The following is a 57,671-nucleotide window of genomic DNA, read 5'->3' on the forward strand; positions in this document are numbered from 1 at the left end:
ACATCTTCACTATTATTTATTGCGTGTATTTGGGTTTATTTTCATAATAAGAACGAAGAGGTATCAGAGAAACGACATTTGGAAGTTAGTTAACTAAGTGAATGAAAAAGAAAAAGGATGAAGCAGCATGTGCTTCATCCTTTTCTTTAAAATCGAAGACAAAGATAACTTAATGTACCAAGCTCGTAACTACGGTGAATGACTTCACCGCTATTTTCACCACTTCCCATAGCGATAAATAAAGGAACAAAATGTTCTGCTCTTGGTACTGCTAATTGTGCATGAGGAGCATTTTTCTCCCAATTAAACAATGCATCTTTATCGTTATTCTGCATATGTTTAATAATCCAATCATCAAATTCAATTGCCCATTTTTCAGGTGTAGTTTGATTCCATTTCAGTGCTCGTAAATTATGAACGGTAACGCCACTCCCGATTACTAAAATATCTTCTTGTCCGAGTCCTTTAAGTGCTTCTCCAATTTCAAATTGTTCTTTTGCAGAAAGGAATGGATTGACTGATATTTGCACGACAGGAATATTTGCTTCTGGATACATGCGGTGCAGGAGTGTCCATGAACCATGATCTAAACCTCTCGTCATATTATGATGGACTGAAATACCTTTGTTCTTAAATTTTGTTTCTAAAATAGATGCAATATGAGAAGAGCCTTTCGCACGATATTTGATTTCGTATAACTCAGGGGGAAAACCTCCAAAATCATAAATTGTTTCATACTCGTTATCTGATGAGGAAATCGTTAATACTTCACTTTCCCAATGAGCAGTGAAAATAACAATTGCTTTCGGTTTATATGTTTCTCCAAGTGTTTTTAAAAATCGTGTATAGTCTGTATCTTGAATAGCGAGCATAGGCGAACCATGTGCTAAAAATAATGATGGCATCATAATAGTAGGAACCTCCTAAAAATTATATAGTTACTTTATGTAAGTAACTATATAATTTTATTTTGAATTCGTCAAGAAATTAGTTTAAAAGCAAGTCTGAAAAATACATCATTTGTCATAATGAAAGCAATTACATATAATATAAAATAAGAAAAGTGAATGGATATTCATTTTCTTAAAGCTATACATAATAGAGTTGGGGGCTGACGAAATGAATGTACAGGAAAGTTTCGTTACGGCATTGGATGGATCGGAAATTTATTTGCGTAAGTGGTTACCAGAAGGAGATCCGAGAGGAATTATTCAAATTGCACATGGCATGACAGAGCATGCAGGGGTGTATACAGAATTTGTAGATGCTTTATTGGAAGCAGGGTATGGTGTTTATGCGCATGATCATAAAGGACATGGGAAAACAGTAAAAAAAGAAGAAGATTATGGTCATTTTGAACCAAATATAGGGTGGAATCAAGTTGTATCGGATGTTATCTTTGTTTCAGAAAAGATAAAAGAAGAGCAGTCAAGTCCTTTGTTTTTACTTGGACATAGTATGGGTTCTTTTTTATCAAGACGTGCTGTACAACTTAGAGGCGAATTATATGATGGATTTCTGATTTCAGGAACAGGTGGAAATCCAGGGCTTTTAGGAGCTATTGGTCATAAAGTAGCAACAATCGAAATGAAATTGCGTGGGGCAAAAACGAAAAGTCCAATGTTAAACTTTTTATCTTTCGGAAACTTCAATTCGAACTTTAAGCCAAATCGTACAAAATTTGATTGGTTATCTTCAGATAATAATCAAGTTGATAAATATATTGCGGATCCGTTATGTGGTTTCATTTGTACGACGAGTTTTTACCGAGAATTATTTTCTGGTGTATTAGAAGTAAATAAACTAGAAGAATACAAGAAGACGCCAAAGAATCTTCCAATACATATATTCTCTGGTGATCGTGATCCTGTTGGCGATATGGGGAAAGGTGTAAAAGAAGTATATGAAAACTATAAAAAATGTGGTGTGAAAGACGTGACACTACGTTTATATGAAAATGGTAGACATGAAATGTTTCATGAAGTAAATAAGGATGAAGTATTTAAAGATTTAATTTCGTGGTTAGATGCGCATAATAAATGAGAAAGATAATCCCAAACTGTTTGTAGTTTGGGATTATTTATTATACAGAAATAGGGGCAATAAATTCTTAAATTCACTTTACTTAATAAAAAATAAAAAAATATTGTATGAAAGGAAACCTCACTTTTCTGAAGTGAGGTTTTTTGTAGTAACGAAGTAATAGTGAATAAAACTAATTTTAAAAGTAATTTAAAATTAAACTTTTTATAAAGCAACAGATGCTCGTTCATAATAGTAGTATAATAGTGAATGAGGTGTTAATAGAATGGAAGATAGAACGTTAGGTTTATTACTAGATGTTGTTGGGGAACTATTTTCAGATGAAATTTCAATTGCTGTTTCGAATACGAAAGAATATATTTACTATCGGCCAAGTAAACGAATTGATTTAAAGATTAGTGTCGGGGATCCTATAAAGGAAGGAACGATTGCTCATAAAGCGATGGTGATGAATCAAAAAACCTCTGAGTTTATTAATCGGGATGTTTTTGGTATTCCTTATCATGGAATGGCTGTACCATTTTCAAACAATGGAAAGCTTGAAGGGTGCGTGACGGCAATTTATCCAGCTTTAACGGATGGAAAGTCAGTTGTTACTTTAAAAACAACAGACGGCTGGATTCCGGTTCCTTTTTCAAAGGTTATGTATTTAGAGGCTAAAGATAAAAAGACGTATGTGAATTCAGAAGAGTTATCAGGAACACATAAATACTCTCTGCAAGAATTCGAATACTTGCTTCCGAAAGATTCATTTATTAGATGTCACCGTTCGTTTATTGTAAATGTTAATCATATTAAAGCGATTTATCCTGATACCCATTCTACTTTTGTACTTTCGATGGATAATGGTGAGAGAGTACCAGTTAGTCAATCATACGCTAGTTATTTCCGTAAACTTCTAGGATTCTAAATTTTTCTGCTTTAGAACCTAGATTTGCTGTTCTGTCTGAATTTTCGGCATTGTATACTAAAATCCCTATTTTGATAGTGTTAATGTGTAAAATAATTATGAATATTCAATGAGAGAGGGATTACATATGGAGAACAATTTAGATAGAATCAGAGATCAACGTCTAAAAGATCGGGTAGTTACACCTGAAGAAGCAGCTTCCTGGATTCAAAGTGGAATGACTTTAGGCTTAAGTGGGTTTACACGTGCAGGTGATGTAAAAGCAGTCCCATTTGCGCTTGTAAACCGAGTTAAGAATGATGAATCTTTTAAAGTAAATGTTTATACTGGGGCTTCTTTAGGATCGGATGTAGACAAATTATTTGCTGAGGCAGGAATTTTAGGGAAAAGATTACCTTTCCAAGCTGACGCTACTATGCGAAAAGGAATTAATAACGGAGACTTTTTATTTGTGGATCAACACTTGTCTCATACAGCAGAGTTACTCCGTGCTGACGTTCTGGATATAGATTTCGCTATTTTGGAAGCGGTTGCGATTACAGAGGACGGAATGATTATTCCAACCACTTCAATTGGAAATTCCTTAGCGTTTTCCTTAAATGCTAAGTCTATTATTATTGAAATGAATATGGCTCAATCCGCGCAATTAGAGGGGCTACATGATCTATATGAACCAGGTAAACAAGGGGAGAGGCTTCCAATTCCGCTTGTGAAAACAGATGACCGAATTGGAACAATCGGTATTCCAATTGATCCTGAAAAAGTAAAGGGAATTGTGTTTACGAATCAATTGGATTCGCCATCGACAATTGTTCCTCCGGATGAAGAAACTGTTATTATGGCACAGCATTTAATAGAATTCCTTCGAGAAGAAGTCAAAGTAGGCCGATTAACAAATCGTTTAGCGCCGTTACAATCAGGAATTGGTTCAGTGGCTAACGCCGTATTGCATGGAATGTTAGATTCAGAATTTGAAGATTTAGAAGTATATTCCGAGGTTTTACAAGATGCAGTTTTTGATCTTATGGATGCTGGAAAAGTCAATTTTGCTTCTTGTTGTTCTATCACGCTTTCTGAAGAGAAAATGCAACAAGTATTTTCTAACTTTGAAAAATATCGTGACAAATTAATGATGCGTCCACAAGAGATTTCCAATCATCCTGAAATTATTCGTCGCCTTGGATTAATCTCAATTAATACTGCATTAGAATTAGATATATACGGAAATGTTAACTCTACTCACGTTTTAGGTACAAAAATGATGAATGGTATTGGTGGGTCTGGCGATTTTGCAAGAAATGCTCGCCTAGCTATCTTTGTTACTAAATCGATTGCGAAAGGTGGTAACATTTCAAGTATCGTTCCTTTCGTTTCTCATGTAGACCATACTGAACATGATGTAGATGTTATCGTCACTGAACAGGGATATGCCGACTTAAGGGGACTTGCGCCAAGAGAAAGAGTGGAACTTATTATTGAGAATTGCGCACATCCAATGTATCGTGAACAGCTACGAGCTTATTACGAAGAAGCAAAAATAAGAGGTGGACAAACTCCTCATATTTTAGAAAAAGCTTTTTCTTGGCATACGAACTATGCTAAAAATGGAACAATGCTTGAAGCGGTAGTAGAAACTGTATAGGTTTGTATCGTACGAAATAGTAAAACGAATGAGTGAGCTTGAAGATTAAATTTTAGAAAAAGAGAACGCCAACTTTTAGGGATGGCGTTCTTTTTCTTTAAAAAAATTGTTGAAAATCGTACTGATTATAATAAAGATTTATAAAATCAATTTCTATTTTATGGAAATTAAAGGTTTTTTTGAAGTGCTTTCCGAATCAATTTAGTAGTGTACATATTGAAAGTGAGGAAAAAGAATCATGAAGATAAGAGAAGCATTATTAAGTGAAGCAAATGAATTAAGTGAACTCGCACTACATTCAAAAGCAACGTGGAATTATAGTGAAGAATTCATACTTGCTTGTAAGGAAGATTTAACAATTACGGAAGAGTACATAAAAAATAATTTTGTATATGTTTTAGTAAACGATAATGCGAAGATTGGTTTTTTCTCATTTTTACGTAATGATAAAGCTCTCGATTTCTTGTACATTCATCCTCATTACAAAGGAAAAGGTTACGGGAAAATACTTTGGGAGTATGTAATAGAAAAAGCCAATGAACTAGGATTAAAAAGTTTTACAATTGATAGTGATCCGAATGCAAAAGGATATTACTTGAAAATGGGAGCACAGTTAATAGGAGAGACACCATCAACTATCTTTAAGGGGCGTGTACTGCCTCTTTTGAAATATGATGTGTAAAACTATTAATAGTAGGGGAAGATTAGAATGGATGATGTAAAGGAAAAAAGAATATATGAAGCACTAATAACATCGTGGTCGATTGAAACGAGTTCAAAGTGGACAATTGAAAACCCAGCAAAGGGACAATGTGGTGTTACAGCTCTTGTCGTTCAAGACATATACGGAGGAGAAATTAAAAAGACAAAAGTAAGAGAGGTATGGCACTTTTATAACTTTATAGATGGGCAGAGATTTGATTTTACAGAGACTCAATTCAATGGGAAATTGAATTATATGGATGAAAAGTCAAATCGGGAAGAAGCATTTGCAGATACAAATGAAAAGCAATATAACATTTTGAAGGGAAAAATAACGAAAGAATTAAAATTATCTTTTGACTCTTAATCTTTAATAAGTTACTATAATGGTGGTAACTTATTAAAGGGAACTTCATAGAGTTGAAAGGGGAAATACTTTTGAAAACAACTTATGTAAACGCTACAATTGTAACGATGAATGAACAAAACGAAGTGATAGAAAATGGATATATCATTGTAGAAAATGATCAAATTATAGATGTAAAGAGCGGAGAATTCGCTAATGAATTTGAAGTAGATGAAGTAATTGACATGAAAGGAAAGTGGGTTTTACCAGGGCTTGTAAATACACATACACACGTTGTAATGAGTCTCCTAAGAGGTATTGGAGATGATATGTTATTACAGCCATGGCTTGAGACGAGAATTTGGCCACTGGAAAGTCAATTTACTCCCCAAATTGCGGTCGCTAGTACGGAATTAGGATTACTTGAGATGGTGAAAAGTGGTACAACATCATTCTCTGACATGTTTAATCCAATTGGAGTAGATCAAGACGCAATTATGGAAACGGTATCAAGGAGCGGGATGCGAGCTGCTGTTTCAAGGACTTTATTTAGCTTCGGAACGAAAGACGATGAAAAGAAAGCGATTGAAGAAGCTGAGAAATATGTGAAGCGTTATTATAAAGAAAGTGGCATGTTAACTACGATGGTTGCACCACATAGTCCATATACATGTAGTACAGAATTGTTAGAAGAGTGTGCTCGTATTGCAGTAGAGAATCAAACAATGGTTCATATCCACCTTTCTGAAACAGAGCGTGAAGTACGTGATATTGAAGCACAGTACGGAAAACGTCCAGTAGAATATGCAGCGAGCTGCGGATTGTTTAAACGCCCAACAGTTATTGCACACGGTGTAGTATTAAATGATGATGAGCGTGCATTTTTAGCAGAACATGATGTTCGAGTAGCACATAACCCAAATAGTAATTTAAAACTAGGTTCTGGTATAGCGAATGTAAAAGCGATGCTAGAAGCAGGAATAAAAGTAGGAATTGCAACAGATAGTGTTGCATCTAACAATAATTTAGACATGTTTGAAGAAATGCGCATAGCGACTTTATTACAAAAAGGTATTCACCAAGATGCAACAGCATTACCAGTTGAAACAGCTCTTTCTCTTGCGACAAAAGGAGCTGCGGAAGTAATCGGGATGAAACAAACAGGGTCACTAGAAGCTGGTAAGTGTGCTGATTTTATTACGATTGACCCGTCTAATAAGCCGCATTTACAACCAGCGGATGAAGTGTTATCACATCTTGTATATGCTGCTAGTGGAAAAGATATAAGCGATGTAATTATTAACGGAAAACATGTCGTTTGGAATGGCGAATGTAAAACGTTAGATGAAGAGCGTATTATATTTGAAGCAAGTCGTTATAAACGAGGTCTGCAAAGATAGATAATTATGTGGCAGTTGAAAAAGCTATCCTTTTAAAAGGATAGCTTTTTTCTTGAACGAATAAATATTCAAAAGAATGTCGCATCTTTCTGTTAGTATTTCTGCTATAATATATTACGCTTTATAATATTTTATATTTAAGGAGAACAACTCATGAAGCGAAAAAAGAGCCATTTAATGGTAATGGCACTTGTTACATCTTTATTATTAACAGCTTGTAATAATAAAGCGAATAAAAGTGATACAGAGGTTAAAAAACAAGTGTTAAATGTAACAGTATCAGAAGAAATTCCTTCTCTGGACACTGCGAAAACAATGGATGGTACATCAGCCCACGTTATGCAGAATATATTTGAGGGGTTATATGTATTAAATGATCAAGATCAGCCTATTCCAGCAGTAGCAAGATCGTTTAAAAGAAGTGAAGATGGTAAGAAATATACATTTGATTTGCGTAAAGATGCAAAATGGTCAAATGGAGACAGTGTGACAGCAAATGATTTTATATTTGCATGGAAACGTGCAATTAATCCTGAAACGGCATCTCAATATGCATACATGCTCTTTTATGTGAAAAATGCGAAAGAGATTAATAAGGGAACAATGCCTCTTGATGCACTTGGGGTTAAAGCAATAAATAATTATACGTTAGAAGTTGAACTCGAACAGCCAGTTCCGTATTTTTTACAGTTGTTAGCACTACCTATATACTTACCACAGCATGAATCATTTTTGAACGAACAAGGAAACAATTATGCATTGGAACCTAGTAATCTCATATATAACGGTCCATTTGTATTAGAAAAATGGCAGCATGAACAAGAGTTTCAATTAAAGAAGAATGCTACATATTGGGATCGAAAGAAAGTGAAATTAGACGAAATAAACTTTCATATCGTAAAGGATACAATGACAGCTGTAAATTTATATGAAGCTGGAGATTTAGATCGAGTACCTATTAATTCGCAAGTTGTAGACAAGTATAAAGGGAATAAGGAATTACATATGTCGAGTGATCCTGGAATTGCTATGCTTCGTTTTAATGAAAAAAATACCGCGTTAGCAAATAAAAAGGTGCGTCAATCTATTTCATTAGCGTTAAATAAAGATGATTTCGTTGCTCACTTTATTAATAACGGAGCAAAACCTGCAAGTGGACTTGTACCAGTTGGTCATGTAAATGAAGTGACTGGTAAAGATTTTAGAAAAGAAAATGGAGATATTTCCTCATATGATTTGCAAAATGCAAAAAAACTTTGGGAAGAAGCGAAAAAAGAGCTTGGGGTAGAACAAGTAAACCTAGAGTTCTTAACGTTCGAACAAGATAATGCAATACGTATGGCAGAATATATAAAAGGTGATTTAGAGAAGAATTTGCAAGGGTTAACGATACAAATTAAACAACAGCCATTTAAGCAAAAATTACAGTTAGAACAAATAGGTGATTACGATATAACTATGGCAAATTGGGGACCTGACTATAAAGACCCAATTAGTTATTTAGAGTTATTTACGACAGGGAATCCGAATAATAAAATGAATTATTCTAATGTTCGTTACGATGAATTAATAAAGAAAGCGAAAACGGATTTTGTACTAGATACGGAAAATCGATGGAAAGCGTTGCGAGAAGCCGAGCAGGTATTATTAGAAGATGCTGCGGTGGCGCCGCTTTATCATATTGGCTCAGCATATGTACAAAAGGATTATGTAAAAGGAATTGAAAAGCATCAATTTGGTGGTATTTATACTTATAAGAATGCTTATATTGCTAATGAATAAATACAAAAAACCTTACTTTTTAAAAGTAAGGTTTTTTACACATGAATTCTATTAAACCGATTTTAATAAAGCGTAAAAATTCGTATCATATGGGATATCATCTTGATACATATAATTTTTTAGAACTCCTTCTTTTTCAAAACCTAGTTTTAATAGCACTTTATTGGAAGCTTCATTTTCAAGAAATACAATTGCCCCAATCCGCTTTAAATGAATCGTATGGAAACCGTATGATATAACCTCAGAAACAGCTTCAGTCGCATATCCTTTTCCCCAGTGTTCAGGCAAAAAGGCATAACTTATATTGGCTCGTTTATGCTCAGAAGACCAATCGTGAAAACCAATGGTACCGATGAGTTCTTTCTTGTCTTTTAATTCGATTCCCCATTTTATACCGTTTCTTGCATTGTAACTCAACTTAAAGTTATGAATGATTTGTTTCACTTGATCAACATCTTGTAACGGTTTTTGGCCATAATAGCGCAGTACATTAGTATTAGAAAAGCATTGTAGTATACGCGGTGCATCTTCTTCGGTAAGTTCTCTTAAAATAAGTCTTTCAGTTTTTAATAAAGGAAACATATTTTCGCTCCTTTTCACATGAAAATAGAATGTATTTGTTATTATATAATTTAATCTGAAAATAAAGATTATTCAAGGTGTAAGGGTAGATTTGATTTATGATAAACTTAGATGTGGAATATATTTCAAAAAAGAGGTTTGGAAATGGAAAAAAATTCAATATTAATTGTAGATGACGATAAAGATATTATTCAATTTATTAATGTGAATTTAAAACAAGAAGGTTTTAAAGTTTTTAGTGCTCATAACGGAGAAGAGGCTTTAGAAATAATAAATAATAACAGTATTCAACTTGCTATTTTGGATATTATGATGCCTCAAATGGATGGTATAGAACTTTGTAGAAGGATTAGAGAGAAACATAGTTTACCAATTATGTTTTTAAGCGCGAAATCATCGGATGTAGATAAGGTAATTGGATTTAGTACTGGGGCAGATGATTATATTGTGAAGCCGTTCAGTACAATTGAATTTATCGCAAGAGTGAAAGCTCAATTAAGAAGGTATACATATTTCAATCAAAATGCTCCCCAAGTAATGGAAAAGAAAATAAATATTAGAGGTTTAGAAATAGATGAAGTGTCGAGAACAGTAATGTTATATGGAGAAAGAATCAATCTTACGAAAACTGAATATGATATTTTACACTTAATGGCAGCTGCAAGGAATCGTGTGTTCACAATTGAAGAAATATATGAGAGCGTTTGGAACGAAAGAGCCTATGAAAGTAATAATACAGTAATGGTTCATATTGCAAGATTGAGAAATAAAATTGAAGAGAATCCAAAAGAACCGAAGTTTATTCAAAATGTTTGGGGAGTCGGATATAAAATTGAAGATTAAATCATTACAAGGCATTAGAGCTAAGTTTTTTATCGCATTCATATGTAGCATCTTGTTAGCGACTGTAAGTATAATAGTGTTTCAAATTTTAGTTGGAAATATATATAGTCAGGTTAATGTTTTAGAGGAAAAATATTCATTTTTATATTTTATAGTTTTTTTGATTTTTACTACAACATACTTTGCATGTATGACAAAAACACTGATGAAAAGGTTGTCTCAAATTAACAAGAACGTGAAGGAAATAAGTGACGGTAATTTTGAAATACATATACCTATTTTGAAAAATGACGAGATTGGTGAACTAGCGGCAAATGTTAATAGAATGGCGAAAAGCTTAAAAGAGTCTATCGAGAATGAAAAAAAATCACAGGAAATGAAAAATGAAATGATTAGTAATATTTCTCATGATTTACGAACGCCAGTAACATCTTTAATCGGTTATGCGGACCTGTTAGGAAATAAACTTCATTCGAATGGAGAGGAATGTGAACAGAATGTAAGTATATTAAAGCGAAAAAGTTATGAATTAAAACATCAAATAGATGATTTATTAGAATATTGTCAAATAAATTATAGAGAGATTGAATTACATAAAGATGAAGTAGATATGAAAGCATTAATTGAACAAATCATGATTGACTTTGTACCACAATTAGATGATGCTAATATGAGCTTTTATATTAAAAGTGATGAAGTGCTGCATGTAGAAGTTGATGTAGCACTTATAGTGAGACTATTTGAAAATGTAATAGGTAATAGTATTATGTATGGAAAAGATGGAAAGGAAATTGCAATTGAAATTTCCAATAAAACAATGAATGTTGAAGTAGAAATTAAAAATTTTGGACAATGCATTCCGAAAGAGGACCTTCCTTACGTTTTTGAGAAATTTTATCGTAGTGAAAAATCACGTAGTTCTCATACGGGCGGGAAAGGAATAGGACTTGCAATTTCAAAAAGTATAGCCGATCTCCATCAAGGGGATATCACTGTACGTAGTAACGATAAAGAAACAGTTTTTACTGTGAAATTACCGCAGTATAAAAAAGTAAGAAAGTCGTAAGTATTTCTTTTATATGTCGTAATTTTTACTTTGTATCATTGAGAAAAAGGATATGAGAGTAGGGACGCGACATGTGGAAGGCATTTTTATTAGTAATTATAGTTTCTTTTTTAATTATAAGTTGGATCTTAGTTTATGTAGCTAATGGTGTTACATCAGTTTTTGTTTGGTGGAGTATACAGGCTTTTAGTTTTATTTCAGTTTTCCTCTTGGTAGGATCAGTAATAATATTTTTTTGGAAAGGCATTTTTAGAAAGCGGATAGATAGAACGCTATTTTTAATCATTCTGTTTTCTATCATTGGAGCTTGGCCTGTCGGTTGGTTTGCTAATATAGGTAGAATTGCTTATCCAGCAGATATACAATCTATGAGTCCTAAAGCAGTAGTTCGTTTTCCTTTGAATGAGCGAGCATTAATAGGTTGGGGTGGTGATCGGTTAGAAATGAACTATCACGTTATAAAACCAAATGAAAGGTGGGCATATGATATTCTCATTCCACCTGCTGAAGTGAAAAGTAGTAAGTTAGAGGATTACGGAATATATGGAGCGAAAGTAATGGCACCAGCTTCTGGGACGGTTGTATCAATTAATAATAATGAACAAGATTTAGTTCCGGGATCGGATAATTTTCAGTCAATGGCTGGGAATCATATTTATTTACGACTAGATGAAACGGGCACATTTTTAATTCTTGCCCATTTAAAGAAAGGATCAATTAATGTGAGAGAAGGACAACATGTAAATGAAGGAGAATTTCTTGCTCAAGTCGGTAACTCAGGAAGTTCAAGTGAGCCGCATTTACATATTCATCATCAAAGGCAAGATCCGTCCAAGGTAAGTATGTTTTTTGCGGAAGGATTGCCACTTTACTTTCGAACTGAAAATGGTGTCATGATGCCGGAAAGAGGGACATACACAAGTGGTAACTAGAAGAAAATCATTTCATCCAAAAAGGGTACTCCAAATTAAAATTGGAATACCCTTTTTTCATTACCCTACAAATGTTTGATACAGTAAGAAGATATTTAAAACGATAACGAGTGCTGCAATTATCCAAGCGATAAATGTTGTTATACGGTGGTTAACGAGTGCACCCATAATCTTTTTGTTACTTGTAAACATAATAAGTGGCACTAGTGCAAATGCAATACCGAATGATAAGACGACTTGGCTCATGACTAGAGCGTAAGTTGGATTTACACCTAAAGCGATAATAACTAATGGTGGAATCATTGTAATAAATCGGCGTAAGTATAACGGAATATGCATGCGAATGAAACCTTGCATAATAATATCACCCGACATTGTACCGACAGAAGAGCTAGATAGTCCTGCTGATAAGAGCCCAATTCCAAACAAAGCAGCTGATACAGGACCTACTAAGTTGGTAAATTGAGTGTAAGCAACATCTAAATCTTCAACGTGCAAGCCGTTTTTAAAGAATAGTGCAGCAGCAACAATTAACATACTTGCATTAATTGCTCCAGCAATAACCATTGCAATAATAATATCGATAAATTCGAAACGAAAAATCTTTTTCTTTTGTTCGTCAGTTGTTCCGACCACACGGCGTTGTGTTAATGCAGAATGCAAGTATATTGCATGCGGCATAACTGTCGCACCTAAAATCCCTGCTGCAAGTAATATACTGTCTACACCTTGGAATTTTGGAATAAATAGTCCTGAAAGAAGGGGACTTAATTCTGGTTTTGCATAAAAAACTTGAATCCCAAAAGCAATTACTACAATGAAAATCATTCCTGTAATAATAGCTTCTAGTGGACGAAATCCTCTACGTTGAAATTCAAGGATAATAAATGATCCGGCTGCTGTAATTAAAGCGGCAGGTAGCATCGGGATTCCAAATAGTAAGTAAAGCCCCAATGCAGCTCCAATAAATTCCGCTAAATCTGTAGCCATAATAACTAGTTCACCTTGTATCCATAAACCGATAGACACAGGCTTTGGAAAGTTTTCACGAGCTATTTCGGGTAAATTGTTTCCTGTAGCAATTCCTAATTTAGCTGATAAAGTTTGGATTAATACAGCCATTAAGTTAGAGGCGAGTATAACCCATAATAGTAAATATCCATATTGTGAACCAGCTGCGATATTTGTAGCAAAGTTGCCAGGATCAATATAAGCAACGGACGCTATAAAAGCGGGTCCTAAAAATGGTAACAGTCTTTTCCAGCCTTTTGTTTCTCCACTTAAAGCTAAGTGAGCTGATTGTACGGTTGTACTTTCAGAAGGGAGATGTTCATCTTTTGTTATATCTTTATTCATAGTAGTTTTCCCCTTTAAAATGTTAACTTGATGAAATTATTGTATTTATTCTTACTCATTATTTCAATACATTTAGATATGTTATATGATAATTTCATTTGAACACGAAAGTTTCCTTAATGCAAATTATATGCCTTTATGCAATGGATGGTGTGATAACGTAAAATAAATTGGGAGTTTATGGTGTGATGACGTGGGGAAACATAATAAATTAAAGGGTCAATTTTGAAATTTATGTGAACATAAAGCCGATAATCCAGCATATTAATTGATGGAATTGCATTTGTATGATATATAATATATTGGGATTACAACATAACCATAGTGTTTTGATGTGTAATCTTGTTTTTTATTTTTGTTAACTGATAGAAAATAGTATAAAGAAAAGAAAATGGGATTCATTTTCTTATTATATATGTTTTGATATGAACGTTAACTTATACATGATTTTAAAAATTAGATAGGTGGTAGAAATACATTGGCAACTACAAAACCATACAGAGTATTACTATATTACATGTACACAACAATTGAAAACCCAGAAGAATTCGCGGCAGAGCATTTAGAATTTTGTAATTCACTTGAATTAAAAGGAAGAATTCTTGTAGCGAAAGAAGGTATTAACGGAACTTGTTCTGGAACTGTAGAACAAACAGAGAAATACATGGAAGCAATGAACAATGATCCACGTTTTGACGGTATCGTATTTAAAATAGATGAAGCTGATGGTCATGCATTCAAGAAAATGCACGTGCGTCCTCGTCCAGAGTTAGTTACACTTCGTCTAGAAGATGACATTAACCCACACGAAATAACTGGGAAGTATTTAGAGCCAAAAGATTTTTATGAAGCAATGAAACAAGAAGATACAGTTATCATTGATGCACGAAATGATTATGAGTTTGATTTAGGTCACTTCAAAGGTGCGATTAAACCTGATATCGAATCATTCCGTGAATTACCAGATTGGATTCGTGAAAATAAAGAAGTACTTGAAGGTAAAAAGATTTTAACTTATTGTACAGGCGGAATTCGTTGTGAGAAGTTTTCTGGTTGGTTAGTTCGTGAAGGCTATGAAGATGTAAGTCAGCTTCACGGCGGAATTGTAACGTACGGAAAAGACCCAGAGGTACAAGGTGAGCTTTGGGATGGACAATGTTACGTGTTCGATGAGCGTATTGCTGTACCAGTAAACCAAAAAGAACATGTTATCGTTGGTAAAGACCACTTTACAGGTGAACCTTGTGAGCGCTATGTAAACTGTTCAAATCCAGAATGTAATAAGAAAATTTTATGTTCTGAAGAAAACGAAGCGAAATATTTACGTGCATGTTCTCATGAATGTCGTGTAAGTCCACGTAACCGCTACGTAATACAACATGAATTAACGGAAGAGCAAGTAGCTGCTGCATTAGAGCAAATCGAAGCAGGGAAGTAAACTGAATTCGTATAATAAAAGGGGTACTCCAAGTTTTATTTTGGAGCACCCTTTTTTTATTATCCGGTCCTGTCATTTGTCGGTAAGTCGATATATTAAAAAAATCGCTGATATATTTCGAGTTGCGCCGATATAATCGGAAAATCGCTCATAAAAATTTCACTTAATGCAGCGCGCCAAGAATTTGAAAATAACCTTTTTTAATTTTTATCTTCTTTCTCTTTAACGGCAGAAAGTACAGTTTGTTTTACCCAAGCTTTTCTTCGTTTATGCTGTAGACCCCATTGGTATAAACTTTGGGCTCCTAAAATAAGTGAAATGACAATGCCGCTAATCGCAATTAATAGAGCGAAAAATTCAAGAGGTGACGATATTTTGTTTGAATCGGTGTTTCTTAAAAGGTCAATCATAGTAAACCCTAACATTTGGCCCACTACAGAGTAGAGCGTTAAAATTAATAATAAGAGGCTATCTTTTTTAGAGGCGACATTTTCTTGATATTTAAACAAACTATCAAGATTTTGTTTCGCGTTCGAGTATAGAACCTCAATATTAAAAAGTTTTCTTAAACGAAAGAAAATATCTTCACTTTGTGATTGGGATACTAATTCTAAAGAAAAATAATTAGCAGTGAACGAATTGATCGAATAAATTAATTTCTCTATTTCATTAGTATCTTGTTCAATGTTTAGCTCAGCATAGGCGTTAGCCATTTTTAATAAAACAATTTTATGGAATAGGTTTAATAATAAAGCGTAATAAAATTCTCCGTACATTTGACTAGCAAGTTTAGCGATTTTACGTTCTCCTTCATTTGTTACACATGTAAAAATATGTTCTTCCATTATGAAATAACGATTTGGAGCCCATCTCTGGTAAGCGTGTTTTTTTAAATAGTCATGAATGTAAGGAAGGTTATTTGCGCTCACATATGGCTTACCATCACTTGTTAATCCGGAAAGACTAGAAGTACGATAAACATCCACTTCATTAAGCTCCATACCTTCTTTTAGTGACAATAAAGTTTGGACGTACATTCTTTGGTCTTCGAAGAAAGGGAAGGTTTGAAAGTATGAACTTCTTAATCTCTTCTTTTCAAAGAAATCAGTTACACCATGAAATAAATAACCAAAAATGAATTTTTCAACTTGGGAATACTTTTTTCCGTTACATTCAATACAAATAGTCTCATTTGTATCATTTTTAGTTTCAAGTACACGGAAGCGAGCAGCGAATTCGATTGCTTCAGATAAAGTCATGTTTGGAGCAGTGTTTACTTCTGTTCGAATTGTTAAGAAGCCAAGTTCATAAGGACAAAGTGTGACATCAATAGAGTGTATCTTGAATGGAATTGAAATAAGGTTTGTTGTTAAATGTCCAGTTAAGTTAAGGTCCTTTGAATAACGTTGCAAGCCCTTTTGATGCTCTGAGTGAGGAAAGAGAATTTTATTTGTAAATGAAAGATAGTATGCTTCCATATTTTGATGTGAAACTTTAAACTCCCCATAATATGTATTTTCATCATCGAGATGATCGAGCCGAAAAGGACGAAAATCGTTTTTTTGTAAGAAAGGGAACATCTCTTGTTCATATCCAGCTTTAAACGAAAACGGGAATATAAATTGAAATATAGCTGTTGCTACACCTTTTTCCTCAATTGATTGTATTGCCTCCATCTACATTGTGTCCTTTCCATATATGCTATAGAAACAACATGCCCAAATTTATTTGAAAATAACCACTCTTTTATACTCAATTGAGAGTGAAAATTCAGCTTATTTAGCAGGGAACATGTATAATGTTATGTATACTAAAAGTTATAAAATTGTATTTTGAAAAGGGGGATGCTGTATGCGGATTTTAGTATTAGGCGCTGGTGGAGTCGGAGGATTTTTTGGTGGCAGATTAGTCGAGAAGGGAGAAGATGTCACGTTTCTTGTTCGTAGTAAACGGAAAAAACAATTAGAGGAAAGAGGACTTGTAATCCGAAGTGTTAACGGGGATTTTTCCTTCCGACCGAAATTAATAACGAAAGAAGAGCGAACTTCTCCATTTGATGTTATTTTATTTTCAACAAAAGCGTATCACTTAAACGAGGCAATTCAAGATTTGAAGCCGTTTGTTGGCGAAAATACTGTAATCATTCCATTGTTAAATGGTATCGCTCATTTATCGCTATTACAAAAAGAATTCGGCGAAGAAAAAGTAATTGGCGGTTTATGCTTTATCGAGACGACGTTAAACGATCAAGGAGAAATTGTACAAACCAGCGCTGCCAACAGACTTGTGTTTGGAGAAATTAAGTCTCAAAATTCAGAGAGAGTAAAGCATATTTCTAAAGCATTTTCAGGTACGAAATCTAGTTTTGTTTTAAGTGAAAATATTACGCAAGATATGTGGCATAAATATTTATTTATTACTGTAATGTCAGGTGTGACAACGTTAATGCGTGCACCAATTGGACCAATCCGTGAAAGTGAAGGCGGCCGTGATTTTATCCGTAATGTGTTTGAGGAATCTGTACAAATCATGAGAGTATTAGGAGCTCCAGTAAAGGCTAATATTGCCCAGGAACATATGAAAACGATTGATAAAATTTCGTATGATATGAAGTCATCAATGCAACGTGATATGGAAAAGGGTTCGTTTATTGAAGGGAAGCACTTGCAAGGATATTTACTGGATGTAGCAGAGAAATTTTCTATAGCGGCACCATTATTAGAATCTATATATCAAAATTTAAAGGTGTATGAAGAGATGACCTTTAACAAATCTGTAATAGAATTAGATGTATGAAAAAATAAAAAAGATAGCAATATATAAGTGTATTGCTATCTTTTTTATTTTTTTGTATGACAAATTATTTATTTCTTTTCGTTCTATCTGTCAAATTTATTTCCTGTTCACGTTTACCATATAACTGATTAATTTCATTTGCTACTGCATCTAAATATGAATCGGAAAAAATAGGCTTCTTTTCTTTAGACATATGGGTCTCCTTTGCGGATTTTTAATATTCATTATGTATATTTCTCAGCGGATTATGCGCAATCATTTTAATTTTTTTCTTATTAAAAATTTTTGTTTACTTTTTGAAAATAAAGGAGTATTATAATCCACAGTTTCAATTTTCTAAATCGCTGAAACCGCATGGTACGGGGGACCCGTTTTTACGGATTAGTACATAATCCGATGGGGTGAATCCTTGAAAAAGGTAGGGCTACTCATAGGCCCGAATCCGACAGCTAACCTCGTAAGCGTTATATTGAGAAGGAAGGTGGAGCTTGTGCGACAAAAAAAATAATGTCTACAAGTCTATTTCGCTATGGCTTGTAGACATTTTTTGTTTTCTGAAGAAATCGTTTACTGGCTGTAACAAGCAGAAAAGTTCGTACAAAATTATTGGAGAGTGGACAGCATTGGTTTCATCTATTAAAAGATTTTTAATTGGAAGACCGTTAAAATCAACAGAGCTTGGAGAACAAAAGCTTAATAAAACGAAAGCTTTAGCTATTTTATCTTCTGACGCATTGTCATCAGTTGCTTACGGTCCAGAACAAATTTTAATTGCTTTAGCAGGTGTGGGAGCGATCGCTTATTGGTATTCCATTCCGATCGCTGTTGGGGTATTAGTATTATTGACAGCCCTTATTTTATCTTATCGTCAAATTATTTTTGCTTATCCGCATGGCGGGGGAGCGTATGTTGTATCAAAAGAAAATTTAGGGATGAATCCAGGCTTAATTGCTGGAGGATCTTTATTAGTCGACTATATTTTAACTGTTGCGGTAAGTGTATCTGCAGGTACAGATGCGCTAACATCTGCTTTTCCTAGTTTACATGCACATAATGTAATCATTGCGATTATATTTGTTATATTTATTACGATCTTAAATTTAAGAGGAGTAACGGAATCAGCTTCTGTTTTAGCATATCCTGTTTATTTATTTGTTTTAGCCCTATTTATATTAATTGGTGTAGGCATATATAATATTTTGACTGGTCACGTTTCACCAACTTTACACACGCCGATCGGAACGCCGGTTGCGGGTATTAGTTTGTTTTTACTGTTAAGAGCATTTGCATCAGGTAGTTCTGCTTTAACAGGTGTTGAAGCAATTTCAAACGCAATTCCGAACTTTAAAGATCCTGCGCCAAACAATGCTGCAAAAACATTGCTTGCAATGGGTGCATTACTTGCTGTGTTATTTTCAGGAATTGTATTTTTAGCTTATTATTACGGAGTGACGCCGAGTAAAGAAGTAACAGTTGTTTCTCAAATTGCTGAACAAACATTTGGACGTAATTTCATGTACTATTTCATACAAGGTACAACAGCTTTAATATTAATTCTCGCAGCTAATACAGGCTATTCTGCATTTCCTTTATTAGCGGTTAACCTCGCAAAAGATAAATTCATACCGAGAATGTTTACGATTAGAGGAGACCGTCTAGGTTACTCAAACGGTATTATAATACTTGGAGTTGCTTCGATTATTTTAATTGTAGCTTTCCAAGGACAAACAGAACATTTAATTCCGTTATATGCAGTAGGGGTATTTATTCCATTTACACTTTCTCAAACAGGGATGGTATTAAAGTGGCTTCGCGAAAAACCTGAAGGATGGGTTTTAAAATTAACGGTTAATTTAATTGGTGCAGTTATTAGTTTTATCGTAATGAGCATGTTCTTTTTAACTAAATTTGCACAAGTTTGGTCGATTCTTATTTTCTTACCTGCTATTATCTTCTTGTTTCATCGAATTAAGAAGCATTATGATGCAGTGGGTGATCAATTAAGTTTAAAAACTTGTGAACCTCTTATTCCAATTGAGGGGAATGTAATTGTCGTTCCTGTAGCAGGTATGACGCATGTAGTAGAAAATTCATTGAACTATGCGAAATCTCTTTCTGCAGATCAAGTTATCGCTGTATATGTTGCTTTTGACAGAGAAGAGGAAAAGAAATTTGAAGAGAAATGGAAGGTGTGGCAACCTGAAGTAAGGCTTGTTACATTACATTCTCATTATAGAAGTATTATTCAGCCGTTAACGAAGTTCATTGATACAGTGCAATATAAGGCAAGTGAATCGAATTACCGCGTTACGGTCGTTATACCACAGTTCATTCCGAAAAAAGGTTGGCATAACATTCTTCATAATCAATCCAGTTTACTCATACGTGCGTATTTACTTTATAAAAGAAATGTTGTTATTACGACAGTTCCATATCATTTGAAAAAATAAGAAGATTTTTGAAGGATAGCTTCGTGAAAATGAAGCTATCCTTTTTGTGTATATGCTATGCATAATTGCATATGAGTTTAAAAATTATATCTATATAATTTTATCGGTTATTTGCAAGTAGTGTTTTCTGTTGTGATATGTAGATATTTCAATCAATAAAGTGAATCGGATTATATTTTGAAATAAGGACATGAAAGCTTGAAAATAAAGGGAATGAAAATACTTCTTTACGTTATATAAACAGCTGTGTTTAAATGACCTTACAGTACAAAACATATATGAAAACAAAACGAAATTTCATATTTACGTATGTTGTTTAGTTTAAAATGAATAATATTTTTATGTAATATATTCACTGTGTGAATGTGGGAATTTCGATGAAATAGAAAATTTATACAATATTATTCATACTAAACACATATGAAAAGTTTTATAACAATAAGTAAGTACTGTAGCAATAACAGTTGGGAGAGATGGTTCATACATAGATCACGGTGAGAACGTTCTCTATTTTAACCATCTCAAATTATGGGCAAGAAAATCGAATAATAAAATGCGATAGTAATAGTTGCTAATACATAGGAGGAGTTAAAGTGAAAAAGACTTTAATTACAGGGTTATTGGTTACAGCAGTATCTACGAGTTGCTTCATTCCTGTAAGCGCTTACGCTAAGGAGGGACAAACGGAAGTGAAAACAGTATATGCGCAAAATGTAATTGCTCCAAATACATTATCTAATTCAATTAGAATGTTAGGATCACAATCACCGCTTATTCAAGCATACGGATTAATTATTTTGCAACAGCCAGACATTAAGGTAAATGCGATGAGTAGCTTAACGAATCATCAAAAGTTTGCAAAGGCGAATGTACGAGAATGGATTGATGAATATAATCCGAAGCTAATTGACTTAAATCAAGAAATGATGAGATACAGCACTAGATTTAATAGCTATTATAGTAAGCTCTATGAACTAGCAGGAAACGTAAATGAAGATCAGCAAGCAAAAGCAGATTTTATGAGTGCATATGGAAAATTACAATTGCAAGTACAAAGCATCCAAGAGAGTATGGAGCAAGATTTATTAGAGTTAAATCGATTTAAAACAGTATTAGACAAAGATAGTAACAACTTATCAATTAAAGCCGATGAAGCAATAAAAACACTGCAAGGATCAAGTGGAGATATTGTGAAATTAAGAGAAGATATTAAAAGAATTCAAGGGGAAATTCAAGCTGAACTAACTACTATTTTGAATAGACCTCAAGAAATTATTAAAGGTTCTATTAATATCGGTAAACAAGTATTTACAATCACAAATCAAACTGCACAAACGAAAACAATCGATTTTGTTTCTATCGGTACTTTAAGTAATGAAATTGTAAATGCTGCAGATAGTCAAACGAGAGAAGCAGCTCTTCGCATTCAACAAAAGCAAAAAGAGTTATTACCACTTATTCAAAAGTTATCACAAACTGAAGCAGAGGCGACTCAAATTACATTCGTTGAAGATCAAGTAAATAGCTTTACAGAATTAATTGATCGTCAAATTACAACTTTAGAAACGTTATTAACGGATTGGAAAGTTTTAAATAATAATATGATTCAAATTCAAACAAATGTTGAAGAAGGTACGTATACAGACAGTAGTTTACTTCAAAAACATTTCAATCAAATTAAAAAAGTAAGTGATGAAATGAATAAGCAAACAAATCAATTTGAAGATTACGTTACAAACGTTGAAGTACATTAAACAGAAAAATAATTAGCGATATAGGGAGAGAAGAAAAATGACAAAAAAACCTTATAAAGTAATGGCTCTATCAGCACTGATGGCAGTATTTGCAGCAGGAAATATTATGCCGGCTCATACGTATGCAGCTGAAAGTACAGTGAAACAAGCTCCAGTTCATGCGGTAGCAAAAGCTTATAATGACTATGAAGAATACTCATTAGGACCAGAAGGCTTGAAAGATGCAATGGAAAGAACAGGTTCAAATGCTTTAGTAATGGATCTGTACGCTTTAACAATTATTAAACAAGGTAATGTTAACTTTGGAAATGTATCGTCTGTTGATGCGGCTTTAAAAGGGAAAGTAATTCAGCACCAAGATACAGCTAGAGGAAATGCGAAGCAATGGTTAGATGTATTAAAACCACAGCTTATTTCAACGAATCAAAATATCATTAACTACAATACGAAATTCCAAAACTATTATGATACTTTAGTTGCTGCAGTTGATGCAAAGGATAAAGCGACTCTTACGAAAGGCTTAACTAGATTATCAAGTAGTATTAATGAAAATAAAGCGCAAGTGGATCAGTTAGTAGAAGACTTGAAGAAATTCCGAAATAAAATGACTTCGGATACGCAAAACTTCAAGGGTGATGCAAATCAAATTACATCTATATTAGCTAGTCAAGATGCAGGAATTCCGCTTCTGCAAAATCAAATTACAACGTACAATGAAGCGATTAGTAAATATAATGCAATTATTATCGGTTCATCTGTTGCGACAGCTCTAGGACCAATTGCAATTATCGGTGGTGCAGTAGTTATTGCTACGGGCGCAGGAACACCGCTAGGAGTAGCATTAATTGCAGGTGGTGCAGCAGCTGTAGGCGGTGGTACAGCTGGAATCGTATTAGCGAAGAAAGAGCTTGATAATGCACAAGCAGAAATTCAAAAGATAACAGGACAAGTTACAACTGCGCAATTAGAAGTAGCAGGATTAACGAACATTAAAACACAAACAGAGTATTTAACAAATACAATTGATACTGCAATTACAGCGTTACAAAATATTTCAAACCAATGGTACACAATGGGATCAAAATACAATTCTTTACTTCAAAATGTAGATTCTATTAGTCCAAACGACCTAGTTTTCATTAAAGAAGATTTAAACATTGCGAAAGATAGCTGGAAAAACATTAAAGACTATGCAGAAAAGATTTATGCTGAAGATATTAAAGTAGTAGATACGAAAAAAGCATAATCGAATACGAATCGTTAGAGCGTTAAGTGTTGATGAATGATTTGAAGCTCCTGTTCAGTTGTGAGCAGGAGCTTTTGATATCCTTATAAAGAGAATAGGTGAAAAATATGCAGAAACGATTTTATAAAAAATGTCTTTTAGCGGTAATGATTGCTGGGGTGGCAACGAGTAACGTATTTCCTTTACATCCTTTTGCAGCAGAACAAAATGTAAAGGTGCTACAAGAAAATGTGAAAAACTATTCTCTTGGACCAGCTGGATTCCAAGAAGTAATGGCACAAACAACATCAAGTATATTTGCAATGGATTCATATGCAAAATTAATTCAAAATCAACAAGAGACGGATTTAAGTAAAATAAGTTCGATTAATAGTGAATTTAAAGGGAATATGATTCAGCATCAAAGAGATGCAAAAGTTAATGCAGCATATTGGTTAAATAATATGAAGCCTCAAATTATGAAAACAGATCAAAATATTATAAATTACAATAATACTTTTCAATCGTATTATAATGACATGTTAATAGCGATTGATCAAAAGGATAGCGGAAAATTAAAAGCGGATTTAGAAAAGTTGTATGCAGATATTGTAAAGAATCAAAATGAGGTAGATGGATTATTAGGAAATTTGAAAGCTTTTCGCAATAGAATGGCGAAAGATACAAATAGTTTCAAAGAAGATACAAATCAGTTAACAGCGATATTGGCAAGTACGAATGCTGGTATTCCAGCTCTAGAGCAACAAATAAATACATATAACGATTCGATTAAAAAGAGTAATGATATGGTCATTGCTGGTGGCGTACTTTGTGTAGCATTAATAACATGTCTTGCTGGCGGGCCAATGATCGCGGTTGCGAAAAAAGATATCGCAAATGCAGAAAGAGAAATCGCTAATTTAAAAGATAGAATTTCAGGAGCGCAAGCAGAAGTCTTAATTTTGACTGATGTAAAAAATAAAACAACAAACATGACAGAAACAATTGATGCAGCAATTACAGCACTACAAAACATATCAAATCAATGGTATACAGTAGGTGCAAAATATAATAATTTACTACAAAACGTAAAAGGAATTAGTCCGGAAGAGTTTACGTTTATAAAAGAAGATTTACATACAGCGAAAGATAGCTGGAAAGATGTAAAAGATTATACAGAAAAATTACATGAAGGCGTGGCGAAGTAAACAGTGGACTAGTTCTGCTGTTTATTTTTTTATCTTGTTTTTTTGTAAGGGTTGAACTTGCAATTATATATAAGTTTGTCATGTATTTTTATATTTTTTATAAATTCTAAAAGGACATTCCCTATTGTTGGTATGATAGACAGAAACTGTTTTTTTAGAACAGGAGACAATAAATAGGGAAAATAACATTAGGATTATTAGTTATATTTCTACTTATATTTATGTACATGTCTTTAGTAGGAGATGAGAATAAGGGTTCCTTAACTCCTAATCTGATTTCAAAGGAAAAATATTTAGAAATTGATTCTGTTGCTGGAGGTACATTTAGAGATTATGGTCAAGAAGCAGAAGCAGTGTTTGAAAAACTAAGTAGTCAGAAAAATGTTGAAACAAAAAAGATTTTTTGAGGAAGAAATTTTTGAAGAATCATTATAGACTTTTACTTTATTAGTATTAACTGAAACTTATTCACTTAATTTCCTATCAGAAATTATAAAGTGAAAACAGAACATGAAATACGCAAAAAATATCACAGGGCAGATCCTCAAAATATTTCAAAATCCACCCTGTGATCATATACTCATTTACAAGTGAAAATAATTAATACCCTAAAATATCTACTTCAGCTGCTGAAGCAAATCCATTCTGTCCTTTCGTTACTTCCACTTTTACATACTTTGCAGTAACTGGGGTAAATGTTGCCGTTTTCTTATCACTATTATTTTCCCATGTTCCTGATGATATTTTGTCATACGTAATGCCATCTACACTCGTATAAATATTGTAAGTTAAAATACGGCCATTTTCTGACCAATCTTGCCTTGGAAGATATGCCAATTGTGAAATGGTACGTGTATCACCAAGTTCTAGTGTCAAATTGTAAGGATATTGATTTGGTGTCCAAGTACTATGCCAAAATGTATCTGTTTTTCCATCTATCGCCTTACTAGCTGAGCCCGTTGATTCCTCACTATTTGCACTTGCCTTCATTATTTTTTTTGACAATACAGCAAGTGGTTTAACAGGTTTAGCATCCGTCGCTTCCCATATAGGTGCAATTAATGTTGGATTGTTTAAAGCTTCTACTTTTTGTCTCGTTTCTTGTGTTGCTTTCAATCCCCATTTATCAAAGAATGGCAGTACATTTTGTTTTGCTATTTTCGATGTATTGTAAATAAATGCCTGTATTTTATCCTCGTCTGTTTTGGGAAGTTGATCCTCTGGTATCTCACGATATAATTTGTGGAGATTTGGATAAAAATCATCCCCATATGCCAAATGAAGTTGCCAAAGCATAACAAGTTTTACAAACAGGTCGTCAATATTTTTATATTCCTTATTTGTTTGTTTTAAATACGCAAAAGCTCTATTATAATCTCCCTCTGTATCTAAACGTGTTGGTATATTTGGGTATATTTTCTTGAATGCAGCTAAAGAATATAGATTATTAGTTACTTCACCCATACCTCTTAAATCATTCCACGTCCATGGATATTGTTGTCGTGCATGTCCCGCTTCATGCATTTGTCCCCACCCAAACTCATTGACATTTAAAGTACTTTTGATAGCTTCACCAGCAGTCGTAAAGACGGCTCCATCCCAACTTGCATACATGCCCCAACTTTGTGCGTTAGGATTTTCTACAAAGGCCCAAATACGACGAGTTGAACGATGTAAAGGATTAGGATCTGTTTCAGATAGCCCTGCTAACTTGTCTTGCGCTCGAATCATTTCATCATATTTATTTAATAGGGGCACAGGATCTTGATTTACAATATATTTATTGGCACTATCACGAGTTACAGTTAGCACCGCTCGTTCTGATTTCAATTGTACTGCATGTGCATTTGGATAGTTGTTCATCATGGCAATCCAGTCTGCTTTTGTGTGTTTCCCTAATACAAAGAAAGGAATAGGGCTACCGCCTTGCGTTACTTGCACCTTAACTGTTCCTGTGCTTTGAAAATTATCTAACCCTAATACGCCGCCGTTTGGTGAAGAGATGGTATTAGAGCCAGGTGAAAGATCAATTTCTTTTCCCCATTCTTTATCATATTGATGTGTCCCAATAATGGCTCTAATCTTTTGCGTTCCTGATACTGTAATTGTAACCTGTTCATTAGGTTTCACATATATGCCTGTTGGCATATAATTTTTTTGCTCACTTCTTTTTTCTCTTTTTGCTTCATCCCAAAAACTTCCTGTACCTGGAAGGTCAAACTCTCTTTGTTCAAATTGAGTTGCAGTTTGTGCAGTTTCAGCATGTACATCTAAATTGTTTGACATAATAGGTGTAAATAACGTGGTTGCTAAAATAGCAGATGTTGCAAACACCTTTATAGTTTTTTGTAATCTACAATTCTTTCTTCTGTTCATATAGATCAGTCCCTTCGTTAAAATTCATTATTACTTACATACGAAATATCAGTTTTTTCACTAATGCCGAAAGTGGATTTTTTAAATTCACACTTATAAAAAAATGTTGATGATATTTTTAGATGAGTAAAAAAAAGCATAGTAACACTTCAAGTTCCCTTCCTGATTAATTTAGAAACACATTACCTTCATTGATTTCTTAAATCACTCCTCTAAGTAAACAATTAAGATAAATGTCCTATCTCAAAGCTCCTTTCCTAATTTTGGGATTACGAATTAAGTATAGTTCAAAAATAAAGTTATACAATTGAGAAAAATTAAAATGTTAAAAAATTACATTCTCGTAAATTTTTTAACATTTACTAAAAAATATTTGTTATAGAGAGGAGATTCACATACCCATCAAGCTAAACTTTTGAAATATCTCCAAAACGAAAATTCTATCTCTTCATAATTATTCATACAATCCGATTCAGTTTTCCTTTCTATGGGGGCAATTTAACTCTTAACTTGATGGGCATGTGGCGTTACCTCTAGGAGATAGCTTCATCTAGATAGGATAATGTAAACATGAAAAAATAGGTAAAGTGGAAACACGTTTGTTTATTTGCAAAATGAATAAAAAGAAAACCCCCTTGCAGATAAATGTAAGAGGGTATTTTTGAGCAGTAATTTCGTATCCATGTGTGCGTAAAAATTTTTCCGTTATCGCTCCCTTTGATAGAATCTATTTTTATATGGTTTTTTACCGAATTTTTTAAAAATTAAATTTTATGGCTTGATAATTCATTTAAAATGATTTAATCTTATGTCAAATGATATGTTTATCTATCAAAAATACTTTTGTAAAGATAAAGGAGTGATTGAGAATGTTAAACGCCCCATTGATGGTAAGTCTTTAGGTACAGCAGCATTGAAAAGATTGGGAAGAACTGAGTGAGCTTTCACAATAAAGAACTCTATAACTTTATGTAGTGTTTGATACCCTTCGATTAGATTTTTTGAAAAACAAATCAATATTAATTGAATCAAAGTTTAGAAATTAAATATATGAGTAGTAGAAAAAATCCATTAGTTGTTATCATGTCCTGATAAAAAAATGTAAAAAATAGAAAATGGAAATTCTGAGAAAACCTGTTCAGAAAGTATGGTATGAAAGTAAGTTAGTGAGGGGAATTCAAAACCAATTTAATAAAAGCGAGGTAAATAATATGACTTTTGAAGAAAAATTACAAGCATATGCAGAACTTACGGTGAAAATCGGTGTCAATATTCAACCAGGGCAATACTTATTAGTCAATACATCAGTGGATGCATTGGATTTCGCCCGTATAGTTGTGAAAGAGGCTTATAAGGCTGGGGCAGGGCGTGTTCATGTTAATTTTTCGGATGAAGAAATGGAACGTGCTTACTTTGATTATGCCTCAGATGAAGAATTTAATCGCTTCCCAGAGTGGATAGTCAAAATGAATGATGAGCTGATCGAACGTAAAGGAGCAATATTAATGATAGATGCTACAGATCCTGATAAATTTACAGGTATTTCATCTGATCGTCTAGCTACCTATCAAAAGGTAGCAGGAGCTGCTCTGAGAAACAATCGCAACGCCGTAATGAAGGATTCAATAGCTTGGTCGATGGTAGCAGTTCCTTCACCAAAGTGGGCATCGAAGGTGTTCCCAGGTTTAGCAACTGAGGATCAAGTACCAGCATTATGGGAGGCTATTTTTAAAGCTGTTCGTATTGGTGACGGCAGTGCTATTGAAAAATGGCGTGAACATGTAACAAATTTAGAATCTCGTGCGGTCCTACTGAACGATAAAAAATATATGAAGCTTCACTATACAGCGCCAGGTACTGATTTAACAATTGCATTAGCACCACAGCATAAATGGGTTACTGGAGGTGGTAAAACTCCTGATGATACTATCTTTATGGCTAATATGCCGACAGAAGAGGTTTATACGTTACCGATGAAACAAGGTGTAAATGGCTATGTAAGCAATACAAAACCATTAGTTTATCAAGGGAATATTATCGATGGCTTTAAACTGACATTTGAAGAAGGAAAAATTGTTAAAGCTGAAGCACAGGTAGGACATGATTTATTACAAGAGCTTATTAATGTGGATGAAGGCTCTTGCTATTTAGGTGAAGTAGCACTTGTACCACATGAATCACCAATTTCAGCATCGGGAATTTTATATTTTAATACATTGTTTGATGAAAATGCATCGAACCATTTAGCGATTGGTAAAGCTTATCCAACTTGCTTAGAGGGTGGAAGAGATTTAGAAAACGATCAGCTTGAAACGTTAGGGGCAAATATTTCAGTAACACATGAGGACTTTATGATTGGCAGCAGTGAGATGGACATTGACGGTATTCTACCAGATGGAACTGTAGAACCAATTTTTCGTAAAGGTAGCTGGGCATTTTAAGTTTTTAATTTGAATAAAGGAGTAGAGTGGATGAAACGGTTACTAAGCATAATTGGTGCAACTATATAGGTGTTTCATCTGCTTTTGCTTAGGCTGAAAACTACCTCTTTAATTAGAAGTAAAATGCATGCAAAGGAGATAGGCCAATGAATTTCTGGGAAGTTGTTTTGATAGTAGTGAATTTTAGTCTATTGAGTTGGATACTGTTAATAGGCAGAAAAACGAAAAAGTGGTCTAAATTAGCTACTTTGATTGCCGTTGTAATGGTTACAGTTCAGTTATTGGCAGAAGGTTTTAGGTGGCAGATGATTCCGGCATATGTATCCCCAGTTATCTTAATTTTATGCTATTTATTAGCTGGGCGGAAAAAGGGCTTTAGAAGTTCGGGTATATTCATAGTTAAGACTTCGTTACTATGTATCTATTTGTCTGTAGCAGTTGCGCTACCCTTACTTATGCCAGTATTTTCATTTGAAGAACCAACTGGTCCACATAGGGTCGGTACGAAGCTATATCATTGGGTTGATCATCAGAGAAATGAACCATATTCAAAAAATCCAAACGATCGGCGCGAACTGATGGTGCAAATTTGGTATCCTGCAGCTGAAAAAAGCAAGGGGGATCCAGAACCTTATATTCGTAACATAAATGAGCTCTCCAAGGGATTGGAAAAAACATTGTCTATTCCTGCATTTGCATTCAGCCACATGGAATTGGTAAAGTCTCATTCGTTTATGGATTTACAACTCTCAGACTCAGAGAATCACTATCCCATATTACTCTTCTCTCATGGTTTTAATGGTTTTCGTAATCAAAACACGTTTCAAGTTGAGGAGTTGGCTAGTCAAGGATATATTGTTCTAAGTATCGATCATACCTTTGATGCTGCAGCTACCGTCTTTCCAGGTGGTCGAACTGCTTACGTACAGCCCATCAATTTAACTGATGAAGGAGATAGTCACATAAAATTATGGGAGGAAGATGTCAGCTTTGTCCTTAATCAGATAGAGAAACTTAACGAAAACGATGAGACCGGTTTCTTTACAGGAAGACTGGATACCTCGCGAATTGGAATGTTTGGCCACTCTTACGGTGGAGCTACCGCAGCACAAATACTTGCAAAAGATTCTCGTGTCAAAGCAGCTATCAATATGGATGGTACATTGTATGGTGAAATCTTGCCTGAAAGTGGCATTGGAAAACCATTTCTGCTCATGAATGCAGAAGAGCCTGATGAAGCAGATCCCTTTGAAGTGAGGGAGCGATACGGACGCGGGTTAGCTGGCGGTGGTATGTCAATAGTCATTCCTCATACGGATCATACAAGCTTTACCGATTTACATTTGTTCTCACCTCTGTTGCAGAGCCCAGGTGAAAATCCAAAGGAAGTTCATCGTATTATTAACGAATTCAGCCTGGCATTTTTTGACCAGTATGTAAAACAGAAGGATGACGGCTCAACCCTTAAAAGGCTGATAACCAAATACCCGGAAGTGAATTTTAAAATAAACCGATAACTTTATGCAGAAAGTAACTCGTACCATTTCCTTTGGCTCTTGTATTTATTACATTAAAGAATTTAATTTCTTCATCGTTATCTAAATAATGAAATGCTAAAAATGAAACATTCAAAGTACTATCAGTTTCAGGAATATAATTCTTTTTGAAAAGCTACATTCAGCAGCTGGACACTTTATTTGAGATTGTTTATTATAATATCAAATGATATATTTATCTATCAAAAATGACGACTTTATACAGAAAAAGGGAGAGATTGACGATGAAGAAAGACTTGTCAGCGTTGAAGGAAGCGAGATTTAATGCAATTCTTGATTCAGCTACTATATTGCTTGTTGAAAATCCTACTGCTTCGATGAATGAAATTGCGGAATATGCGGGAATTGGAATTGCTACACTCCATCGCTACGTCGAAAGCAGGGAGAAATTGATGCTGTTCTTGGGCCATCGGGCTATACAACTGGTAAGTGATACTGTAAACCAGATTCCACTGGATGAGGAAAGAAGCGAAAACTATATCCCGGAACTCATTGAAGCGTTAATCCCTTTAGGTGACAAAATCTATTTTCTAGGTCATGATGCATCTGTATTTAACAACAAAGAATTAGGTGAAGCAGAAGAGAAGCTGAGGGAACCCTTAAGACGCGTTATTGAATTGCTACAACAAAGAGGTTACTTTCAGCAAACAGTTAGCAGTGAATGGATTTTGAATACGCTTTATGCTCTGCTTTTCCATACCTGGGAACAGGTACATGAAGGAAATGTGGCTAAAAAATCTGCTGCAGAGCTTGTTTTAAATACATTTTATTATGGTTTCAAAGCTAAGGATGAATTGAGAGGGAAGTGAACTGATTCAAATCCATGATAATTAATATTAATAATATAGAAAGTGAAAAGGAGCAATAGGATAATGAATAAAATCTCTATTGTAAAGGCTGTTCATCAATCCATGGTCGGCGCCCAGCTAAATGTAATGGCATTGGAATACATGGCGTTTCCACTTGCAGGATCTGAGGAGAAGAACACAGTCGATTGGACATTTTGTAAGCTATGGCGGCAGGAGAACAACCGTTTTAGTCATCAATACGCCTATGAAGCTCAAATGGACGGGAAAACTTTAGGGATGATTACTTGCTATCCCATACCCGTTTTAAATCGTCTTGCCTGGCCCACTTTTAAACAGCTGCTTTCGTTCCGAAAGCTGGGTTTTGTTGTTTATAACATTCTGAATATCAAAATGCTTTATTCCATGTTTACCTTGAAGGAGGGAGAAGATGACGAGTTTCACATCGGAACAATTGCCTTACTGCCCGAAAGTCGAGGACTAGGGATAGGTACCAGATTAATTGAGTTTGCTGAGGAACAAGCTTCGCTGCAAGGCTTTGCCAAATGCTCTCTGACGGTAAAGAAAGAGAACCAACTTGCCATTAAATTGTATCAGAGGATAGGCTACCAGATTACAGGTGAAATCAATAAACCAAAGTTATCGTTGTACAGAATGGTCAAAAACGTAGAACCTTACAACCATTTATAAAAAATTTGTACAGTATTAGAGGGTACCAGCACATGCCCATAAGCTTAAGGATTCAAAATTACCCCAAAGTAAAAAATGTACATTTTTTACAAGTTAACACAAAATTTTAGCTTGATAGTGATGGGATGAGGCTTCTATATAAAAAAACACAGTTTACACTCAAACTGTGTTTTTTCGACGTATAATGCTTTATCAACATCTCTTTTTATTCTTTAAAATCTGCAACAGAACCAGGCCCCTCCTCAAAGTATAAATTCCAAGGGAGGAACCGTTTTTTTATTTACTTATATACGTACAGCTGTACCACTGACAGCAACCATTAACATTCCATCACGTACAACTTCGTAATCTACGTCAATACCAACGATAGCGTTCGCACCTTTTTGTTTTGCAAGTTCTTTCATTTCGTCCATTGCAATATCACGAGCGTCTTTTAGCTTACTTTCATAAGCACCAGCACGGCCACCGACAACATCACGAACTGAAGCGAATAAATCGCGGACAATGTTTGCACCCATAATAGCTTCACCATTTACAATATCAATATACTCAATAATTTCTTTACCTTGAATTCCAGACGTTGTTGTTACAATCATAACCGACACTCTCCTAATAAGTTGTAGTTTTGATAAGATTTCTTATGCTTTAGAAAAAGTGGTTCTGGTACCAAAAATACTCGATAGAAACATAGAGTATTTTTGCATCAAAACCTTCAATTACATATGTCTTGTTATGACATATGCAATTAAATAAAAGGAATAAAATTGTTTAACATATGTATCGCTATAACATATGCAAGGGATCTATTAGAAATAAGATAAGCCGCAGTAAGCATCACCGTACCAGGTAAATATATAGCAAGATCCGAAAGTTGATTTGAATGAAGACCTGCAAAAATTATAATCGAAACGATGGATGCAATAGCAGTACCAACATATTCCGAAAAACGATTCACTAATATATGACGAAATATGATTTCTTCAATTATTGGCCCTATAATCCCAAATAGAAGTAATGTGAATATAATAGGCACCTCTGCGCCCCTTGTAAGGACCTGTTCTTGGTTCTCTGGCTGACCTATGTTTAGAAAATGCATAATAGAATTTTCCACAATTACCATAAGTAAAACCACCATAGGAATGCTTACTATTTTCAAAATTGTTTTCTCTTTAAAATAAGTAAAACTTTCAATAATTTCTTTCCTAAAGAAAATTATTCCTACAATAGCAGGTACAGTCAAACCGATGGCACTAAGAGCAAATTCTGATTCAACTAAATTACTGTTAGTTAAAAGTGATAGGCCAAATAATATGAACAAGCCAATTTGGAGTAGTGCAAACATTGTATAAACTATTAACATAATAATTTCTTTTTTATTCATTTTTATAAAGTTCACTTTATTGCCCCCGTAATTAAATTACCTATAATCTTTGATTTTTCTTTCTGCATAACGTTCTCCTTCTAAATATATTTATATTAAAAACCGGACGGTTCGGTCTGAATCGAAATCTAATGATACTACAAGTTTCTAGTTTTTTAAACCCTTTTAACGAAATCAAAATGGTAAAAAGCAAATATATTTATATCTCAGTTGCTTATTTACAAGCAAATTTCAGTACTCATTAATTTTTGACAATTAGCTTTTTATAGAATGAAGTGATAAGGCTTTTAACTGCAAGGACTGCGGGAGATATCCTAATATACGAAGTGAAAGTGGGAGTAGTTCAAACACTTTAGCTAAACATATTAATAAAAATTATATATAATAATCATAGTCTATACGTTAAAATTAACTATATATTTTTACACCTTCTACAATTGTAGGTGAAATTAGTTGTATAACAGGACTGAATTAAATAATTGGACATGTTAATTTTGACAGAAAATTTATTTGAATGATATAGATAATACAATTTGATTACCTCTTTTCAAACTGTATTGTTTGAGGTTCACATAATATAGGGATGGATAATATATTTTTGTTCCAAACTTATTTATACTTACAAAAAAATTCAAGAAAATAGATGGTAAATATCACCTGGAATATTAAGCTCGTTTTTATTAGGAGGATTACAAAGTATGACTAAAGTTGATAAGATTAAAGAAAAAATTATTGAAACATCTTTATATTTATTTAATACTAATGGGATAACTCGCACATCCATACAGGATATAATGACAGCTACTGAACTACCTAAAGGATCTATTTATCGTAGATTCAAAAGTAAAGAAGAAATTGTCCTTGCTGCCTATGACAAAAGTGGTGAGATTATGTGGAGTCATTTTCATAAAGCAATGGAAAATAAAAAGACAGCAATCGATAAAATCCTTGCAATTTTCCTTGTATATCAAGATGCAGCTAATAATCCTCCTATTGCTGGAGGCTGTCCATTACTTAATAGCGCAATTGAAAGTACTGGAGTATTTCCAGAATTACAAAAAGCAGCAGCAAAAGGTTATGATGATACAGTAATGTTAATGGCTTCTCTCATAAAAGAAGGAATAGAGAAACAAGAACTTAAAGAAGATATAGATATTATATCGCTCGCTTCTTTTCTTGCATCTTCAATGGAGGGAGCTATTATGGCAAGTCGCGTATCTAACGATAATATACACCATCATTATTTTATTGAACAAATAAAACATCATCTTTTCTCTTATTCTAAATAAGTGAGAACTTGCAGTGTTTCCATCCGATTTTTATAAACTTAAATTGAATACATACCCCTTATGAACAGTATCTTTTGTTTATGAGGGGTATTTGAATAGCTTTTAGACGATGTTTCATGTTTCTTATTGAACGGCTTTGTTATCGTTACTACAGGAAAAGCAATAAAGAATTACATATAAACCGATTTATATGTTTTAAGTGTTTCTATATTGGGTTTGTAAATCTACACAATAAGGTTTCATTGTATATAATAAGTGGAATAGAAGTTCAGTTAGATAAAATTCGGTAGTCGAATTTTTTTGCATAAAGCTGTATAATGCTTGTAACGAAAGGGAAATACAGGAAGGGATTTGTAATGAGTTACTATGGAAAAAGATAAACAACAATTAAGCGTTGAAGTTGCAAGATTATATTATCAATCAGATTATAGTCAGCAAGAAATTGCTAATAAATTAAATATTTCAAGACCGACGATTTCTAGATTGTTAAAGTACGCGAAAGAAAAAGGGTTTGTTCAAATTAGCATCGCTGATCCATTTGCTGATTTAGATAACGTCGGGAATTTACTGAAAGAAAAGTACAACTTGTTAGAGGCACATGTGGTATTTTCTCCAGTGCCGGAATATGCAACGATTACAGAGTATATAAGTAAATATGCTGCTGAGTATATGGAAAAGACGGTTAAAAACGGTGATATTGTTGGTGTAAGCTGGGGCATGACTATGTATGAAATCGCTAGAAAAATCGTACCGCAACATGTAAAAGGGGTAGAGGTTGTCCAGCTAAAAGGTGGTATTAGTCATTCAAGTGTAAATACATATGCGAATGAGACGATAGCTTTATTTGCAGATGCTTTTCAAACGACGCCAAGAAATCTACCTCTTCCGGTTATATTTGATAATGCAGTGACAAAAGAATTAGTGGAGCAGGATCGACATATTCATCACATTATCGAAATGGGAAAACAAGCGAATATTGCAATTTTCACTGTAGGAACAGTGCGAGACGAAGCGCTATTATTCCGATTAGGTTATTTCGATAAGGATGAAACAAATTTACTCAAAAAACAATCGGTCGGTGACATTTGTTCACGTTTCTTTGATGGTGACGGAAATATTAGTAGTGAAGAAATCAATAAGCGTACCATTGGAATTGAGTTAGAGGAACTGAAATTAAAGAAACGCTCTATTTTAGTTGCAGGTGGTAATAGAAAAATAAAAGCAATTGATGGTGCGTTACGTGGCGGGTATGCAAATGTATTAATTATCGATCAGCATACAGCAAAAGAACTGTTACATTATCAAAAAGGTTAGAAATAAAAGGAGTTCTCAAAATTAACATATTGAGAACTCCTTTTATTTTGTTATGTATGAATGATAGGAGTCTTTTTTGAACACAATTTGCCTTTTTAAAAATAATTATGGATATGGAGATACATACTACCATTGTTAACATAGAAAATTTGATTATATATGAACTGTTCTTTGTTAGAATGCGCTTTATTTACTACAAGAAAATGCTTTTTAAAAAAGAATGAACAAAATTTCAAAAGTGTATTTACATTTGTTCAACTAAGAGTTAGAATGAAGTTGTTAAAAGATATGAGGAGTGAAGATAATGAACATTGCAAAGTTAATTGACCATACAATTTTAAAAGCTAATACTACTAAAGAAGATGTTATGAAAGTAATCGAAGAAGCAAAGGAATATAAATTCGCTTCTGTTTGTATTAACCCAACATGGGTAAAATTAGCGGCTGATGAACTAGCTGGACATGATGTAGACGTTTGTACTGTAATCGGTTTCCCATTAGGAGCAAGCACTACTGAAACAAAAGCATTTGAAACAAAAGATGCTATCGCAAAAGGTGCAACTGAAGTTGATATGGTAATCAACGTAGGCGCTTTAAAAGATGGCGATAACGAATTTGTTGAAAAAGACATTTATGAAGTAGTACAAGCAGCAAAAGGAAAAGCTCTTGTAAAAGTAATCATTGAAACTTGCCTATTAACAGATGAAGAGAAAGTACGTGCTTGTGAATTATCAGTAAAAGCTGGTGCTGATTTCGTAAAAACTTCAACTGGATTCTCAACTGGCGGAGCAACTGCTGAAGATATCGCATTAATGCGTAAAACAGTAGGACCAAACGTTGGTGTAAAAGCATCTGGCGGTGTTCGTACACGTGAAGATGCAGACAAAATGGTAGCTGCTGGAGCTTCTCGCGTTGGAGCAAGTGCTAGTGTTGCAATCGTATTAAATGATGCAAAAGGTGCTACAGATAACTACTAATCGATAAAAGCTTAAAGCAATAGATATACGTTTAAAGTATATCTATTGCTTTAATAATTGAAAAAAATGTAAGCGGATACGAATGGGAGGAAACGGCTTATGAAATACTTAATCGGTGTTTTTGGCCTCGTATTGATTTTAGGTATCGCTTGGCTTGCTAGTAATGATAGAAAGAAAGTCAAATATCGTCCAATCATAACGATGGTTATATTACAATTCATTTTGGGGTTTCTATTATTAAATACAAGTGTAGGGAATATATTAATTAGCGGAATAGCAGATGGTTTTGGAGAGCTATTAAAATATGCCGCTGACGGTGTGAATTTCGTATTTGGTGGATTAGTAAATCAAAAAGAGTTTTCGTTCTTTTTAAGTGTATTAATGCCAATCGTATTTATATCAGCCTTAATAGGTATTTTGCAACATATTAAAGTATTACCTATTATTGTGAAATCTATCGGTCTAGCATTAAGTAAAGTAAATGGAATGGGGAAACTAGAATCATATAACGCTGTTGCATCTGCGATTTTAGGACAATCTGAAGTATTTATTTCAGTTAAGAAACAACTAGGGTTATTGCCAGAGAAAAGAATGTATACATTATGTGCATCAGCAATGTCTACAGTTTCTATGTCTATCGTTGGATCATATATGGTGTTATTAAAACCACAATATGTTGTAACCGCTTTAGTGCTTAACTTATTCGGTGGTTTCATCATTGCTTCTATCATTAACCCATATGAAGTTACTGAGGAAGAAGATATGTTAGAAGTACAAGAAGAAGAGAAGAAGACCTTCTTTGAAGTATTAGGGGAATACATTATTGATGGATTTAAAGTTGCGATTACAGTAGCAGCTATGTTAGTCGGTTTCGTTGCTCTTATCGCATTCATTAATGCAGTATTTAAAGGTGTAATCGGTATTTCATTCCAAGAAATTCTTGGTTATGCATTTGCACCATTTGCATTTATTATGGGTGTACCTTGGCATGAAGCAGTTAATGCCGGAAATATTATGGCAACAAAATTAGTATCAAATGAATTTGTCGCTATGACAGATTTAGCACAAGGAAACTTTAATTTCTCAGATAGAACGACAGCGATTATCTCTGTATTCTTAGTTTCATTTGCAAACTTCTCTTCAATTGGGATTATTGCAGGGGCAGTTAAGAGCTTAAATGAAAAGCAAGGGAATGTAGTCGCAAGATTTGGTTTGAAATTACTATTCGGTGCAACATTAGTAAGTTTCTTATCAGCAACAATCGTTGGCTTATTATTTTAATAGATTTATATAATATAAAAAGGAATGGTGATTGTAATGAGAATGGTAGATATTATTGCAAAAAAACGTGACGGTAAAGAATTAACGACTGAAGAAATCAAATTCTTTATTAATGGATATACAGACGGAAGTATTCCTGATTATCAAGTGAGTGCGCTTGCAATGGCAATCTTCTTTAAAGATATGACAGATCGCGAACGTGCAGATTTAACGATGGCGATGGTTGAGTCTGGAGAAACGATCGACTTATCAGCAATTGAAGGAATTAAAGTAGACAAACATTCAACTGGCGGTGTTGGTGATACAACAACATTAGTATTAGGACCGTTAGTAGCTGCTTTAGATGTACCAGTAGCAAAAATGTCTGGTCGTGGTTTAGGACATACAGGCGGAACAATTGATAAATTAGAAGCGGTAGAAGGATTCCACGTTGAAATTACGAAAGAACAATTCATTGATATTGTAAACCGTGACAAAGTAGCTGTTATTGGACAAACAGGAAACTTAACACCTGCAGATAAAAAGATTTATGCATTACGCGACGTAACAGGAACTGTTAACTCAATTCCTTTAATCGCAAGTTCAATTATGAGTAAAAAAATTGCAGCTGGTGCTGACGCAATCGTACTTGATGTAAAAACAGGTGCTGGTGCATTTATGAAAACAGAAGAAGATGCAAAAGAATTAGCACATGCAATGGTACGTATCGGAAATAACGTAGGACGTCAAACAATGGCAGTTATTTCAGATATGTCACAACCTCTTGGATTTGCGATTGGTAATGCTCTAGAAGTGAAAGAAGCGATTGATACGTTAAAAGGTGAAGGTCCAGAAGATTTAACAGAATTAGTACTCGTATTAGGAAGTCAAATGGTCGTACTTGCGAAAAAAGCAAATACGTTAGAAGAAGCTCGTGAAATGCTAATTGAAGTGATGAAGAACGGAAAAGCAACTGAGAAGTTTAAAGAGTTCTTAAGCAATCAAGGCGGAGATAGCTCAATTGTAGACAATCCAGAAAAAATGCCACAAGCGAAGTATGTAATTGATGTACCTGCAAAAACTTCAGGTGTTATTTCTAACATTGTTGCAGATGAGATTGGTATTGCAGCTATGTTACTTGGTGCAGGTCGTGCAACGAAGGAAGATGAAATCGATTTAGCAGTAGGATTAATGTTACGTAAAAAAGTTGGCGATGCAGTAAAAGAAGGCGAGCCTTTCGTAACAATCTACGCAAACCGTGAAAATGTAGAAGATGTAAAAGCAAAAATTTATGAGAACATCTCTATCGCTGAAACAGCAGTGGCTCCTAAATTAGTTCATACAGTTATTACTGACTAATCATCATTTCATTTACTTTGAGGGGGAAATAATATGGATAAGAAAAAATATATTGAAGAAGCAAACAAGATGTTATCGAAAGCGTATATTCCGTATTCTAAATTTCCTGTTGGCGCAGCGTTAGTTACGAAAGAAGGGAAAATCTATACTGGTTGTAATATAGAAAATGCTTCTTATGGTTTATGTAACTGTGCAGAAAGAACAGCAATATTTAAAGCGGTATCAGAAGGGGAGCGCGATTTTAGTTATTTAGTTATTACAGGAGAAACTGATGGACCTATTTCACCATGTGGTGCGTGTAGACAAGTAATTGCTGAATTCTGTGATCCGAAAATGCCTGTATTACTAACGAATGTAAAAGGTGATGAAAAAGAAGTGACTGTTGAGCAATTACTTCCAGGTGCTTTCACAATTGACGATTTAAAATAAGTTAAAAAGCCATTTTGCAATTATTAATTGCAGAATGGTTTTTTTGTTCATATTCCGTTCATAAACTTTGCGTAAAATGATTGCAGCGAATATGGAAAGTTTACAGCAGGAGGAATATAATGAAGAAATTCTATAATGCGGCATGTAGTTACTTATTGGTTTATGATTTTGTTAAAAAAGTCATTTAAATAGATAGGAGTGGAAAGTATGATAGCACTTTTATCAAGTGCCGTAGCAGTTTGTATGGCTGTTGGGGTAATGTTTCTACGTTTTAAAGCAGCGAAAAAGCCAATAACGAAAAAGAAAATTATATTACCACCAATTTTTATGAGTACAGGCGCGATGATGTACTTTTTACCAGATTTTCGATTAACATCGTTAGAAATAGTCGAGGCAATTAGTATAGGGATTATTTTCTCTATTTTTCTTATTAAAACAACTAAGTTCGAAATAAAAGGCGAACATATATTTATGAAACCGTCAAAAGCATTCATATTCATTTTAGTAGGCTTATTAGCTGTACGCGTGGCATTAAAGTCATATTTAAGCCAATCAATTGATTTGGCAGAGTTAAGCGGAATGTTTTTCTTACTTGCATTTGCGATGATTGTGTCGTGGAGAATTGCGATGTATCGCTCGTTTACTAAATTAGAAAAGACAATAAACAGAGCTGGAATTTCTATATAGGAAATCCAGCTCTGTTTATGTTTTATTAAAATTCTTTAGCGCGGAACTCATTTGCTTAATTTTAAACGTATTTGAGCATCTTGTAATGCGGCTGGTGTAACGTTAAGACCATTTTGATCAACAATTTTTGTGTTTAATAAAATGGAATCTAAGCTTCCACGAAATGTTTGTGTATAGTTTTGACGCAACATTTGTTGTTCTTGTTTTTCATCAACTGTTAATCCAGTTGCTTTTTCTTTTTTGGACAATTCGTTAATACGGAATAAAATATTTTTCATTTGTTTCACCTCTAGTTAGATTTAATTACATTAGCTGCTTACTAATGTATAGTTATTTTAACCTATCTTTTAATAAGTGTCAATGTCTATAAAATGCCTTGTTTTGTAAGTGTATGGGGTGAGAGAGAATGTAAATGACTACTAATACTTGAAATAGAAAAGATGTTAATATACAATACCGTAGTAGGGTATAAAATTGTTGTTTTACATTATGAAAGAAATGAGCACAAAGGAGTATGTAATAATGAATGCAGTAATTTTAAAGAAAGAAACAATCATCTCATATACGATTGCTATTTTATTTATTTTAGCCATGGTAACAGCGGGTGTGTTATTAAATGATCCGGAAGTTATTCTGCCGGAAATAGCAGCGATGGCAATTGCTTTATGGGCGTATCGTGAGCCAGGATGGTTAAGGCAACCAGAAAAAATCTTCATTGCACCTTCAATAACAGCTGTGATTGGTTTTATGGTGAATCAAATGGATATTGCTTATTTAGGGAAAGTAAGTTTAACGCTTGTATTCATGATGCTTTTTTTACGTGTAATTCAATCCAATTTAGCACCATCTATTGCGACAGGTTTATTACCATTAGTAACAAATGCGACGGAATGGTCATTTGTTATCGCGGTATTCGCTTTAACATTTATTTTAATGGTTGGTGTTCTTATATTTAAATTGAATAACGGTATTAAGCGAAAAGTGCAAATACAGTATAAATATATGACTGTATTTCTCATACTAAATTTCGTATGGATTAGTTTATGTTGGATAACTGGTTATGAACAATTAGCAGTTATTCCACCAATATTAGTTGTTGTATATGAATCACTTCAAAAGCCGATGTACAATGAAAAAATGGCTTTTAAACAAATAGTAGTATTAACTACATCTGCAACTGTTGGAACAATATTGTACTTTGCGATTGATTCATGGATTGTAGTCACTTTATTAAATATGATATTAATGCTTATTTTATTAAAAATTGTTGGTGTACGTATTCCAGCAGTGTATGCATTTCCATTATTGCCGCTCGTATTTCCAGATGGAATGATAAAGATGTTACCAGTAGCTTCATTTGTTGCGGGAGTATTTTTATTTGGTGCAGTACTACTGTATAAAAAGTGGGAGATGAAGCAAAAGAGCATGGCAATGTAGATAGAGTAAAGATAGCTTTTAATTAGTAAAATAAATAGACACCTGTGAGTGTCTATTTATTTTATGAAAAATTTAGTTTAATTCATTTAAGTAATGAACAAGTTCCGATGCTTTAGAGAAAAATGGAGAATGATCAGCTTCTAAAGTAATAATTTTCTTGCAAGGTGTTTCTGTATTCATTCGGCGCTGAAAATCAATTGGAATCGCTCTATCTAGAGTCGTTTCAATATAAATGCGATCTATGGCTCCAAAGTTTTCTTCAGATATTTTCAGCTCTTGTTGGAAGGGTCCTAGTGGTTGAGGACGCATTTGATTAAAAGATGCTTCTTTAATAGAACCGTCTTCTGTAGCATTTAAAAATGTTTGTTCAATTAGATTAGGTATAAGTTCAGCAGTCAAGTCATTTTCATTTATAGTGAATTGCGGGCCATCTTCTCCGTCTAATTTACTACCAAGACTTTCTCCATTTCGTGGTAAGAAAGCACAAAGATATACTAATTTATCGATTTTATTTGGTATAAGTTCAGCAGTTTGAGTAATAACGATTCCACCCATACTATGTCCAACAAGAATAACCTTTTCATTTTGTTGATTTATATTAGCTGTTACTGCATCAACATAGGAATCTAACGTTATATTTTGTGAAGGAGTTGTATCTTTCCCACTTCCAGGTAAGTCTAGTGTAATAACAGTGTGACCTAAAGCCTCTAGTTGAGGTTTTACTAATTCCCATGCCCATTCACCTTGCCATGCTCCATGTACTAAAATGTAAGTACTCATTTAATCAACACTCCTCTAGGGTATATAAGTTTCATCTATTTGTAATATTGATGATGTATACTCAGTGTAAATGAAGTGGTTTCATAAATATAATGAAGGTTATTTATAGATGATATAAATATATTTTATATAAGGAGAACAGAATGAATGTTTTTGATTTTAAAGTCTTTACATATGTGGCTCGTTTAAATAGTATTAGTCTGGCAGCAAAGGAATTACATATGACACAGCCAGCAATAACCCATATTATTAACAAATTAGAGAAACGATATGCTATAACGTTATTTGATCGCTCTAGACAAGGAACGATTCTAACTGAAAATGGCAAAGAATTTTTAGTTGGTGTGAATCGACTTCTAATGGAGTATGAAAAACTTGAGGAAACAGCTTTCCAGTTGAAGAATAAAAGCTTGTATAAAATTGTACTAGCTACGTATCCTTCCGTTACTGTATATTGTTTGGCGGAGTGTATTCAACTAGGGAATATTGATCATAGTCAATATGTACTTGCAGTTCGAGAAGGAAGCTATCAAGAAGTGTTAGATTGGCTATCATCAGGTAGTGCAGATTTTTCTATTTCTATAAAAGAAAATTTAATACAAGGATTTCATTATGATGTCATTGGTGAAGATCCGTATGTTATGGTTTCTTCAAAAACAGTTCCGCCTAACCTTACTATTAATGATATAAAAAATTATCCTTTTATTATGCCGCTTTCTGGTTGCAAAGAAGTGCTCGAACCGTATTTGATGAAAAATGAAATAACAGTTAATAAAGTGATGGAGTCAGAATCAATTAGTTCAGCATTAGCACTTACTATACAAGTTAATGGTATAACAATCGTCCCGTTATCAGGACTACATAAGCAAATTATTCATGACTTCATTGTACAGCCGATAGAAATTACAATTCCACGACAACTTATTATGCAATGGTCACCTAAAAAAGAGAATGACCCGATGTTTCTCGCATTTGTTAAGAACTTATTAGCTCAACTACAGCAAAAGAAAAAATGAATATAATATTACAAAAGGTAAGCTCATTTCACTGAAGCTTATCTTTTGTATGTATTACCAATAAAGAGCGGTATCATAAAGTCCGATTAATATAAGAAGAACACCGGCTACCTGTTGAACGCGTTTGCCAATATTCCTACTTTTTTTAAGTAATGTTCCATTTAATCCAAGATAAGAGATGATGAACATAATTCCAACGATAGGGAGAGCAGTTCCTAGCGAAAAGAATGTTGGAAACAAGTAACCATAATTATATGAGAAAGATAAAGGGATTAACGTTCCGAAAAATAGAACGAACATAGTCGGACAAAAAGCTAAGGAAAAGAAGAATCCAAGTAAAAATGAGCCAGTTTCATTTTGTTTTCTTATAAATTTGATTGAGAAGAAGTTTCTTGCTTTTATAATACCTGCCAACATTAACCCCATTAAAATTAATAGGGGTCCCATCATTTTGCGTAACCATGGGAAATACAAAGTTAATATTTGCTGAATCTCTTTTCCTAAAAACCATACTAATAGTCCAAGCGTCGTAAAAGCCATTATTTTTCCTAAAATGAATAAAAGTATATGTTTCCATACATGTCCTTTTTGTAAAGATTGGTTGCTATAAAGTGTAATAGCACTAATGTTTCCTGTTAATTGACAAGGAGCAAGTGTACCTACAATGCCTAATAAAAACGCAAATAAAAGAGGTACTGATTTCGTAGCATTCGCGACATCTATTAAAGGAGACATGAGTTGATAGCTCCATTCACTAATTATTGAAAACACGTTATATTCACCCTTCTAATTAATTTGGAATGTTCCTTCTTTAGTAAGCTGCTTCCATGTTTTACCCTCATCTGTAGAAAGGAACACATTTGCTTTCATTGTAGCAAATACAATTTCAGCTGAATTTTGAGGGTTTTGTGATATATACATAATTGTATCTTTAGGATCTAAAGGTGGAATTTGTATGTTTGTCTCCTCATTTGTAGCAATTGATTTCTTCGTTACGATTTGCTTATTGATAGGCGCGTAAATAACATCTTCATTACTTAATGTAATTGCGGTCGATTCAAGTGATTTAGCGAATATTTCAAACGTATTTCCGTAATCTGTAGATAAGTAAACACCGTCTTTGGCACTTACTGCGACTACACTAGATTGATTCGGATGTACGGAAAAGGAATGAATCGTACTTGAAAGACCTTTTAACTTACTATTTTCCCAATCTTGTCCGTTGTTCGTACTGAAATAAAAACCTTGTTGTAATTTAGAATTTGGACGCTCATTGTATAAATAAATTGCTTCTGTATTATATCCGACAGCAAGGTTATGAAAATCAGATTCTCCGTAAAATGCTAGCTTTTCAAGAGTATTACCACCATCAGAACTTTTCAATAATCCTAAAGGGTTTTTTAAATTTGCACCTGGTTCAGGGTGACCGCTGGCAAAGAATCCGTTCTTCGTTGCCTGAAATCCCATATAATCATGTAGCTCAGTCTTAGTTTCAAACCATTTGCCATCTTGATAAACTTTTATCCCGCTATGAGTGGCAATAGAAACACCTGGCATATTTCCTGCATAGCCAATTCCATGAATGTGCTCGATTTTTCCAGATGTAATTTCTTTATAGAAGTCTTGCGGATTCGTATTTGCTATTTTTGTATTTTTTGGTTGAGATTGCGCCGTTTCTTTTTTCACTGGTGCTGTTTCGACGTTGCTAGAACATCCTGAAATTATTAATAAAGAAGTAATTGCTAACCCTGTTGCTACATAATGTTTCAAAGTTATGGCTCCTTTCCTATATATGAGATTTTAAGTATATGGAATAAATATCAAGAAATTGTGGAGTGGTATGCATAATTTAGCGTGGAAGAGGCCCGAGTAATGAAAATTCTCCTTTCGCTATGAGTACTATTAATTGACGAAAAATTATAACAATAATAGAATAAATTGTATTGATGATTAGTTTCACAAGCATACATAGAACACTAGGGGGATTATTATGAAATCAACATTTTTTGCTCAAAATAGAGAAAGACTAACGAAAACATTACCTGATGAATCCGTTACGATTTTATTTGCGGGACAAGCACCGCATATGTCAGCTGATGCACATTATAAATTTGTACCGAATCGTAATTTTTACTACTTAACGGGAATCGATGAACCAAATGTTATTTTTATGCTGAAAAAGTTTGGGAATAGTGTAGAAGAGACACTTTTCATTGAAAAATCAGATCCAGTAATGGAAAAATGGGTTGGGAAGACAGTTTCTAGCGAAGAAGCAGAGGGAATTTCAGGTATAAAGAAAGTTGTATATTTAGATAGCTTTGAAAAGACAATGTCAAATATACTTTTTACAGAAAATGCGAAGCATCTATATTTAGATATAGAACGTCGTGATTGGAATGGTACGGAGACAAAAACATTAGCATTTGCTAAACATGTAAGAGAAAAATACCCACACGTAACAATTGGTAATGTATATCCGAACATTTGTGAATTACGAGTATTTAAAACAGAGGAAGAAATTGAAATTATTAAAGAAGCGATTGCTGTAACGAAAGATGGTATTTACAATGTGTTAAAAAATGCAAAAGCAGGCATGATGGAGTATGAATTAGAAGCTCAATTTGATTTTACACTGAAATCATCTGGCATTAAGCACCATGCGTTCAATACAATTTTGGCGAGTGGGAAAAATGCTACAGTTCTTCATTATGAAGATAATGATGCACAAATTCAAAATGGTGACTTAGTATTACTAGATTTAGGTGCTCAAAAAGACTACTATAACGCTGATATTAGTTATACATTCCCGGCAAATGGAACATTCTCTAGTCGTCAAAAACAAATTTATAATATTGTATTAAAAGCATTAAAAGAAACAACAGCGCTTATTAAGCCAGGATTAAAGTTCGCTGCATTAAATGAGCATACAAAAAAGGTACTGGCAGAAGAGTGTAAAGCAATTGGTTTAATTCAAGAAGATGAAGAGTTATCAAAATACTATTATCATGGTGTCAGCCATTTCCTTGGTTTAGATACACATGATGTAGGAACATATAAAGATAGAGTGTTAGAAGAAGGTATGGTTATAACAATTGAACCTGGTCTTTATATTGAAGGAGAATCAATTGGAATTCGTATTGAAGATGACATTCTTGTAACGAAAGACGGGTATGAAAACTTGTCAAAAGATATCATTAGGGAAGTTGAAGAAATTGAAGAATTTATGAGTGTAAATAATGAACATGTAAAAGGAAACCAAGCTGTAGTTAAATAATAAAAGAGTCATCACTAATTTATTTGAACTTTATCTCGAACCGTGGACAATTAAAAAATCCATGATTCGGGATAGGGTTCTTTTCTTCGAAATACTAATCTTTAATTATTAATCCTAATAAAGTAGCAAACTGAACAGCTTGATATGTTGATACTTTACATCCTCTTAAATCGTTCACTGAAACTGTAAGTGTATCAAAGGTAGAAGAACTAATATCTATCCCCTTCAGTGATGTCTGATCAAAATTAGCTTCATCAAGACTACATAATTGGAATTCAACTTTTTTAAGTTTACAGTCAAAAAAATCTGCATTATTTAATGAAGTTTCATTGAAGATGATTTTTTCTAGTTTGGAATTTCCAAATGCCGCTAAATTCAAAATTGAATTCTCAAATTTAACATTTCCTAAGCTAGATTCTGTGAAATTTACTCCGATTAATTTACTGTTTTTAAATTCGACTCTGTGAACAGAAGAATTGCTTAAATTAACATTTGATAAATCACAGTTTTTAAAACAAACATCTGTAATATCAATATTGCTAAAGTCTGTATTAGTAAACTTACAGTTTTTTATCACCGCATCATATAATCGCACTCTATCTACAGATTCATTTTCGAAAGTGGAGTCTATAATTTCACACACTTCCAATGTTGGATCTTCTTCATAAAAAATATCTTGAAAATTCTTTGAAGATAACTCTGGTGAAATTTTTGGTCTATCAATTTTCATCGTATATCAATCCTCTTCTATTTGATATATTTGTGTAATTTGAGTCTATTGTCTTCTTGTAAGGAACATTAGTTCTTATTATACAAAAATGTAAGTTCTTTTGTGAAGAGCATTTTAGCTACATTTTTCTTATTTAATAATAGCAGTGTTATTGTTTCTTAAGAAATAACGTCAAAACAAATACGAGAACGGCTAGTATAGTCGCTACAAGGAAAATATTTTGTATTTCTAAAATATTCGCCTCTTGTAATGTCTCCGCTTTTAGTAATCTTCCAATTAGCTTACGTAAGATCTAATTACATCTCCTTATTTTCTTGAAAATCAACTTCTATAATGATTTTGAAAAAGAAAAAGGAGGGATTTTCCATGAAGCGATTTGTATTAACAGCCGTTACAGTCTCTGTAATATTTTTAATTGCTGCCTGTTCTGTGACGACAAATATAACAAATGATCATAAAAATATGAATGATAAAAAAACACTACAGACTGAAACAGCTACAACACCATTGAAAGTTGAAAAAGGACCAGAAGTTACTTTAATAGCGAAAGAAGAAAAGCAAAAATTAAGTAACGGTGTTATTGTTCCAGTCTGGACATTTAATGGCTCATCTCCTGGTTCAGAAATTCGGGTGAAAAAAGGTGAAAAGGTGAAAGTGACATTGAAAAATGAATTATCTGCACCAGTATCTATTCATTGGCATGGATATCCTGTCCCAAATAACATGGATGGAATTCCAGGCGTGACACAAGATGCAGTTGAACCAGGAAAAAGTTTCACTTACGAATTTGAAGCGAACGTACCAGGAACGTACTGGTATCACTCGCATCAAGATTCTGTAAATCAATTAGATAGAGGTTTGTATGGAGCGCTCATTGTAGAAGATACAAAGGAAAAATATGATAAAGATTACACATTAATGTTGGATGAATGGGTTACAGATAAAGAAGAAATGAATAAGCAGTTAAAAGAAATGACAAAAGGGCAAATAGGTAATAAATCTAAAGGTAATGAAAATGGGGAAAAGAATGATGATAAGAACGGCATGGATCATTCTGATATGAACATGGGCAGTGATAAAAAAGACTCTAGTAATATGGAAGGAATGGACCATGGAAATATGAAGATGGAAGGTCATGATATGAGTATGTACGATTTATTCACAATCAATGGAAAAAGCGGTGATTTAGTAGCGCCATTGAAACTGAATAAGGGAGATAACGTTCGTCTTAGACTCGTCAATGCTGGTTATCTATCACATGATATACATGTTCATGGCCATGATATAAAAGTAATTGCGACAGATGGTCAACCAATAAACGATCCAAAAGTTATAAAGGATAAAGTAATTTCAATCGCACCGGGTGAACGTTATGATATTGAATTTACTGCTAATAATCCTGGGAAATGGTATGTTGAAGACCATTCGAAAAATAAAGGTGCAAAAGGAATGAAAGCTGTTATTGAGTATGATGGCAGCAAAGAGATGAAAGATAAAACAGACGAAAAAGAAAAATTACCGAAAGTAGATATAATGAAATATGGTACTAAAAAATTAGGTAGTTTCACGTTAAATCAAGAGTATACTGCCACATATAATATGGACTTAAATACGCAAATGAATGGAAATGAAATGGTATATACAATTAACGGAAAGGTATTTCCGGATATTGACCCAATTCAAGTGAAAAAGGGTGATTTAGTAAAAGTGAGATTGGTAAATCGTTCTAAAATGGATGATCACCCAATGCATTTACACGGACACTTTTTCCAGGTGTTGAGTAAAGATGGAAAACCGATAGAAGGTTCTCCAATTGTAAAAGATACATTGAACTTAAAACCGGGTGAAGAATATGAAGTAGCCTTTGTAGCAGATAATCCGGGCGATTGGATGTTCCACTGTCATGATTTACACCATGCTTCAGCTGGGATGGTAACAGAAGTAAAATATACAGATTACAAATCGGATTATGTTCCAAACCGAAACATTCCTAATAAGCCAGAGTAATATTAAGCAGTTATCCTATGGATAGCTGCTTATTCATTTTTGTTGCAAGTACTAATGTATATGTTGGTTATGCCCAGGTGAAGGTGCAGGAGTATGATCTGGGAATGTCGTAAATACGGCAACGATAATTACTACACTAATTGAAAGTAATAACAAAAAACGCTGTTGGATAAAAGTAGAAAAGTTCTCCGATAACAATTGAATCACACAGGACATAGTAATCGTTATAGTAAGTAAAAGGCTAATGAACAATATACTATGAGCTTGTTGAGCGTTTAACATTTCTGTAATCATTGCTCCCATCATACTTGCCATTAATCCAGAGAACATTCCTTCTAAAGCGGTATATAGGTGAAAACGTAGACCGATTAAAAAGCCGATAAAACCACTAATTGAAATAGCAAGCAAAGTAGAATATAGTAATTCCTCCTTAAAGAGAATGCCTAAGTAAAAACCAATACTTAAACCGATACTCATACTAAAAGACATAATAAATACCATATACTCCATTAGGGTACCCTTACGTTTGGAAATATAGGATGTAATAAGAATCGAAGTACAGCAAAGTGTTAAGATAGTTAACGTATAAGCAAACATTATGATACCTCCTTGTCCTATCGTTCATTTCATCATATGTTTATATGGAGGGTACTTATGCTTATTAATATCTGCATATTATCTGCACAATTTCATAGATGTAGGCAAAGAGACGTTTGATTTTTTAGGGCGTCTTTTTTAATTATAAGCATGTGAAAGAAATTGTTATATTATGAGTTTCTATTGTGAAGCCATAAAGAATAAGCGTATAATATTATAGGTCTCACATTTGCGAGACAAACCGCGAATGATAAATAAGATTGTTGTTTTATCATCGCTTCTAAACATATAGACAATGAAAGTAACACTGGAATACAGATAGGGAGTTATAAAATGAAATTAATTATTGCCGAGAAACCAGATCAAGGGTTGGCTCTTGTTTCACAGTTTAAATATCGCCGGAAAGATGGATATTTAGAGGTAGAAGCGAATGAGTTATTTCCAAATGGAGCGTACTGTACATGGGCAATTGGTCATTTGACGCAGTTATGTAATCCAGAGCATTATCACGCAGAGTGGAAAAAATGGTCACTTAATACGTTACCGATGATTCCAGAGCGTTTTCAATTTGAAGTAACAAAGTCGAAGTATAAACAGTTTAACGTTGTGAAACAGCTGTTACATAATCCACAGGTAACAGAAATTATTCACGCAGGCGATGCTGGGCGTGAAGGGGAACTGATCGTACGAAATATTATTAATCTTTGTAACGTGCAAAAGCCGATGAAGCGTCTATGGATTTCGTCTTTAACGAAGCAAGCTATTTACCAAGGGTTTAAAAATCTACTTGATGAATCAGATACAATTAATACGTATTACGAAGCATACACAAGATCTTGTGCTGACTGGGTTGTTGGTATGAATGCATCACGTGTCTTTAGTATTTTGCTAAAGAAAAAAGGAATGAATGATGTATTTTCTGCTGGTCGTGTCCAGACACCAACGTTAGCATTGATTGTAAAGCGAGAGAAAGAAATTGAAAACTTTAAGTCAGAGCCTTTCTGGGAAGTGTTTGCAACCTTTAATATAGAAGGAAAGAAATATGACGGAAAATGGGAAAAGGATAATGAATCCCGCTTAAAAGACCCTGATATGGCGAATAAAATTGCGGCATTTTGCCAAGGGAAACCGGCTGTTGTGAAGGAAATGAAAACGGAGCGTAAAGAGTTTCAGCCGCCACTTTTATTTAACTTATCATCACTGCAAGCAACGGCAAATAAAGCCTTTAAGTTTTCACCGAAAAAGACGCTTGATATAACGCAAGCACTCTATCAAAAAGGGATTGTTTCTTATCCACGTTCAGATTCTAACTATGTTACACAAGGAGAAGCAGCGACGTTCCCTGATATTTTACAGAAGTTAAGTCAGTTTGATGAATATAAAGGCTTATTACCGGCTCCGGTTGAATCCATTATGAATAACAAGCGTTATGTAAATGAAAAGAAAGTAACAGATCACTACGCAATTATTCCGACAGAGCAAGTTACAAACCCAAGCAGACTATCAGGTGATGAAAAGAAAATATACGATATGATCGTAAGAAGGCTTATTGCAGCTCATTATGAAGTTGCAATCTTTGACTATACAACAATCATTACGCTTGTAGATGAACGTGCTGAATTCATTTCAAAAGGAAAACAGCAAATTCAAGAAGGTTGGCGTAAAGTTATTTTCCAAGACGATAAAGATGACGAAACCATTCTTCCAATTGTAGCTGAAGGCGAAGAAGGAAAAGTTGTAAAGGTGAAAGTGAAAGAAGGAAAAACACAGCCACCGAAGCGCTATACAGAAGGACAACTTATTACGTTAATGAAAACAGCTGGTAAGTATTTAGAGAATGAAGAGCTGGAGAAAGTATTAAAGAAAACAGAAGGTTTAGGTACGGAAGCGACTCGCGCAGGTATCATTACGATGCTGAAAGACCGTAAGTATATAGATGTAAAGAAAAACCAAGTGTATGCGACTGATAAAGGAAAAGTATTAATTACCGCAATTGGTGACAAAATACTAGCTTCACCAGAAATGACTGCGAAATGGGAACAACGTCTTGCGGAAATTGGTGAAGGTACAGCTTCACCAGCTACATTTATGGAACAGACGAAAAAGCTATCAGCTAAAATTATTGAAGATGCAGTGGAAATGTCAGAGAAATGGGACTTTACTGGATTGCATGTTGAATCGATTGAGCGAAAAGGATCGAAATTTACAACAGGTAAAAAGGTTGGTAGCTGTAAAAAATGTGATGGCGATGTAATTGATAAGTCAACGTTTTACGGTTGTTCTAACTATAATACAACGCAATGTGATTTCACCATTTCAAAGAAGATATTAAGTAAAACAATTTCGCAAAAGAATATGACAAAGCTCTTAAAAGGTGAAAAGACTGATTTAATTAAAGGCTTTAAAAAGGGCGAGAAAACGTTTGATGCGAAATTAGAGTGGAAAGATAATAAGATTAATTTTGTATTTGAGAATTAATTTGTTAAAAGAGCATGACATAAAACTGTCATGCTCTTTTGTTTTTCTTTTATATAAAATTTAACGATAAAAAAAATCCTTTAAATAATAATTTTTTATTGTAAAACGATAAAACTTGTATTAAAATCAAAATCATAATAAATGAGTGAGGTGCTTTTGTTAAAAGGTAACAACCTTATTTTTAAAATTAGAGGAGGTATAACTATGAACATTAACAATTTGATTGTTAAAAATATGGATAACCCCCATGAGTTGGAGAAGATGTATAGAAAAGATCCGAAAGCTTTTAAAAAAGCATTCTCACAAGCATGGGACCAAAACCCTGATTCTCAAGTTCTAGGTGCTTGGTATGAAAGGTTGCATTTCAAGGAGAAAGTAAATAAAGAAAAAACATCTTTGTTTCAAAAAGGTTTCTTATTCATGGGCCTTTTAGCTATTCTGGCCGGCATAAGCACCAGGATCATTTTCCACTTTGTTGAGCAGGAAGCAATTGCTCCAATTAACTTGGCTTTTGGTGTAATTCCCTTTATTGCTGCTTATTTTGTTTACAATAATACTCCGAAAAAAAGTATTATTTATTCCCTTGCAGCGTTGTTCCTAATTTCCGGGTATTATCTTAATACGCTGCCAGTAAATTATAAAGACAGTACCATACTTGCGTATTTACATCTTCCTATATTTTTATGGGTCTTAGTAGGGCTTGCATTTACAGGAAATGAATATTCAAAAGGCAGTACAAGATTAGCCTATATTAAATTTAATTTAGAATATTGTCTTCTCTACGGGAGCATGGCAGTGAGCGGAATGATACTTGCGGTATTCACCATGCGTTTATTTAGCTTTGTTGACTTAGATATAGGAGAATTCTATTTTAGTAATGTTGTTTTATTTGGAGCAGCGGCTCTCGCTATTGTGACTGCATACTTAGTATCAATGAATCTTAAGCTTGCTAAAAATATTACACCATACATATCTAAAATTTTTAGTCCTCTCGTCCTGATTACCTTGCTTATCTATCTTATAACGGTAATTTGGGTCGGGAAAAATCCATTCTTGGATCGCAATTTCCTAATGGCCTTCAACGGAATACTGCTTGGCGTATTGGCTGTTACTATATTTTCTATCGTTGAGAGTGACTCGGACGAGAAAAAGAACATTTCAGATTATATAAATTTTTCCTTAATTGTTCTGGCGCTTATTATTGACACTGTCGCATTGTCAGCCATAGTATTCAGACTTTCTTCTTACGGGATTACACCTAATAGACTTGCTGTTTTAGGAGTAAACATACTGATTTGGGCAAATCTCATTTGGATTATGTTTGCCTATATGCGTTTCTTGCAAAATAAATCAGGACTAAAAGCTATCCAAGATGCCGTTACGAAGTATTTGCCAATATACGGACTTTGGGCAGCTTTCGTTATATTTACGTTTCCTATCATTTTTAATTAGAAAGGATCTGTTAATGCGGGAGTGGTGAGGGCTAATAATCATTGGGGGATGAACAAAACCCCCAATGATTAAAGTTTCACTTTATTACAATTGGTATTATTACGTTTGTAGTTTCGGTAATTTCATTTGTATTGATAAATAAGAAGCAAGTGTTGTATGTAATCTTTCCATAATAAAAACCGTCCCAAAATGGGACGGTTTTTATTATGCGTATTGCCGTTTTTTCTTAATAAGCAACAAAACTTGTGAAACAAAAGCTAGTACCGGTAACTCAATCAACGGTCCAATAACGAGTGCAAGTGCGATAAGAGGCTCGTCTGGAAAAGCTGTTACAGCGATAGCGAGTGCAACAGGTGAGTTTCTTGCTAACGTTGTTAAGCTTAGACTTACTGTATCTTTGTAAGATAAATGCATGATGCGCCCGATAAATTGTCCTAGTAAGAAATTAATGATGAAGAACAATAGAACAGGAACGAGTAATAATAAAACGACATTCATATTTTGCAGTAAATATTTACCTTGTGATGCAAACATCGCTACTATTGCTAAACTTAAAAATACAATTTGAGCAGAGCTGAAAAACGGAATGAGTTTATTCTCGAGAGTTTCAGCTTTTTTCATTTTATTCATAATGAACTTTGTAGCGTGTGCAAGTATAAATGGTAAGACGATTACGATAACAATACTTTCTACTAAAACAGAAATCGCTACAGTTTTCATGACACCAGCAAATAAAAATAAATAAATGGGAAGGAGCAGTACTTGCAAAATTAAATTTACAGGTAAAATTGCAGTAGAAAGTGCTACATTACCTTTCGCTATTTCAGTAAAGATTAAGTACCAATCTGTACATGGAGTAACCATTAACATTATAAATCCAACCCAAAGTGCTGGATGATCGGAAAGAAATAGTGCTCCTAACCCCCAAGCGAGTAAAGGTGTCCATAAGAAGTTAATAGTAAGACTTGTTCCAGCAAATTTTAAATTGCGAAATCCGTTTTTTATTTCTTTTAATGGAATGCTGAGGAATAATCCATATAGCATGAAAAATAAGAAGGGGACAATAAATTTGTCTGAATACGTATGTATCATATTAAATTGTCCGAGTACGATGCCGCATGTAACAGCAAAAAGAATAATAAAAGTTTGAATCTTTTCTATAGTGCTCATGAATAAATCCTTTCTATATATGAATTTTCCTCTCAAAGTTTATTATACAAGTAATAAAGATGTATTTGGTGTTCAATTGTATTTTAGTTAATATTTTTAAATTGAGATTTTATTTTTTATTAAAAGTTACTTGACTAAAGTAAGTGACTATATTACAATCACTTACATAAGGTAATTAAATAACAAAAAGTTGTGATAGCGTAACTTAAGGTATCTATTGGAACTTTTTCTTAGAATAAGAATTTTTATGATGATGAATAATGAATATGAAAAGAAAGATTAGGTGAAGAAAATGGGACTATTTAGCTCATTATTTGGTAAAAAAGAAGAAAATACGAATGTAGAGGGGAATAAAAAAATGTCAAAAGTATTATTTGTAAAAGCAAACGATCGTCCAGCGGAGCAAGCAGTTAGTTCAAAAATGTATGAAACATTTGTAAGTACTTATAAAGAAGCAAATCCAAATACAGAAATTACGGAATTAGATTTATTTGCATTAGATCTTCCTTATTACGGAAATATCGCGATTTCAGGTGGATATAAACGTAGCCAAGGCATGGAGTTAACTGCTGAAGAAGAGAAGGCAGTTGCTACAGTAGATCAATATTTAAATCAGTTTTTAGAAGCTGATAAGGTTGTATTTGCATTCCCATTATGGAACTTTACAGTACCAGCGCCATTAATCACATATATTTCATACTTATCTCAAGCTGGAAAAACGTTTAAATATACAGCAAATGGCCCAGAAGGTTTAGTTGGTGGTAAAAAAGTAGTTGTGTTAGGTGCTCGTGGTTCAGATTACTCTTCAGAGCAAATGGCTCCTATGGAAATGGCAGTTAATTACGTAACAACGGTACTTGGATTCTGGGGAATTACAAATCCAGAGACAGTTGTAATTGAAGGACACAATCAATATCCAGATCGTTCACAACAAATTGTTGAAGAAGGTCTAGAAAACGTTAAAAAAGTAGCAGCAAAATTTTAATTCATGATAGTAAATGGAAAAACCAACATGGATGACCATGTTGGTTTTTTAGTCTATTTTTCATGTTAAAAAATGTATATTTATAAAATAAAAGAAAAGTTCGAAAATAGTATTGCAAAATATTATATAGCAAACTATAATGAGTTCAAGAATAGTTGATACTTAAATTAAATATTCAGAAAATTCAATTAGTTAAAATTGGAAAATGAGATAAGGAAACTTGAATGGGGGTTATATTATGGCGAATAAAGTACCGTTTTCGTTCATAGTAGTTATTGGATTAATGTTATTTGCACTATTTTTTGGAGCGGGAAATTTAATTTTCCCAGCGATGCTTGGTCAATCAGCAGGAGAGAATGTATGGATTGCTAACGCTGGATTTTTAGTAACTGGTGTTGGATTACCATTACTAGGTGTGCTAGCATTTGGTTTTTCAGGTAAAGATGATTTGCAGTCGTTAGCTAGTCGTGCTCACCCAGTGTTTGGGATTGTGTTTACAACAGTTTTATACTTAGCGATTGGTCCGTTATTTGCAATACCGAGAACAGGAAATGTTTCTTATGAAATTGGTCTTAAACCGTTTATGCCAGAAGGAGTAGGTTCTACACCTTTAATTCTTTTCACAATTATATTCTTTAGTATCACTTGTTTTTTTTCGCTAAATCCCGCGAAAATTGTCGATATTGTTGGAAAAATCTTAACACCA

At 33.8% G+C, this 57,671-nt stretch carries 52 protein-coding genes and 1 riboswitch (2 of these 53 cut by a window edge); of the genes, 37 read left to right on the top strand and 15 right to left on the bottom strand.

The window, feature by feature from the left end; genetic code table 11:
* Window positions 1-93, top strand: the 3' portion of a protein-coding gene (locus ACTFN4_RS09935; RefSeq protein ID WP_000179303.1) for a multidrug efflux MFS transporter. It extends 1,122 nt beyond the left edge of the window; the window shows 93 of its 1,215 coding nt (coding positions 1,123-1,215); its start codon lies off the left edge, out of view; it ends in the stop codon at window positions 91-93.
* Between the two features lie 53 nt (window positions 94-146).
* On the opposite strand, the gene ACTFN4_RS09940 is transcribed toward ACTFN4_RS09935, so the two are convergent.
* Window positions 147-908, bottom strand: coding sequence for a DODA-type extradiol aromatic ring-opening family dioxygenase (locus ACTFN4_RS09940; protein WP_000982899.1), 762 nt, complete (start codon window positions 906-908; stop codon window positions 147-149).
* A 211-nt stretch (window positions 909-1,119) separates the two neighbouring features.
* Here ACTFN4_RS09940 and ACTFN4_RS09945 point away from each other — a divergent pair, with 211 nt between their 5' ends.
* From ACTFN4_RS09945 to ACTFN4_RS09975, 7 genes are all read left to right on the top strand, one after another.
* The gene (locus tag ACTFN4_RS09945) at window positions 1,120-2,043 is read left to right on the top strand and encodes an alpha/beta hydrolase (RefSeq protein WP_001102581.1); all 924 of its coding nucleotides are present in this window, start codon (window positions 1,120-1,122) and stop codon (window positions 2,041-2,043) included.
* A 265-nt stretch (window positions 2,044-2,308) separates the two neighbouring features.
* The gene (locus tag ACTFN4_RS09950; RefSeq protein WP_000390209.1) at window positions 2,309-2,953 is read left to right on the top strand and encodes a LytTR family DNA-binding domain-containing protein; all 645 of its coding nucleotides are present in this window, start codon (window positions 2,309-2,311) and stop codon (window positions 2,951-2,953) included.
* Window positions 2,954-3,080: 127 nt separating this feature from the next.
* Window positions 3,081-4,595: an acetyl-CoA hydrolase/transferase family protein gene (locus ACTFN4_RS09955; protein ID WP_000429812.1), complete on the top strand. Its 1,515-nt coding sequence runs from the start codon at window positions 3,081-3,083 to the stop codon at window positions 4,593-4,595.
* A 238-nt stretch (window positions 4,596-4,833) separates the two neighbouring features.
* Entirely contained in the window at window positions 4,834-5,277 is a 444-nt protein-coding gene (locus ACTFN4_RS09960; protein WP_063219840.1) for a GNAT family N-acetyltransferase, read from the top strand.
* A gap of 27 nt (window positions 5,278-5,304) precedes the next feature.
* Window positions 5,305-5,664 carry a YunG family protein gene (locus ACTFN4_RS09965; RefSeq protein ID WP_063219841.1) on the top strand — a complete coding sequence of 120 codons (360 nt, stop codon included), beginning with the start codon at window positions 5,305-5,307 and terminating at the stop codon, window positions 5,662-5,664.
* 53 nt (window positions 5,665-5,717) lie between these two features.
* The gene (locus tag ACTFN4_RS09970) at window positions 5,718-7,043 is read left to right on the top strand and encodes a bifunctional S-methyl-5'-thioadenosine deaminase/S-adenosylhomocysteine deaminase (protein ID WP_153019414.1); all 1,326 of its coding nucleotides are present in this window, start codon (window positions 5,718-5,720) and stop codon (window positions 7,041-7,043) included.
* A gap of 153 nt (window positions 7,044-7,196) precedes the next feature.
* A complete protein-coding gene (locus ACTFN4_RS09975) occupies window positions 7,197-8,825 on the top strand; it encodes a peptide ABC transporter substrate-binding protein (protein WP_439962253.1) in 1,629 nt (542 codons plus the stop codon).
* Between the two features lie 51 nt (window positions 8,826-8,876).
* On the opposite strand, the gene ACTFN4_RS09980 is transcribed toward ACTFN4_RS09975, so the two are convergent.
* Window positions 8,877-9,407 carry a GNAT family N-acetyltransferase gene (locus tag ACTFN4_RS09980; RefSeq protein ID WP_000484220.1) on the bottom strand — a complete coding sequence of 177 codons (531 nt, stop codon included), beginning with the start codon at window positions 9,405-9,407 and terminating at the stop codon, window positions 8,877-8,879.
* 144 nt (window positions 9,408-9,551) lie between these two features.
* On the opposite strand from ACTFN4_RS09980, the gene ACTFN4_RS09985 reads away from it, so the two are divergent.
* From ACTFN4_RS09985 to ACTFN4_RS09995, 3 genes are all read left to right on the top strand, one after another.
* Window positions 9,552-10,250: a response regulator transcription factor gene (locus ACTFN4_RS09985; protein WP_000414517.1), complete on the top strand. Its 699-nt coding sequence runs from the start codon at window positions 9,552-9,554 to the stop codon at window positions 10,248-10,250.
* Entirely contained in the window at window positions 10,216-11,316 is a 1,101-nt protein-coding gene (locus tag ACTFN4_RS09990; RefSeq protein WP_439962254.1) for a HAMP domain-containing sensor histidine kinase, read from the top strand. The genes ACTFN4_RS09985 and ACTFN4_RS09990 overlap by 35 nt, the downstream gene beginning before the upstream one ends.
* Window positions 11,317-11,387: 71 nt before the next feature.
* On the top strand, window positions 11,388-12,248 hold the full coding sequence (locus tag ACTFN4_RS09995) for a M23 family metallopeptidase (protein ID WP_000265298.1): 861 nt from the start codon (window positions 11,388-11,390) through the stop codon (window positions 12,246-12,248).
* Window positions 12,249-12,308: 60 nt separating this feature from the next.
* Here the strand turns inward: ACTFN4_RS09995 and ACTFN4_RS10000 are convergent, their stop codons facing one another.
* On the bottom strand, window positions 12,309-13,604 hold the full coding sequence (locus ACTFN4_RS10000; RefSeq protein ID WP_001030679.1) for an Nramp family divalent metal transporter: 1,296 nt from the start codon (window positions 13,602-13,604) through the stop codon (window positions 12,309-12,311).
* A gap of 478 nt (window positions 13,605-14,082) precedes the next feature.
* Here ACTFN4_RS10000 and trhO point away from each other — a divergent pair, with 478 nt between their 5' ends.
* Entirely contained in the window at window positions 14,083-15,042 is a 960-nt protein-coding gene (gene trhO / locus ACTFN4_RS10005; RefSeq protein ID WP_000246231.1) for an oxygen-dependent tRNA uridine(34) hydroxylase TrhO, read from the top strand.
* A 200-nt stretch (window positions 15,043-15,242) separates the two neighbouring features.
* Here the strand turns inward: trhO and ACTFN4_RS10010 are convergent, their stop codons facing one another.
* Window positions 15,243-16,718, bottom strand: coding sequence for a hypothetical protein (locus ACTFN4_RS10010; RefSeq protein ID WP_025710134.1), 1,476 nt, complete (start codon window positions 16,716-16,718; stop codon window positions 15,243-15,245).
* A gap of 175 nt (window positions 16,719-16,893) precedes the next feature.
* On the opposite strand from ACTFN4_RS10010, the gene panE reads away from it, so the two are divergent.
* Window positions 16,894-17,838, top strand: a complete 945-nt coding sequence (gene panE, locus ACTFN4_RS10015) for a 2-dehydropantoate 2-reductase (RefSeq protein ID WP_001221912.1) — start codon at window positions 16,894-16,896, stop codon at window positions 17,836-17,838.
* A 64-nt stretch (window positions 17,839-17,902) separates the two neighbouring features.
* Here panE and ACTFN4_RS10020 read toward each other — a convergent pair whose 3' ends face one another.
* Entirely contained in the window at window positions 17,903-18,031 is a 129-nt protein-coding gene (locus ACTFN4_RS10020; RefSeq protein WP_000031873.1) for a hypothetical protein, read from the bottom strand.
* Between the two features lie 139 nt (window positions 18,032-18,170).
* A riboswitch (cyclic di-AMP (ydaO/yuaA leader) is annotated at window positions 18,171-18,317 on the top strand.
* A gap of 144 nt (window positions 18,318-18,461) precedes the next feature.
* On the opposite strand from ACTFN4_RS10020, the gene ACTFN4_RS10025 reads away from it, so the two are divergent.
* From ACTFN4_RS10025 to ACTFN4_RS10045, 5 genes are all read left to right on the top strand, one after another.
* Window positions 18,462-20,288: an APC family permease gene (locus tag ACTFN4_RS10025; protein ID WP_000254901.1), complete on the top strand. Its 1,827-nt coding sequence runs from the start codon at window positions 18,462-18,464 to the stop codon at window positions 20,286-20,288.
* Window positions 20,289-20,881: 593 nt separating this feature from the next.
* Entirely contained in the window at window positions 20,882-22,042 is a 1,161-nt protein-coding gene (nheA, locus tag ACTFN4_RS10030; RefSeq protein WP_000751828.1) for a non-hemolytic enterotoxin NHE subunit A, read from the top strand.
* A gap of 37 nt (window positions 22,043-22,079) precedes the next feature.
* Window positions 22,080-23,288, top strand: coding sequence for a non-hemolytic enterotoxin NHE subunit B (nheB, locus tag ACTFN4_RS10035; protein WP_000162968.1), 1,209 nt, complete (start codon window positions 22,080-22,082; stop codon window positions 23,286-23,288).
* A 107-nt stretch (window positions 23,289-23,395) separates the two neighbouring features.
* Window positions 23,396-24,475: a non-hemolytic enterotoxin NHE subunit C gene (nheC, locus tag ACTFN4_RS10040; protein WP_001171998.1), complete on the top strand. Its 1,080-nt coding sequence runs from the start codon at window positions 23,396-23,398 to the stop codon at window positions 24,473-24,475.
* Between the two features lie 227 nt (window positions 24,476-24,702).
* A complete protein-coding gene (locus ACTFN4_RS10045; protein ID WP_000060529.1) occupies window positions 24,703-24,882 on the top strand; it encodes a hypothetical protein in 180 nt (59 codons plus the stop codon).
* A gap of 193 nt (window positions 24,883-25,075) precedes the next feature.
* Here ACTFN4_RS10045 and ACTFN4_RS10050 read toward each other — a convergent pair whose 3' ends face one another.
* Entirely contained in the window at window positions 25,076-26,851 is a 1,776-nt protein-coding gene (locus ACTFN4_RS10050) for a M60 family metallopeptidase (protein ID WP_001081793.1), read from the bottom strand.
* 1,211 nt (window positions 26,852-28,062) lie between these two features.
* Between ACTFN4_RS10050 and ACTFN4_RS10055 the strand changes: the two genes are divergently transcribed.
* The 4 genes from ACTFN4_RS10055 (at window position 28,063) to ACTFN4_RS10070 (ending at window position 32,344) form a co-directional block, all read left to right on the top strand.
* Window positions 28,063-29,292, top strand: coding sequence for an aminopeptidase (locus ACTFN4_RS10055; RefSeq protein WP_439962255.1), 1,230 nt, complete (start codon window positions 28,063-28,065; stop codon window positions 29,290-29,292).
* A 146-nt stretch (window positions 29,293-29,438) separates the two neighbouring features.
* Window positions 29,439-30,809 (top strand): alpha/beta hydrolase family protein, encoded by a 1,371-nt coding sequence (locus ACTFN4_RS10060; RefSeq protein WP_439962256.1) that lies wholly within the window; start codon window positions 29,439-29,441, stop codon window positions 30,807-30,809.
* Between the two features lie 263 nt (window positions 30,810-31,072).
* Entirely contained in the window at window positions 31,073-31,657 is a 585-nt protein-coding gene (locus tag ACTFN4_RS10065) for a TetR/AcrR family transcriptional regulator (protein WP_000710981.1), read from the top strand.
* Window positions 31,658-31,720: 63 nt separating this feature from the next.
* Entirely contained in the window at window positions 31,721-32,344 is a 624-nt protein-coding gene (locus ACTFN4_RS10070; protein ID WP_001033856.1) for a GNAT family N-acetyltransferase, read from the top strand.
* Window positions 32,345-32,628: 284 nt separating this feature from the next.
* On the opposite strand, the gene ACTFN4_RS10075 is transcribed toward ACTFN4_RS10070, so the two are convergent.
* Together ACTFN4_RS10075 and ACTFN4_RS10080 are read right to left on the bottom strand one after the other, a co-directional pair.
* A complete protein-coding gene (locus ACTFN4_RS10075) occupies window positions 32,629-32,940 on the bottom strand; it encodes a heavy metal-binding domain-containing protein (protein WP_000637505.1) in 312 nt (103 codons plus the stop codon).
* Between the two features lie 149 nt (window positions 32,941-33,089).
* Window positions 33,090-33,740: a CPBP family glutamic-type intramembrane protease gene (locus ACTFN4_RS10080; RefSeq protein WP_001009308.1), complete on the bottom strand. Its 651-nt coding sequence runs from the start codon at window positions 33,738-33,740 to the stop codon at window positions 33,090-33,092.
* A gap of 683 nt (window positions 33,741-34,423) precedes the next feature.
* Here ACTFN4_RS10080 and ACTFN4_RS10085 point away from each other — a divergent pair.
* The 7 genes from ACTFN4_RS10085 (at window position 34,424) to ACTFN4_RS10115 (ending at window position 41,039) form a co-directional block, all read left to right on the top strand.
* Complete coding sequence (locus tag ACTFN4_RS10085) at window positions 34,424-35,014, top strand: TetR/AcrR family transcriptional regulator (protein WP_000169640.1); 591 nt, start codon at window positions 34,424-34,426, stop codon at window positions 35,012-35,014.
* 366 nt (window positions 35,015-35,380) lie between these two features.
* On the top strand, window positions 35,381-36,328 hold the full coding sequence (locus tag ACTFN4_RS10090; RefSeq protein ID WP_000409781.1) for a sugar-binding transcriptional regulator: 948 nt from the start codon (window positions 35,381-35,383) through the stop codon (window positions 36,326-36,328).
* A gap of 304 nt (window positions 36,329-36,632) precedes the next feature.
* Window positions 36,633-37,304, top strand: a complete 672-nt coding sequence (gene deoC / locus ACTFN4_RS10095) for a deoxyribose-phosphate aldolase (protein WP_001017440.1) — start codon at window positions 36,633-36,635, stop codon at window positions 37,302-37,304.
* Between the two features lie 99 nt (window positions 37,305-37,403).
* Entirely contained in the window at window positions 37,404-38,585 is a 1,182-nt protein-coding gene (locus ACTFN4_RS10100; protein ID WP_000876188.1) for a NupC/NupG family nucleoside CNT transporter, read from the top strand.
* A gap of 36 nt (window positions 38,586-38,621) precedes the next feature.
* On the top strand, window positions 38,622-39,923 hold the full coding sequence (locus tag ACTFN4_RS10105; RefSeq protein ID WP_001983022.1) for a pyrimidine-nucleoside phosphorylase: 1,302 nt from the start codon (window positions 38,622-38,624) through the stop codon (window positions 39,921-39,923).
* Between the two features lie 33 nt (window positions 39,924-39,956).
* Window positions 39,957-40,352 carry a cytidine deaminase gene (locus ACTFN4_RS10110; protein WP_000358533.1) on the top strand — a complete coding sequence of 132 codons (396 nt, stop codon included), beginning with the start codon at window positions 39,957-39,959 and terminating at the stop codon, window positions 40,350-40,352.
* A gap of 207 nt (window positions 40,353-40,559) precedes the next feature.
* A complete protein-coding gene (locus ACTFN4_RS10115; protein WP_439962257.1) occupies window positions 40,560-41,039 on the top strand; it encodes a CcdC family protein in 480 nt (159 codons plus the stop codon).
* Between the two features lie 47 nt (window positions 41,040-41,086).
* On the opposite strand, the gene ACTFN4_RS10120 is transcribed toward ACTFN4_RS10115, so the two are convergent.
* Complete coding sequence (locus ACTFN4_RS10120; protein WP_000789783.1) at window positions 41,087-41,317, bottom strand: DUF896 domain-containing protein; 231 nt, start codon at window positions 41,315-41,317, stop codon at window positions 41,087-41,089.
* Window positions 41,318-41,561: 244 nt separating this feature from the next.
* Here ACTFN4_RS10120 and ACTFN4_RS10125 point away from each other — a divergent pair, with 244 nt between their 5' ends.
* Complete coding sequence (locus ACTFN4_RS10125) at window positions 41,562-42,476, top strand: hypothetical protein (protein WP_439962258.1); 915 nt, start codon at window positions 41,562-41,564, stop codon at window positions 42,474-42,476.
* Window positions 42,477-42,548: 72 nt separating this feature from the next.
* Here the strand turns inward: ACTFN4_RS10125 and ACTFN4_RS10130 are convergent, their stop codons facing one another.
* Window positions 42,549-43,256 (bottom strand): alpha/beta fold hydrolase, encoded by a 708-nt coding sequence (locus ACTFN4_RS10130; RefSeq protein WP_000109165.1) that lies wholly within the window; start codon window positions 43,254-43,256, stop codon window positions 42,549-42,551.
* 143 nt (window positions 43,257-43,399) lie between these two features.
* Between ACTFN4_RS10130 and ACTFN4_RS10135 the strand changes: the two genes are divergently transcribed.
* A complete protein-coding gene (locus ACTFN4_RS10135; RefSeq protein WP_439962259.1) occupies window positions 43,400-44,272 on the top strand; it encodes a LysR family transcriptional regulator in 873 nt (290 codons plus the stop codon).
* A gap of 54 nt (window positions 44,273-44,326) precedes the next feature.
* Here the strand turns inward: ACTFN4_RS10135 and ACTFN4_RS10140 are convergent, their stop codons facing one another.
* Window positions 44,327-45,043: an urease accessory protein UreH domain-containing protein gene (locus ACTFN4_RS10140; RefSeq protein ID WP_236093400.1), complete on the bottom strand. Its 717-nt coding sequence runs from the start codon at window positions 45,041-45,043 to the stop codon at window positions 44,327-44,329.
* A 15-nt stretch (window positions 45,044-45,058) separates the two neighbouring features.
* Entirely contained in the window at window positions 45,059-46,042 is a 984-nt protein-coding gene (locus ACTFN4_RS10145) for a F510_1955 family glycosylhydrolase (protein WP_439962260.1), read from the bottom strand.
* Between the two features lie 220 nt (window positions 46,043-46,262).
* Between ACTFN4_RS10145 and ACTFN4_RS10150 the strand changes: the two genes are divergently transcribed.
* Window positions 46,263-47,546, top strand: coding sequence for an aminopeptidase P family protein (locus ACTFN4_RS10150; RefSeq protein ID WP_000842981.1), 1,284 nt, complete (start codon window positions 46,263-46,265; stop codon window positions 47,544-47,546).
* A gap of 94 nt (window positions 47,547-47,640) precedes the next feature.
* Here ACTFN4_RS10150 and ACTFN4_RS10155 read toward each other — a convergent pair whose 3' ends face one another.
* A complete protein-coding gene (locus ACTFN4_RS10155; protein ID WP_439962261.1) occupies window positions 47,641-48,276 on the bottom strand; it encodes a pentapeptide repeat-containing protein in 636 nt (211 codons plus the stop codon).
* Window positions 48,277-48,642: 366 nt separating this feature from the next.
* Between ACTFN4_RS10155 and ACTFN4_RS10160 the strand changes: the two genes are divergently transcribed.
* Entirely contained in the window at window positions 48,643-50,283 is a 1,641-nt protein-coding gene (locus ACTFN4_RS10160; RefSeq protein ID WP_439962262.1) for a multicopper oxidase family protein, read from the top strand.
* A 51-nt stretch (window positions 50,284-50,334) separates the two neighbouring features.
* On the opposite strand, the gene ACTFN4_RS10165 is transcribed toward ACTFN4_RS10160, so the two are convergent.
* Window positions 50,335-50,880 (bottom strand): hypothetical protein, encoded by a 546-nt coding sequence (locus ACTFN4_RS10165; protein WP_439962264.1) that lies wholly within the window; start codon window positions 50,878-50,880, stop codon window positions 50,335-50,337.
* Between the two features lie 333 nt (window positions 50,881-51,213).
* On the opposite strand from ACTFN4_RS10165, the gene topB reads away from it, so the two are divergent.
* Together topB and ACTFN4_RS10175 are read left to right on the top strand one after the other, a co-directional pair.
* Window positions 51,214-53,358 (top strand): DNA topoisomerase III, encoded by a 2,145-nt coding sequence (topB, locus tag ACTFN4_RS10170; RefSeq protein ID WP_000766769.1) that lies wholly within the window; start codon window positions 51,214-51,216, stop codon window positions 53,356-53,358.
* A 204-nt stretch (window positions 53,359-53,562) separates the two neighbouring features.
* Entirely contained in the window at window positions 53,563-54,810 is a 1,248-nt protein-coding gene (locus tag ACTFN4_RS10175; RefSeq protein ID WP_001024721.1) for a DUF4153 domain-containing protein, read from the top strand.
* 204 nt (window positions 54,811-55,014) lie between these two features.
* Here the strand turns inward: ACTFN4_RS10175 and ACTFN4_RS10180 are convergent, their stop codons facing one another.
* Window positions 55,015-55,980 carry an arsenic resistance protein gene (locus ACTFN4_RS10180; RefSeq protein ID WP_000103809.1) on the bottom strand — a complete coding sequence of 322 codons (966 nt, stop codon included), beginning with the start codon at window positions 55,978-55,980 and terminating at the stop codon, window positions 55,015-55,017.
* 292 nt (window positions 55,981-56,272) lie between these two features.
* Here ACTFN4_RS10180 and ACTFN4_RS10185 point away from each other — a divergent pair, with 292 nt between their 5' ends.
* Window positions 56,273-56,965: an FMN-dependent NADH-azoreductase gene (locus ACTFN4_RS10185; RefSeq protein ID WP_000522528.1), complete on the top strand. Its 693-nt coding sequence runs from the start codon at window positions 56,273-56,275 to the stop codon at window positions 56,963-56,965.
* Window positions 56,966-57,203: 238 nt separating this feature from the next.
* On the top strand, window positions 57,204-57,671 hold the 5' end (the start) of the coding sequence (gene brnQ / locus ACTFN4_RS10190) for a branched-chain amino acid transport system II carrier protein (RefSeq protein WP_001284786.1). 891 nt of this gene lie beyond the right edge of the window; 468 of the gene's 1,359 nt are visible here — the first part of the coding sequence; its start codon is at window positions 57,204-57,206; its stop codon lies off the right edge, out of view.

It is taken from the genome of Bacillus cereus group sp. MYBK95-2 (assembly GCF_051915225.1).
Taxonomy (GTDB): Bacteria; Bacillota; Bacilli; order Bacillales; family Bacillaceae_G; genus Bacillus_A; species Bacillus_A cereus.

What these genes read in the sequence shown, in the direction of transcription:
- ACTFN4_RS09940 (WP_000982899.1), bottom strand. Translation starts at nt 908, where the DNA reads ATGATGCCATCATTATTTTTAGCACATGGTTCGCCTATGCTCGCTATT.
- ACTFN4_RS09945 (WP_001102581.1), top strand. Translation starts at nt 1,120, where the DNA reads ATGAATGTACAGGAAAGTTTCGTTACGGCATTGGATGGATCGGAAATT.
- ACTFN4_RS09950 (WP_000390209.1), top strand. Translation starts at nt 2,309, where the DNA reads ATGGAAGATAGAACGTTAGGTTTATTACTAGATGTTGTTGGGGAACTA.
- ACTFN4_RS09955 (WP_000429812.1), top strand. Translation starts at nt 3,081, where the DNA reads ATGGAGAACAATTTAGATAGAATCAGAGATCAACGTCTAAAAGATCGG.
- ACTFN4_RS09960 (WP_063219840.1), top strand. Translation starts at nt 4,834, where the DNA reads ATGAAGATAAGAGAAGCATTATTAAGTGAAGCAAATGAATTAAGTGAA.
- ACTFN4_RS09965 (WP_063219841.1), top strand. Translation starts at nt 5,305, where the DNA reads ATGGATGATGTAAAGGAAAAAAGAATATATGAAGCACTAATAACATCG.
- ACTFN4_RS09975 (WP_439962253.1), top strand. Translation starts at nt 7,197, where the DNA reads ATGAAGCGAAAAAAGAGCCATTTAATGGTAATGGCACTTGTTACATCT.
- ACTFN4_RS09980 (WP_000484220.1), bottom strand. Translation starts at nt 9,407, where the DNA reads ATGTTTCCTTTATTAAAAACTGAAAGACTTATTTTAAGAGAACTTACC.
- ACTFN4_RS09985 (WP_000414517.1), top strand. Translation starts at nt 9,552, where the DNA reads ATGGAAAAAAATTCAATATTAATTGTAGATGACGATAAAGATATTATT.
- ACTFN4_RS09990 (WP_439962254.1), top strand. Translation starts at nt 10,216, where the DNA reads ATGTTTGGGGAGTCGGATATAAAATTGAAGATTAAATCATTACAAGGC.
- ACTFN4_RS09995 (WP_000265298.1), top strand. Translation starts at nt 11,388, where the DNA reads ATGTGGAAGGCATTTTTATTAGTAATTATAGTTTCTTTTTTAATTATA.
- ACTFN4_RS10000 (WP_001030679.1), bottom strand. Translation starts at nt 13,604, where the DNA reads ATGAATAAAGATATAACAAAAGATGAACATCTCCCTTCTGAAAGTACA.
- ACTFN4_RS10010 (WP_025710134.1), bottom strand. Translation starts at nt 16,718, where the DNA reads ATGGAGGCAATACAATCAATTGAGGAAAAAGGTGTAGCAACAGCTATA.
- panE (WP_001221912.1), top strand. Translation starts at nt 16,894, where the DNA reads ATGCGGATTTTAGTATTAGGCGCTGGTGGAGTCGGAGGATTTTTTGGT.
- ACTFN4_RS10020 (WP_000031873.1), bottom strand. Translation starts at nt 18,031, where the DNA reads ATGTCTAAAGAAAAGAAGCCTATTTTTTCCGATTCATATTTAGATGCA.
- nheB (WP_000162968.1), top strand. Translation starts at nt 22,080, where the DNA reads ATGACAAAAAAACCTTATAAAGTAATGGCTCTATCAGCACTGATGGCA.
- nheC (WP_001171998.1), top strand. Translation starts at nt 23,396, where the DNA reads ATGCAGAAACGATTTTATAAAAAATGTCTTTTAGCGGTAATGATTGCT.
- ACTFN4_RS10045 (WP_000060529.1), top strand. Translation starts at nt 24,703, where the DNA reads ATGTCTTTAGTAGGAGATGAGAATAAGGGTTCCTTAACTCCTAATCTG.
- ACTFN4_RS10050 (WP_001081793.1), bottom strand. Translation starts at nt 26,851, where the DNA reads ATGAACAGAAGAAAGAATTGTAGATTACAAAAAACTATAAAGGTGTTT.
- ACTFN4_RS10055 (WP_439962255.1), top strand. Translation starts at nt 28,063, where the DNA reads ATGACTTTTGAAGAAAAATTACAAGCATATGCAGAACTTACGGTGAAA.
- ACTFN4_RS10060 (WP_439962256.1), top strand. Translation starts at nt 29,439, where the DNA reads ATGAATTTCTGGGAAGTTGTTTTGATAGTAGTGAATTTTAGTCTATTG.
- ACTFN4_RS10065 (WP_000710981.1), top strand. Translation starts at nt 31,073, where the DNA reads ATGAAGAAAGACTTGTCAGCGTTGAAGGAAGCGAGATTTAATGCAATT.
- ACTFN4_RS10070 (WP_001033856.1), top strand. Translation starts at nt 31,721, where the DNA reads ATGAATAAAATCTCTATTGTAAAGGCTGTTCATCAATCCATGGTCGGC.
- ACTFN4_RS10075 (WP_000637505.1), bottom strand. Translation starts at nt 32,940, where the DNA reads ATGATTGTAACAACAACGTCTGGAATTCAAGGTAAAGAAATTATTGAG.
- ACTFN4_RS10085 (WP_000169640.1), top strand. Translation starts at nt 34,424, where the DNA reads ATGACTAAAGTTGATAAGATTAAAGAAAAAATTATTGAAACATCTTTA.
- ACTFN4_RS10090 (WP_000409781.1), top strand. Translation starts at nt 35,381, where the DNA reads ATGGAAAAAGATAAACAACAATTAAGCGTTGAAGTTGCAAGATTATAT.
- deoC (WP_001017440.1), top strand. Translation starts at nt 36,633, where the DNA reads ATGAACATTGCAAAGTTAATTGACCATACAATTTTAAAAGCTAATACT.
- ACTFN4_RS10100 (WP_000876188.1), top strand. Translation starts at nt 37,404, where the DNA reads ATGAAATACTTAATCGGTGTTTTTGGCCTCGTATTGATTTTAGGTATC.
- ACTFN4_RS10105 (WP_001983022.1), top strand. Translation starts at nt 38,622, where the DNA reads ATGAGAATGGTAGATATTATTGCAAAAAAACGTGACGGTAAAGAATTA.
- ACTFN4_RS10110 (WP_000358533.1), top strand. Translation starts at nt 39,957, where the DNA reads ATGGATAAGAAAAAATATATTGAAGAAGCAAACAAGATGTTATCGAAA.
- ACTFN4_RS10115 (WP_439962257.1), top strand. Translation starts at nt 40,560, where the DNA reads ATGATAGCACTTTTATCAAGTGCCGTAGCAGTTTGTATGGCTGTTGGG.
- ACTFN4_RS10120 (WP_000789783.1), bottom strand. Translation starts at nt 41,317, where the DNA reads ATGAAAAATATTTTATTCCGTATTAACGAATTGTCCAAAAAAGAAAAA.
- ACTFN4_RS10125 (WP_439962258.1), top strand. Translation starts at nt 41,562, where the DNA reads ATGAATGCAGTAATTTTAAAGAAAGAAACAATCATCTCATATACGATT.
- ACTFN4_RS10130 (WP_000109165.1), bottom strand. Translation starts at nt 43,256, where the DNA reads ATGAGTACTTACATTTTAGTACATGGAGCATGGCAAGGTGAATGGGCA.
- ACTFN4_RS10135 (WP_439962259.1), top strand. Translation starts at nt 43,400, where the DNA reads ATGAATGTTTTTGATTTTAAAGTCTTTACATATGTGGCTCGTTTAAAT.
- ACTFN4_RS10150 (WP_000842981.1), top strand. Translation starts at nt 46,263, where the DNA reads ATGAAATCAACATTTTTTGCTCAAAATAGAGAAAGACTAACGAAAACA.
- ACTFN4_RS10155 (WP_439962261.1), bottom strand. Translation starts at nt 48,276, where the DNA reads ATGAAAATTGATAGACCAAAAATTTCACCAGAGTTATCTTCAAAGAAT.
- ACTFN4_RS10160 (WP_439962262.1), top strand. Translation starts at nt 48,643, where the DNA reads ATGAAGCGATTTGTATTAACAGCCGTTACAGTCTCTGTAATATTTTTA.
- ACTFN4_RS10165 (WP_439962264.1), bottom strand. Translation starts at nt 50,880, where the DNA reads ATGTTTGCTTATACGTTAACTATCTTAACACTTTGCTGTACTTCGATT.
- topB (WP_000766769.1), top strand. Translation starts at nt 51,214, where the DNA reads ATGAAATTAATTATTGCCGAGAAACCAGATCAAGGGTTGGCTCTTGTT.
- ACTFN4_RS10175 (WP_001024721.1), top strand. Translation starts at nt 53,563, where the DNA reads ATGAACATTAACAATTTGATTGTTAAAAATATGGATAACCCCCATGAG.
- ACTFN4_RS10180 (WP_000103809.1), bottom strand. Translation starts at nt 55,980, where the DNA reads ATGAGCACTATAGAAAAGATTCAAACTTTTATTATTCTTTTTGCTGTT.
- ACTFN4_RS10185 (WP_000522528.1), top strand. Translation starts at nt 56,273, where the DNA reads ATGGGACTATTTAGCTCATTATTTGGTAAAAAAGAAGAAAATACGAAT.